At 61.3% G+C, this 54,343-nt stretch carries 62 protein-coding genes (1 of these 62 only partly in view); 28 read left to right on the forward strand and 34 right to left on the reverse strand.

Translation table 11 applies throughout. The annotated features are described in order from the left end of the window. A protein-coding gene (locus IE166_RS16135; protein ID WP_189505647.1) for a response regulator crosses the window boundary here: on the reverse strand, window positions 1–483 show its 5' portion. It extends 309 nt beyond the left edge of the window; the window shows 483 of its 792 coding nt (coding positions 1–483); the start codon lies at window positions 481–483; its stop codon lies beyond the left edge, outside the window. Window positions 484–688: 205 nt separating this feature from the next. Here IE166_RS16135 and IE166_RS16140 point away from each other — a divergent pair, with 205 nt between their 5' ends. Together IE166_RS16140 and IE166_RS16145 are read left to right on the forward strand one after the other, a co-directional pair. Continuing rightward, complete coding sequence (locus tag IE166_RS16140; protein ID WP_189505649.1) at window positions 689–886, forward strand: NepR family anti-sigma factor; 198 nt, start codon at window positions 689–691, stop codon at window positions 884–886. A 2-nt stretch (window positions 887–888) separates the two neighbouring features. Next, window positions 889–1,440, forward strand: coding sequence for a sigma-70 family RNA polymerase sigma factor (locus IE166_RS16145; protein ID WP_189505651.1), 552 nt, complete (start codon window positions 889–891; stop codon window positions 1,438–1,440). A gap of 20 nt (window positions 1,441–1,460) precedes the next feature. Here the strand turns inward: IE166_RS16145 and IE166_RS16150 are convergent, their stop codons facing one another. Continuing rightward, complete coding sequence (locus IE166_RS16150; protein WP_407701826.1) at window positions 1,461–1,790, reverse strand: response regulator; 330 nt, start codon at window positions 1,788–1,790, stop codon at window positions 1,461–1,463. Here IE166_RS16150 and IE166_RS20705 point away from each other — a divergent pair. Beyond that, window positions 1,686–1,910 (forward strand): hypothetical protein, encoded by a 225-nt coding sequence (locus IE166_RS20705; protein WP_244641494.1) that lies wholly within the window; start codon window positions 1,686–1,688, stop codon window positions 1,908–1,910. The two genes, IE166_RS16150 and IE166_RS20705, sit on opposite strands and share 105 nt — an antisense overlap. Before the next feature lie 27 nt (window positions 1,911–1,937). Here the strand turns inward: IE166_RS20705 and IE166_RS16155 are convergent, their stop codons facing one another. Continuing rightward, on the reverse strand, window positions 1,938–3,053 hold the full coding sequence (locus IE166_RS16155) for an AI-2E family transporter (RefSeq protein WP_189505655.1): 1,116 nt from the start codon (window positions 3,051–3,053) through the stop codon (window positions 1,938–1,940). A 118-nt stretch (window positions 3,054–3,171) separates the two neighbouring features. On the opposite strand from IE166_RS16155, the gene IE166_RS16160 reads away from it, so the two are divergent. Both IE166_RS16160 and IE166_RS16165 read left to right on the forward strand, forming a co-directional pair. Beyond that, window positions 3,172–3,477: a hypothetical protein gene (locus IE166_RS16160; RefSeq protein WP_189505657.1), complete on the forward strand. Its 306-nt coding sequence runs from the start codon at window positions 3,172–3,174 to the stop codon at window positions 3,475–3,477. Between the two features lie 5 nt (window positions 3,478–3,482). Further along, the gene (locus IE166_RS16165) at window positions 3,483–3,935 is read left to right on the forward strand and encodes a hypothetical protein (RefSeq protein ID WP_189505658.1); all 453 of its coding nucleotides are present in this window, start codon (window positions 3,483–3,485) and stop codon (window positions 3,933–3,935) included. Between the two features lie 101 nt (window positions 3,936–4,036). On the opposite strand, the gene IE166_RS16170 is transcribed toward IE166_RS16165, so the two are convergent. Continuing rightward, complete coding sequence (locus tag IE166_RS16170; RefSeq protein ID WP_189505668.1) at window positions 4,037–5,560, reverse strand: sensor histidine kinase; 1,524 nt, start codon at window positions 5,558–5,560, stop codon at window positions 4,037–4,039. Between the two features lie 177 nt (window positions 5,561–5,737). Here IE166_RS16170 and IE166_RS16175 point away from each other — a divergent pair, with 177 nt between their 5' ends. Next, window positions 5,738–5,977, forward strand: a complete 240-nt coding sequence (locus IE166_RS16175) for a hypothetical protein (RefSeq protein ID WP_189505670.1) — start codon at window positions 5,738–5,740, stop codon at window positions 5,975–5,977. A gap of 35 nt (window positions 5,978–6,012) precedes the next feature. Here the strand turns inward: IE166_RS16175 and IE166_RS16180 are convergent, their stop codons facing one another. Further along, on the reverse strand, window positions 6,013–6,915 hold the full coding sequence (locus tag IE166_RS16180; protein WP_189505672.1) for a diacylglycerol/lipid kinase family protein: 903 nt from the start codon (window positions 6,913–6,915) through the stop codon (window positions 6,013–6,015). A 257-nt stretch (window positions 6,916–7,172) separates the two neighbouring features. Here IE166_RS16180 and IE166_RS16185 point away from each other — a divergent pair, with 257 nt between their 5' ends. Both IE166_RS16185 and IE166_RS16190 read left to right on the forward strand, forming a co-directional pair. Further along, the gene (locus IE166_RS16185; RefSeq protein ID WP_189505674.1) at window positions 7,173–8,141 is read left to right on the forward strand and encodes a PRC-barrel domain-containing protein; all 969 of its coding nucleotides are present in this window, start codon (window positions 7,173–7,175) and stop codon (window positions 8,139–8,141) included. A 75-nt stretch (window positions 8,142–8,216) separates the two neighbouring features. Beyond that, window positions 8,217–8,510, forward strand: a complete 294-nt coding sequence (locus IE166_RS16190; RefSeq protein ID WP_189505676.1) for a GNAT family N-acetyltransferase — start codon at window positions 8,217–8,219, stop codon at window positions 8,508–8,510. Here the strand turns inward: IE166_RS16190 and hpt are convergent. Both hpt and IE166_RS16200 read right to left on the reverse strand, forming a co-directional pair. Further along, window positions 8,507–9,049, reverse strand: coding sequence for a hypoxanthine phosphoribosyltransferase (gene hpt, locus IE166_RS16195; RefSeq protein ID WP_189505678.1), 543 nt, complete (start codon window positions 9,047–9,049; stop codon window positions 8,507–8,509). The genes IE166_RS16190 and hpt overlap by 4 nt on opposite strands. Window positions 9,050–9,106: 57 nt before the next feature. Beyond that, window positions 9,107–9,709 carry a hypothetical protein gene (locus IE166_RS16200; RefSeq protein WP_189505680.1) on the reverse strand — a complete coding sequence of 201 codons (603 nt, stop codon included), beginning with the start codon at window positions 9,707–9,709 and terminating at the stop codon, window positions 9,107–9,109. Window positions 9,710–9,866: 157 nt separating this feature from the next. On the opposite strand from IE166_RS16200, the gene ftsE reads away from it, so the two are divergent. From ftsE to IE166_RS16220, 4 genes are all read left to right on the forward strand, one after another. Continuing rightward, complete coding sequence (gene ftsE / locus IE166_RS16205) at window positions 9,867–10,526, forward strand: cell division ATP-binding protein FtsE (protein WP_189505682.1); 660 nt, start codon at window positions 9,867–9,869, stop codon at window positions 10,524–10,526. Then, window positions 10,519–11,538 (forward strand): cell division protein FtsX, encoded by a 1,020-nt coding sequence (locus IE166_RS16210; protein WP_244641495.1) that lies wholly within the window; start codon window positions 10,519–10,521, stop codon window positions 11,536–11,538. Before ftsE ends, IE166_RS16210 begins: the two co-directional genes overlap by 8 nt. Window positions 11,539–11,744: 206 nt before the next feature. After that, window positions 11,745–12,308 carry a YdcF family protein gene (locus IE166_RS16215; protein ID WP_244641537.1) on the forward strand — a complete coding sequence of 188 codons (564 nt, stop codon included), beginning with the start codon at window positions 11,745–11,747 and terminating at the stop codon, window positions 12,306–12,308. Window positions 12,309–12,410: 102 nt separating this feature from the next. Next, entirely contained in the window at window positions 12,411–13,202 is a 792-nt protein-coding gene (locus IE166_RS16220) for a lysophospholipid acyltransferase family protein (protein ID WP_189505684.1), read from the forward strand. Here IE166_RS16220 and IE166_RS16225 read toward each other — a convergent pair. Then, window positions 13,192–13,728: a gamma-glutamylcyclotransferase gene (locus IE166_RS16225; RefSeq protein WP_189505686.1), complete on the reverse strand. Its 537-nt coding sequence runs from the start codon at window positions 13,726–13,728 to the stop codon at window positions 13,192–13,194. The two genes, IE166_RS16220 and IE166_RS16225, sit on opposite strands and share 11 nt — an antisense overlap. A gap of 112 nt (window positions 13,729–13,840) precedes the next feature. Between IE166_RS16225 and IE166_RS16230 the strand changes: the two genes are divergently transcribed. Continuing rightward, window positions 13,841–14,830, forward strand: coding sequence for a DUF2125 domain-containing protein (locus IE166_RS16230; protein WP_189505688.1), 990 nt, complete (start codon window positions 13,841–13,843; stop codon window positions 14,828–14,830). A 56-nt stretch (window positions 14,831–14,886) separates the two neighbouring features. Here IE166_RS16230 and IE166_RS16235 read toward each other — a convergent pair whose 3' ends face one another. Next, window positions 14,887–15,813 carry a prephenate/arogenate dehydrogenase family protein gene (locus IE166_RS16235; protein WP_189505690.1) on the reverse strand — a complete coding sequence of 309 codons (927 nt, stop codon included), beginning with the start codon at window positions 15,811–15,813 and terminating at the stop codon, window positions 14,887–14,889. A gap of 12 nt (window positions 15,814–15,825) precedes the next feature. Then, on the reverse strand, window positions 15,826–16,938 hold the full coding sequence (hisC, locus tag IE166_RS16240) for a histidinol-phosphate transaminase (protein ID WP_189505691.1): 1,113 nt from the start codon (window positions 16,936–16,938) through the stop codon (window positions 15,826–15,828). A 170-nt stretch (window positions 16,939–17,108) separates the two neighbouring features. On the opposite strand from hisC, the gene metX reads away from it, so the two are divergent. Genes metX through IE166_RS16265 form a run of 5 tightly spaced genes read left to right on the forward strand, consistent with a single transcriptional unit; the run spans window position 17,109 to window position 19,953 of the window. Then, window positions 17,109–18,305 (forward strand): homoserine O-acetyltransferase MetX, encoded by a 1,197-nt coding sequence (gene metX, locus IE166_RS16245; RefSeq protein WP_189505693.1) that lies wholly within the window; start codon window positions 17,109–17,111, stop codon window positions 18,303–18,305. Continuing rightward, entirely contained in the window at window positions 18,302–18,940 is a 639-nt protein-coding gene (metW, locus tag IE166_RS16250; protein ID WP_189505695.1) for a methionine biosynthesis protein MetW, read from the forward strand. Before metX ends, metW begins: the two co-directional genes overlap by 4 nt. A gap of 51 nt (window positions 18,941–18,991) precedes the next feature. Beyond that, window positions 18,992–19,252 (forward strand): hypothetical protein, encoded by a 261-nt coding sequence (locus IE166_RS16255; protein WP_189505697.1) that lies wholly within the window; start codon window positions 18,992–18,994, stop codon window positions 19,250–19,252. Beyond that, a complete protein-coding gene (locus tag IE166_RS16260; protein WP_189505699.1) occupies window positions 19,249–19,557 on the forward strand; it encodes a type II toxin-antitoxin system RelE/ParE family toxin in 309 nt (102 codons plus the stop codon). The genes IE166_RS16255 and IE166_RS16260 overlap by 4 nt, the downstream gene beginning before the upstream one ends. 45 nt (window positions 19,558–19,602) lie before the next feature. Then, window positions 19,603–19,953 (forward strand): hypothetical protein, encoded by a 351-nt coding sequence (locus IE166_RS16265; protein ID WP_189505702.1) that lies wholly within the window; start codon window positions 19,603–19,605, stop codon window positions 19,951–19,953. Here the strand turns inward: IE166_RS16265 and IE166_RS16270 are convergent. Further along, entirely contained in the window at window positions 19,934–20,686 is a 753-nt protein-coding gene (locus IE166_RS16270) for a class I SAM-dependent methyltransferase (RefSeq protein WP_189505704.1), read from the reverse strand. The two genes, IE166_RS16265 and IE166_RS16270, sit on opposite strands and share 20 nt — an antisense overlap. A 97-nt stretch (window positions 20,687–20,783) precedes the next feature. On the opposite strand from IE166_RS16270, the gene gloB reads away from it, so the two are divergent. Then, window positions 20,784–21,551 (forward strand): hydroxyacylglutathione hydrolase, encoded by a 768-nt coding sequence (gloB, locus tag IE166_RS16275; protein ID WP_189505706.1) that lies wholly within the window; start codon window positions 20,784–20,786, stop codon window positions 21,549–21,551. Between the two features lie 16 nt (window positions 21,552–21,567). On the opposite strand, the gene IE166_RS16280 is transcribed toward gloB, so the two are convergent. The 5 genes from IE166_RS16280 to IE166_RS16300 form a co-directional block, all read right to left on the reverse strand. Beyond that, window positions 21,568–22,104, reverse strand: a complete 537-nt coding sequence (locus IE166_RS16280) for a hypothetical protein (protein ID WP_189505707.1) — start codon at window positions 22,102–22,104, stop codon at window positions 21,568–21,570. Then, a complete protein-coding gene (yddG, locus tag IE166_RS16285; protein WP_189505709.1) occupies window positions 22,101–23,009 on the reverse strand; it encodes an aromatic amino acid exporter YddG in 909 nt (302 codons plus the stop codon). The genes IE166_RS16280 and yddG overlap by 4 nt, the downstream gene beginning before the upstream one ends. A 154-nt stretch (window positions 23,010–23,163) precedes the next feature. Beyond that, a complete protein-coding gene (locus IE166_RS16290; RefSeq protein ID WP_189505711.1) occupies window positions 23,164–23,901 on the reverse strand; it encodes a DUF3108 domain-containing protein in 738 nt (245 codons plus the stop codon). Between the two features lie 132 nt (window positions 23,902–24,033). Continuing rightward, a complete protein-coding gene (locus IE166_RS16295) occupies window positions 24,034–24,399 on the reverse strand; it encodes a cell division protein ZapA (RefSeq protein ID WP_189505713.1) in 366 nt (121 codons plus the stop codon). A gap of 11 nt (window positions 24,400–24,410) precedes the next feature. Beyond that, window positions 24,411–24,680, reverse strand: a complete 270-nt coding sequence (locus IE166_RS16300; RefSeq protein WP_189505715.1) for a DUF4164 domain-containing protein — start codon at window positions 24,678–24,680, stop codon at window positions 24,411–24,413. A gap of 378 nt (window positions 24,681–25,058) precedes the next feature. On the opposite strand from IE166_RS16300, the gene tkt reads away from it, so the two are divergent. The 4 genes from tkt (at window position 25,059) to IE166_RS16320 (ending at window position 30,642) form a co-directional block, all read left to right on the forward strand. After that, window positions 25,059–27,044, forward strand: a complete 1,986-nt coding sequence (tkt, locus tag IE166_RS16305; protein ID WP_189505716.1) for a transketolase — start codon at window positions 25,059–25,061, stop codon at window positions 27,042–27,044. Between the two features lie 54 nt (window positions 27,045–27,098). Further along, window positions 27,099–28,106 (forward strand): type I glyceraldehyde-3-phosphate dehydrogenase, encoded by a 1,008-nt coding sequence (gene gap, locus IE166_RS16310; RefSeq protein WP_189505725.1) that lies wholly within the window; start codon window positions 27,099–27,101, stop codon window positions 28,104–28,106. Between the two features lie 161 nt (window positions 28,107–28,267). Then, window positions 28,268–29,464 carry a phosphoglycerate kinase gene (locus IE166_RS16315; protein ID WP_189505727.1) on the forward strand — a complete coding sequence of 399 codons (1,197 nt, stop codon included), beginning with the start codon at window positions 28,268–28,270 and terminating at the stop codon, window positions 29,462–29,464. 152 nt (window positions 29,465–29,616) lie between these two features. Further along, entirely contained in the window at window positions 29,617–30,642 is a 1,026-nt protein-coding gene (locus IE166_RS16320; RefSeq protein WP_189505729.1) for a class I fructose-bisphosphate aldolase, read from the forward strand. Between the two features lie 106 nt (window positions 30,643–30,748). On the opposite strand, the gene IE166_RS16325 is transcribed toward IE166_RS16320, so the two are convergent. The 8 genes from IE166_RS16325 to dps form a co-directional block, all read right to left on the reverse strand. Next, window positions 30,749–31,141, reverse strand: a complete 393-nt coding sequence (locus tag IE166_RS16325; RefSeq protein ID WP_189505731.1) for an ester cyclase — start codon at window positions 31,139–31,141, stop codon at window positions 30,749–30,751. A gap of 9 nt (window positions 31,142–31,150) precedes the next feature. Beyond that, window positions 31,151–31,990 (reverse strand): alkaline phosphatase family protein, encoded by an 840-nt coding sequence (locus IE166_RS16330; protein ID WP_189505740.1) that lies wholly within the window; start codon window positions 31,988–31,990, stop codon window positions 31,151–31,153. A gap of 65 nt (window positions 31,991–32,055) precedes the next feature. After that, window positions 32,056–33,645: an ABC transporter substrate-binding protein gene (locus IE166_RS16335; RefSeq protein WP_189505749.1), complete on the reverse strand. Its 1,590-nt coding sequence runs from the start codon at window positions 33,643–33,645 to the stop codon at window positions 32,056–32,058. Window positions 33,646–33,737: 92 nt separating this feature from the next. Continuing rightward, entirely contained in the window at window positions 33,738–35,414 is a 1,677-nt protein-coding gene (locus IE166_RS16340; protein WP_189505751.1) for an ABC transporter ATP-binding protein, read from the reverse strand. Continuing rightward, window positions 35,414–36,235, reverse strand: a complete 822-nt coding sequence (locus IE166_RS16345) for an ABC transporter permease (protein ID WP_189505753.1) — start codon at window positions 36,233–36,235, stop codon at window positions 35,414–35,416. The genes IE166_RS16340 and IE166_RS16345 overlap by 1 nt, the downstream gene beginning before the upstream one ends. After that, on the reverse strand, window positions 36,232–37,194 hold the full coding sequence (locus tag IE166_RS16350; RefSeq protein WP_189505755.1) for an ABC transporter permease: 963 nt from the start codon (window positions 37,192–37,194) through the stop codon (window positions 36,232–36,234). Before IE166_RS16350 ends, IE166_RS16345 begins: the two co-directional genes overlap by 4 nt. Before the next feature lie 5 nt (window positions 37,195–37,199). Then, complete coding sequence (locus tag IE166_RS16355) at window positions 37,200–38,789, reverse strand: ABC transporter substrate-binding protein (protein ID WP_189505757.1); 1,590 nt, start codon at window positions 38,787–38,789, stop codon at window positions 37,200–37,202. Between the two features lie 394 nt (window positions 38,790–39,183). Further along, window positions 39,184–39,672, reverse strand: a complete 489-nt coding sequence (gene dps, locus IE166_RS16360) for a DNA starvation/stationary phase protection protein Dps (protein WP_189505758.1) — start codon at window positions 39,670–39,672, stop codon at window positions 39,184–39,186. A gap of 182 nt (window positions 39,673–39,854) precedes the next feature. On the opposite strand from dps, the gene guaD reads away from it, so the two are divergent. After that, window positions 39,855–41,162, forward strand: coding sequence for a guanine deaminase (gene guaD, locus IE166_RS16365; RefSeq protein WP_189505760.1), 1,308 nt, complete (start codon window positions 39,855–39,857; stop codon window positions 41,160–41,162). Window positions 41,163–41,199: 37 nt separating this feature from the next. Here the strand turns inward: guaD and IE166_RS16370 are convergent, their stop codons facing one another. From IE166_RS16370 to IE166_RS16395, 6 genes are all read right to left on the reverse strand, one after another. Continuing rightward, a complete protein-coding gene (locus IE166_RS16370; protein WP_189505762.1) occupies window positions 41,200–41,613 on the reverse strand; it encodes a DUF7282 domain-containing protein in 414 nt (137 codons plus the stop codon). Window positions 41,614–41,730: 117 nt separating this feature from the next. Continuing rightward, window positions 41,731–43,206 carry a UdgX family uracil-DNA binding protein gene (locus IE166_RS16375; protein WP_189505764.1) on the reverse strand — a complete coding sequence of 492 codons (1,476 nt, stop codon included), beginning with the start codon at window positions 43,204–43,206 and terminating at the stop codon, window positions 41,731–41,733. After that, the gene (locus tag IE166_RS16380) at window positions 43,206–44,441 is read right to left on the reverse strand and encodes a putative DNA modification/repair radical SAM protein (RefSeq protein WP_189505766.1); all 1,236 of its coding nucleotides are present in this window, start codon (window positions 44,439–44,441) and stop codon (window positions 43,206–43,208) included. The genes IE166_RS16375 and IE166_RS16380 overlap by 1 nt, the downstream gene beginning before the upstream one ends. Before the next feature lie 95 nt (window positions 44,442–44,536). After that, the gene (locus tag IE166_RS16385; RefSeq protein ID WP_189505768.1) at window positions 44,537–45,511 is read right to left on the reverse strand and encodes a WD40 repeat domain-containing protein; all 975 of its coding nucleotides are present in this window, start codon (window positions 45,509–45,511) and stop codon (window positions 44,537–44,539) included. A 6-nt stretch (window positions 45,512–45,517) separates the two neighbouring features. Beyond that, window positions 45,518–46,642 (reverse strand): CobW family GTP-binding protein, encoded by a 1,125-nt coding sequence (locus IE166_RS16390; protein ID WP_189505770.1) that lies wholly within the window; start codon window positions 46,640–46,642, stop codon window positions 45,518–45,520. Between the two features lie 92 nt (window positions 46,643–46,734). Beyond that, on the reverse strand, window positions 46,735–47,493 hold the full coding sequence (locus tag IE166_RS16395; protein WP_189505772.1) for a creatininase family protein: 759 nt from the start codon (window positions 47,491–47,493) through the stop codon (window positions 46,735–46,737). 137 nt (window positions 47,494–47,630) lie between these two features. On the opposite strand from IE166_RS16395, the gene IE166_RS16400 reads away from it, so the two are divergent. Beyond that, window positions 47,631–48,119 carry a MarR family winged helix-turn-helix transcriptional regulator gene (locus tag IE166_RS16400; protein ID WP_189505774.1) on the forward strand — a complete coding sequence of 163 codons (489 nt, stop codon included), beginning with the start codon at window positions 47,631–47,633 and terminating at the stop codon, window positions 48,117–48,119. Between the two features lie 118 nt (window positions 48,120–48,237). Continuing rightward, entirely contained in the window at window positions 48,238–49,260 is a 1,023-nt protein-coding gene (locus IE166_RS16405; RefSeq protein WP_189506060.1) for a LacI family DNA-binding transcriptional regulator, read from the forward strand. A 53-nt stretch (window positions 49,261–49,313) separates the two neighbouring features. On the opposite strand, the gene IE166_RS16410 is transcribed toward IE166_RS16405, so the two are convergent. Together IE166_RS16410 and IE166_RS16415 are read right to left on the reverse strand one after the other, a co-directional pair. Further along, a complete protein-coding gene (locus IE166_RS16410; protein WP_189505776.1) occupies window positions 49,314–49,640 on the reverse strand; it encodes a hypothetical protein in 327 nt (108 codons plus the stop codon). A gap of 222 nt (window positions 49,641–49,862) precedes the next feature. Next, window positions 49,863–50,270, reverse strand: a complete 408-nt coding sequence (locus IE166_RS16415) for a hypothetical protein (protein ID WP_189505778.1) — start codon at window positions 50,268–50,270, stop codon at window positions 49,863–49,865. 164 nt (window positions 50,271–50,434) lie between these two features. Between IE166_RS16415 and IE166_RS16420 the strand changes: the two genes are divergently transcribed. Beyond that, a complete protein-coding gene (locus tag IE166_RS16420; protein ID WP_189505780.1) occupies window positions 50,435–51,406 on the forward strand; it encodes a 2-hydroxyacid dehydrogenase in 972 nt (323 codons plus the stop codon). Between the two features lie 3 nt (window positions 51,407–51,409). Here IE166_RS16420 and IE166_RS16425 read toward each other — a convergent pair whose 3' ends face one another. Both IE166_RS16425 and IE166_RS16430 read right to left on the reverse strand, forming a co-directional pair. Next, window positions 51,410–52,177: a gamma-glutamyl-gamma-aminobutyrate hydrolase family protein gene (locus IE166_RS16425; RefSeq protein ID WP_189505782.1), complete on the reverse strand. Its 768-nt coding sequence runs from the start codon at window positions 52,175–52,177 to the stop codon at window positions 51,410–51,412. Window positions 52,178–52,235: 58 nt separating this feature from the next. After that, entirely contained in the window at window positions 52,236–52,871 is a 636-nt protein-coding gene (locus tag IE166_RS16430) for an exopolysaccharide biosynthesis protein (RefSeq protein ID WP_189505784.1), read from the reverse strand. A gap of 288 nt (window positions 52,872–53,159) precedes the next feature. On the opposite strand from IE166_RS16430, the gene IE166_RS16435 reads away from it, so the two are divergent. Then, window positions 53,160–54,269 carry a TRAP transporter substrate-binding protein gene (locus IE166_RS16435; RefSeq protein ID WP_189505786.1) on the forward strand — a complete coding sequence of 370 codons (1,110 nt, stop codon included), beginning with the start codon at window positions 53,160–53,162 and terminating at the stop codon, window positions 54,267–54,269. The last annotated feature ends 74 nt before the right edge of the window (window positions 54,270–54,343 follow it).

The raw sequence follows: 54,343 nt of genomic DNA on the forward strand, positions 1-54,343 counted from the left end.
GCTTTCCACCATTTCTTCGATGTCCATGGCGATCAGCGGCTCGTCCTCGATCACCATGATCTCGGTGGCAACCTGACGCGAGATTTCGTTGCTGGCTTCCGTGAGAAGGTCGCCGAACTCAGCGGTCGGAACGTCCAGGATTTCGGCAGCTTCGGCGTCGGTGAAACCTTCAACGGCCACGAGCAGGAAAGCCTGGCGGGGAAGCGGTGCCAAAGCGGAGAGGTTCGCGACCGCGCTTCTTTCCCAGGCAGAGGCCGGGGATTCTTCGGGAACGCGTACGGCGATCGAGGTGAAAAGCTTGGCGAAGATCTTGTAAAGCGCGATCTTGTCGCTGCTCGCCTTCGGAAAAATGCTGACATCCGCGATAATCGCTTCGAGCATTGCGGCAACGAGCGCGTCACCGCTGGTCTGAGAACCGGACACTGCCCGCGAAAAGCGCCGCAGATACGGCAGGTGCGGAGCAATCGACGAGGAAAGGCTCATTCTGTGATTATCCCTGGAATAAGAAGTCGTGCCCATTAAAGTGGGTCGAGGCTATAACATCGTCCATGGAAAAAAGTTCCGCGTCGAGGAACATTTTTGCCATAAGCCCGTTTAGAGCCGCTTGCGTGTGCCCGGATTAGACCGGGCTGTCTACAAGCGCAGGGGCTGCACACCTTACCTATCGATTTTAGAAGGCGGTTTTGGAATGAGCGACGAGGAAAATACCGGGCAGCACGAAGCTGCGCGGCAGGGTGGGCATCTTGATCCGCTTGGAACCAATACCGAAATAGGACGGAAGCTGAAGCAGTTCTACGACGGGATCATTTCCGATCAGGTCCCTGATCGTTTCATGGATCTGTTGAGCAAGCTGGAAGCAGCGGATTCCGGTCGGAAAAAGGACTGACGATGTCGGACAGCCTGCAGTTCAAGCAAGACTTGCTTGGCGCGATTCCCAGCCTGCGTGCGTTCGGCGTTTCGCTGACGCAAAATTCCGACAAGGCCGACGATCTTGTTCAGGAAACGCTGGTCAAGGCGTGGGACAAGCAGTCGAGCTTCCAGCCCGGTACAAATCTCAAGGCCTGGTTGTTCACCATCCTTCGCAACGAGTTCTATTCGCAGATGCGCAAGCGCGGCCGCGAAGTGCAGGACAGCGATGGCGCGATGACGGCCCGGCTAGCCATCCATCCTTCCCAGCACGGCTCGCTCGACCTGGAAGATTTCCGCACCGCCCTCGAGAAGTTGCCCGAGGACCAGCGCGAAGCCATCATCTTGATCGGCGCATCGGGCTTTTCCTATGAGGAAGCTGCCGAAATCTGCAATTGCGCGGTCGGCACCATCAAGAGCCGCGTCAGCCGTGCCCGCACCCGTTTGCAGGACATCCTGAAGGTGTCGGGCGAGGCGGATTACGGCCCGGACGCCATTGCTGCCCATGTGATGGGATCAGGCGCCGGCGTCTAACCTTTCGACGACAGGCGCGGTTAGCCGCGCCTGTTCCCCAGTGCGGCCTGCATGGCGGATACGAGGTGGTGGCTGGCATAAGGCTTCGTCACCACCGGTACATCGGGAAAAGCGCGAAACGTGTCTTCGTGCCGCGACAGGCCGGTCGCGAAGATAAACGGCAGGCCCCGGCTTTGCAGCCGTTCCGCCAGGGGCAGGGTGACGCCATCGCCGATCATGACATCCACGATGGCGATGTCGAAGCGGTGTTCATCCAAGACGGCATCATCGATTTCGGCGAGATCGCGAAAGGTTATAACCTCCGCGCACCCTTCGTCGTGGCAGATTTGCTCAACATCCAGCGCTATCAGAAATTCATCTTCGAGCAACATAACCCGAAGCCCTTCAAGGGCCCGATCTGCCAATCACGTATTCTCCAACCCGGTTCGTCTGCTGCATTGCCGCAAATGCAGGTGCTGTCATTTAAATAAGACATGTTGCGGACAAGGTAGAGGCCGTCAAGATGCGCGGTTTTCCGACCTTGAAGCAGCGTTATCCGCAGCAACGCCGGGGATCAGGTTCCACACCACGGCATAAAGGATCAGCAAAAAAGGTATGGCGATAAATCCGCCGATCGGTCCCCAAAGCCAGATCCAGAACGCCAGCGCGATCAGCACTGCGAACGGATTGAGCGTCATGGCTCGACCGATCACCATCGGCGTCACGAATTGCGCTTCGGTGAGGTGGATGGCGAGATAGATGATGACGGGCAGCAGGCTTCCCATCAGCGTGTCGAATTCCGCCAAACCAACGGCAAACAGGATCACCGCGGTCAGCGCCGGGCCAAGGTAGGGCACGAAGTTGAAGATCGTGGCGATCGCGCCCCACAGCATGGGTGAGGGGACACCGAGCGCCCACATCGCGATGACCACGGCCGCACCATGGGCGATGTTGATCAGGGCGATCGACAGGAGATAGCGCGAAACCAGTCGCTCAATATCGCGGAAGATATGGGCGACGCGCCAGCGCAAACGGCGACGGATGCACAGCTTCAGGATCGCCGCGCGGGTCTCGTGCCTCGTGGCGATAAAGAAATACAGGCTGGCGAAGAACAGCAGGATCTGCGCGATCAACCCCGGCGCCAGGGTCGCGAGGCTGGCAACCGCGGAATCATCGTCCACTGATACCGGAAGGCTTTCACCCCCGCCGGTCACTGAGCGCAGTTGTTCGCGCATGGTGCGTATCGTTTCGATGGGGGCCTGGAACTCCGTCAAGCGCAGCCGCAGATCAGTAAGGATGGTCGGGATGCGCTCGATCCAGAACGACAGGGGTGCTGCGACCGCAAAGACCAGCACGCTCAGCAGCGCTAGAAAGATCAGAACAACGATGGCGCCCGTCAGGCTTGCGGAAACCGCATAGCGCTCGACGCGGGTGGCCACGGGACCCAGCATCAGCCCGATGGTCACGCCGAGAAAGATGGGCGACAGGATGAACTTGCCCGCATAAAGCGCGGTGATCACCGCCAGGATACCGACAAGGATCGTCGCCACCTGCGCGGAACGGGCAATCACGATCTCGATGTTGGATCGCGGGGGAAGCCGGACGATCGCTGCGCGCTTGGTAGTCCGGTTCATCCTGATGCTTTACCTGTTCTTAGCGAGCCCCCAAACGTAGAGCCTCATTGATGGTTCCTGAGGGGAACATAGCTGCTTGCGTTGCGTTATAGCAGCGTTGATGGAACAGGAGTCATTCATGGCCAACTCGCCGAACACCGAATCGCAGAACAAAGAGAATGCCGACCGCACGCCGCAGGATCTCGAAGCCGAGATTTCCCGCCTGCGTAGCGACCTGGCAAACTTGACCAAGCAGATCGGCGCTGCTGGCACGCAGTCCTTCGACACCGCTAAGGCTGTTGCGCAGCAGAGCGTCGATCGTCTCCGCACCAACGCTCAGGATCTCGAAGAGCAGGTCGTTGCCCGCGTTCAGGAAAAGCCGCTCACCGCGCTCGCCGTTGCGGCAGCCGTCGGCTACTTCTTTGCGCTGATCAACCGTCGGTAAGTCTGGTGATCGGACCGCTCATCGCGGCCTTCGCCACCGGCGAGATCGGGCTGACCGTCGAGCGCACGAAGCGCGCAGTGCTTGCCTATGTGGTGGCACTGCTATTCGTGCTGCTTGGGGTCAGCTTTCTGCTGGTTGCCGGTTACATTCAGCTTGCACGCATGTTCGGGCCCCTGGTTGCCGCGCTGGGGCTTGGCATCGGTTTTGTCGTGATCGGCGGTATCGTGTTGGTCGTTCATCAGTCGCGTGCCCGTACAGAACAGCGCCGGGTGGCTGAGAAGCGTAAGACTGATTTGGTCAGCCTCGGCGCGACCGCCGCCATCGCTGCTTTGCCGAACATGATGCGCGGACGTCGCGGTCGCGCGACAGGCGCGGCTGCAGCCGTCACGCCACTGGTTCTCGGTGTCGCCTACGCGCTTTATCAAAGGCGCCGCAACGCCGACGATCCGGGCGCCTGATCCAGCGCTCAAAGACCGCGCAGTCTTTGCGCGGTCACTCTTTCGCGTAAGTCGATGTTCAAACCATATCAGCGTGAACTCCGCGCTGATATTCGCCACTGTTATTCCAGTGGCAGCGAAATCTCGGCTTGTACGCCTTCCGGCTCAAAGCGATGATCGACCTTCGCGCCAAGCACCTTGTCCAGACTACGCTTGATCAGGATAGAGCCGAACCCTGAACGCGATGGCCTGCTGACGGCAGGACCGTCATGCTCTTCCCACAACAGCGATACGCGCGGATGTTCGCGGTCGCCATCCAGGCGCCAGGTCAGGTCAACCCGTCCCGTGCTGACCGAAAGCGCGCCGTGCTTCAGCGCATTGCTGCCGAGTTCATGCAGGATCAGTCCCATACCCAAGGCCTGATCCGGTGAAAGCGAGATGGCCGGACCGGTCGCATTGATGCGCGGGTCAGCCTTGTCCGTGAACGGCATTGCCTGCAAGCGAACCACTTCGGCGAGATCAATGCCGCCCCATTCCATGTCCGACAAAAGCCCGTGCGCCAGACCGAGCGCCTGAAGCCTGCCGGTAAAGGCTGCCAAGAATTCGCGAGGCTCGCGTGCATGTCGAACAGTTTGGGTCGCGAGGGCCTGCACGGTCGCCAGCGTGTTCTTCACGCGGTGGTTGATTTCGCGCAGCAGCAGGCGCTGGCGTTCCTGTGAGGTCTTGGTTGTGGTGATGTCGAAGTTGACGCCGAAAACCAGCGTGGGCGTTCCCTTCGCATCGCGATCCAGCACCCGCCCGCGGGTTCCCAACCAACGCTCCGGCTGGCTTCTGCCGACCCGATATTCGCCGGCATACTCACCATTCGTTTCCAGAGCCTGGCGCAACTGAAGCATCGACTGCCGTCGGTCGCGCCGATCGATTGCCCGAAACAGGTCACTTGCGCGAAGGCTGCTGGTGATCGGAAGACCGAGCATTTGCGGAAGCAGATCGTCGCATTCGATCCTGTTGGTACGCAGGTCCCAGACCCAGCTTGCGATCGACGCCGCTTCCAGCGCCAGCGTGTGCCGCTTCTTTTCCCGAATTAACGCAGTTCGCGCTATGTCTCCCCGCCGCGCGCTGTCTTTAAGATGCAGCAAGGACGAGACCAGGGTGGCCATGCTTTCCAGTTGTGAAAGCTGGGCTGGTCGCGGCTGTTCGCGCGGCTCGGTGTCGAGAACGCAAAGCGAGCCGACCTTTTCCCCGGCAACGGTCAAGGGAACACCGGCATAGAACCGGATGTGAAGAGGGCCCGTTACCAGCTCGTTCTCTGTGAACCGGCTGTCATCAGCGGCGTTCGGAACAAGGAAAGGGGCGTTGCCGGCTTCCGCGATCGTGTGGGCGCAAAAGGAGATGTGGGATGGCGTACCGTCCAGTTCCGTTCCGACCTTGGATCGAAATTCCTGCCTTTCACGGCCAAGCAGCGTCACCAGCGCAACCGGCGTCTGCATGATCTGCGACGCCAAAGCCGTAATCGCATCGAAATCCGCATCGCTGCCGCTCAACGCGATATCGAGGGACCTTAAGGCTTCATTGCGTGAGTCACTTTCCAACACGTCACGAACGTGTTGCGGGAGGATGCCACGCTGGTCTTCGGCTACCGTCAAATTGCGATCGTTCTACCTGGACTCCCCGCCATAGCTAGGAACAAGGATGGCCTTGAAAAGGGTTTAAAACGCATTTTGGGCGATCCCGCCGGATGGCCTTACGGCAGCAGGCGGAACAAAGCGGGGATCACCGCATTGCGGGGATGTTCAATTTAGCAATTATGGTGGGAGACCGACATGGATAGGCAGCAGAATACCGGTAGGCCGGTGGTGGACAAGAAAGTGTCGACCGACAAGGCACGGCAGGGAAAAGCTGGCCGGCCAGTGCTCGTCGTGTTGATCGCCGCCTTAGTTCTGGCAGCAATCGCCTGGTTTGCAGCCGAAATGTTCGGCCAGTCGATCGATCCGCAGCCGGACAATGCACCAGCGCCGTCGACTCAGACCGAACCGGCAGGGAACAGCGGCGTCAACAACTGATCGGCCGCCTTTTCGCTACGTTTAAAGACGCCCGCTCATTCAGCGGGCGTCAGCACTTTCAGCGCACCGGGATGGATCTTGATCACCGTCTCGCGCGCCAGATCGCCTGACTCGCCGTCCATCACACAACGATAGGGTTTGCGCCGTCGGCCCCGTACGGTCAGCGTCAGCGCCTTCGTTTCATGAATTTCGACCTTGGCATTGTTCTTCCAGCGCCCGACGGCGAGATTGAACAGGAAGCTGACGATCTCGCGCGAGGTCTGCGCCGTGGTCAGATAAACGCCAAGCACTCCCTCATCGAGCCGGTCGGCGTAGGGTAGATGGCCTTCTCCAAACAGATTGTTGGTGACGCCAATCCCCGTTGTGCGGGCGATGATCTCGGACTGATCGGTCTTGATCGTGATGTTGACGCGCGGCGGCTGGAAAACGGTCAGGAAGGCTGCGCGCAGCGACGCGCGCATCTTACCGACACGCGACGCATATTCCATCTTGTCTCTGAGATCGACGAGCTTGGCGTGAAGACCGAGCGAGAATTGGTGCACGAACGGCTTGCCGTTGGCCGAGGCAATGTCGACAGCTTTGACCTGACCCGTGGCGAAGGCGGTCATCGCCGCATCGAGCCCGAGCGGGATCTTCAAACTGCGCGCGAACAGGTTCATGGTTCCAGCAGGCAGCACCGCCAGGGCCGTGTCGCTGTTCATCAGGCAGGTTGCGGCTGCCGAGATCGTTCCGTCGCCGCCGCCCGCGATCACGACATCCGCAGCGCCGTCCTTTGAAGCCTTCTCTAGGGCTGAAACAAGCTCCTTACCGGAGACGATTTCCACCTCCAACGTGTGCCCCGCTTTTTCCAGCGTGGCGCGGCTTCGCTCGGCAAAGGCATCGAGATCGGTGGTGCGCAGCGTGCCCCCGTCACGATTGAGAACTGCAAGAAAATGCATCGCCTCGACGTCCTTCTGGTCTGGTGCCGGCCGCCGGACGCGGAGACCTTCACAGAGATAGACAATTCAATCGTGGTTGAAGAGTGGGCACACAGAAATTCTATTCGCGGACAAACTTCCGTGTTCCCGAACGAGCCGAACTGGCCGGAACGATTTCCGTGACACGCCGTTTGCTCATCGGAACGGCCGCATCGGATATCCGGTTTAATGGATAATCGCGGTTTGGTCCCTCAAAACACGAACAAGGAGAGCTTACTATGATCCGCAAGCTTTTAGCTACGACCGCCATCGCATCCGTTATCGCCACCGGCGCTTTCGCGCAGAGCGGCACCACGACTGCACCGGCTACGACCGACGCACCGGCCACGACCGCCGCACCGGCAACGCCGGCCGACGCTAACGCCAACGTCAACACCGCCGTCGTGCCAGCTGACGGACAGCTCGCGAGCAACCTGATCGGCGAAACAGTTTACAACGGCACGGGCGACGACGCCGAGAACATCGGCAACGTCAACGACCTGATCCTGAGCGACAGCGGCCAGATCGAATCCGTGATCGTCGGCGTCGGCGGCTTCCTCGGCATCGGTGAAAAGAACGTTGCCCTGTCGTACAGCGACATTGATTGGGCTGAGAAGGACGGCGATCGTTGGATCGTTCTCGCGACCACCGCAGACGCGCTGAAGCAGCTGCCTGCCTTCGACCGCCGCGCCTATGACCCGGCCAATGCAAATGCCGCCAACGGCGGTGGCACGGCTACCACGGCAACGGGCACGTCGGGAACAGCCATGGCGCCGGCTTCGGGCACGGCTACGACCACCACGGCTCCGGCCGCTGGTACGGCTGCAACGACCGACACGGCTGCGAACGACACCGCAGCAGTTGATCGTGCGACGCTGAAGGAAGTTCCGGCAGCAGACCTGACGTCGGAGAACCTCGAAGGCACGACTGTATACGGCGCTGAAGACGCCAATGTTGGCGATATCGGTGACGTCGTGCTGACCCAGGATGGCAAGGTTGACGCGGTCATCATCGACGTCGGCGGCTTCCTCGGCATCGGCGAGAAGCAGGTTGCTGTCGGCTTCGACAACCTGAAGTTCATGCAGGACGAGGATGGTGATCGTTACCTCTACACCACCTTCACCAAGGAGCAGCTCGAGTCTCAGCCTGAGTATGACGAAAGCACCTGGGCAGCTCAGCGTGATCAGCAGCGTTTGATGTCGAAGTAATCTCGACTGAGATCCACAAAGAGCCCGCGCAGCAATGCGCGGGCTCTTTTTGTGTAGCGGGGGAAGGAAAGAAGCATGGAAGCCAGGACGACGAGGATCGAACGCGAGGATGGTGCCGGCACGAGCCGCTATGTTTATCGCATCGACGGCGCTGAAGCCGAGTTGACCTTTAGAGAGACCGGCGATGGCCAGATCATCATCGACCACACTGGCGTGCCGGATGCGTTTCGCGGACAGGGGATGGGCGCTAAACTCGTCGCGCAAGCAGTGGAAGACGCACGAGCAGCCGGCAAGACCATCATCCCCTCATGTTCGTTCGCAGCCGCCCAGTTCAAGCGGCATCCCGAATGGGCGGATGTGCGCGCTTAAGCGTCGCCCTTGACGATGCCGACATAAGGCAGCTCGCGGAAGGCGTGGGCGACGTCCATGCCATAGCCGACAACGAAATAATCGGGGCAGTTGAAGCCGACATAATCGGCATTGAGATCGATCTGTCGGCGCGACGTCTTGTCCAAAAGCACGGCGAGCGACACGCTGCGTGCGCCGCGCGACAAAAGAAGGTCACGCGTGAACTTCAGCGTCTTGCCGGATTCCAGGATGTCGTCGACCAGAAGCACGTCGCGGTCGGTCACGTCATTGTCGATGTCGCGCAGCACGCGCACTTCGCCGCTCGTTGTGCCGGCGCCGTAGGACGAGATGAACATGAACTCGACTTCCGGTGCCGAACCCATCTCGTGCATGGCGCGGATCAGGTCGGCCGCGAAAATGAAGGAGCCCTTCAGGATCGAGATGACCAGCAAGTCCTTGTATTCGTGCGCGGTGATTTCCTTGGCCAGTTCGAGGTTGCGGCGCGCGATCTCGTCGGCGCTGAACAGAACCTCGATGTCTTTTTGGCGAACAACCGGCATGAAACCTCACTCAATCAAGCGACCCGCCAATTCGGGCGGGGAAAACAACAAACCCGCCTAGGTGGCGGGCTGCAATGTGACTGCGACCGATCTTACTCCGCCCGGCGGCACCCGCAACCGGCTGGAAAACAGATAAAGGTCGCCAGCCGCAACCGGCTGCGCGTTGGTGGATAGCGTATAGCGCGTCACAGCGCCATCCAGTGCGGTCACTGCAATGGCGATTGGCGGCATGGCCGCAGCACTTGGGCCGGCATTGCGGGCTTCGCCGTCCACCATCAGCGTGGAAAGCTCCGCATGGGTTTCGACGCGGCTTTCCACATGGGCGATGGCGAGCTTGGGCTGCGCGCCCATCGCGAAACTGCTTGGCACCAGCGCATGGCCGCCCGAAATCCAGAAGGCGGAGACCACCAAGGTCAGGCCGGCCGTCCAGAAAACCGCGCCGCCCCGACGCGATCCCGCTGGCTGCGGCTGGTTCTGCAGAACACCGAGCCTTGGATTTTGCTGTGTTTCCAAAGGCGCAGCAGGAGCTCGTACTACTTCTTCAGCGTTCTCGATGATCTCGGCGTCGATCACCTCACGGACGGGCTTGGGCAGTCCGCGGCGTACGGCAGCTGTCATGATTTCGCCGGAAACCAAGCGTGGTGTCGGGTCGACTCTCATGATGCGCTGGCCTCCTGAATCGCACGCAGGCGTAAAGCGGAATGGTTAACGAAATACGTTTACCGCTCGTTGCTTAACGTCGCCTTAACCATGCCCGTCCGATGCTGGGCGGCAGCCGGTTGGCTGAAGCTGAAACCCAAAGGACCAAAAAGCACCCGTGTTCCGCTTCGAAAATGTCGGCCTGCGTTATGGAATGGGACCGGAAATCCTGCGCGATATTTCGCTGCATATTCCCGAACGCTCCTTCCAGTTCCTGACCGGGCCATCCGGCGCGGGCAAGACGACCTTGCTGCGGTTGCTGTTTCTGGCGCTGAAGCCGACGCGCGGGCTGATCACAGTGTTCGGCAAGGATCGCGCGCTGATCACCCGAAAGGAGCTGCCGCACTTGCGCCGCCGCATCGGCGTGGTGTTCCAAGATTTCCGTCTGCTCGACCATATGACGACCTATGAGAATGTCGCTCTCCCACTGCGCATTCGCGGGCGCGATGAATCGAGCTACCGCGACGACGTGATCGATCTCCTGAAATGGGTGGGCTTGGGCGAGCGCATGCATGTGCTGCCGCCAATCTTGTCCGGCGGTGAAAAGCAGCGCGCGGCCATTGCCCGCGCCCTGATCGAACAGCCCGAAATCCTGCTGGCCGACGAGCCCACCGGCAATGTCGATCCGCCGCTCGCCCGCCGTTTGCTGCGTCTGTTCATCGAACTCAACCGCCTCGGCACGGCCGTGGTGATCGCTACGCATGACCTGCAGCTGATGGAGCAGGTCGACGCGCGCCGCATGATCCTGTCGGAAGGGCGGCTCGACGTTCATGACTGAGAGCCATGATCACTTCGACGACGCAGGCCTGGGCGACAACCAGCACACGGCGGCGCGTCCCGGCCGCGTGACCGCATCGCCTGCGCCACCGCGCCGACGCACCGCGCCGATCGTACCGGAACAAAACATCGCCGGCCGCGCGCTGATCTTCGTGATCGCGATCATGACCTTTCTGTCCTGCCTCACGCTCGGCGCGGTTTCCCTCGTGCGCGACACCGCTTCCATGTGGGAAAGCCAGATTTCGCGCGAAGCGACGATCCAGATCCGGCCGCGCGAAGGGCTGGACATGGAACAGGCGCTGGTTGACGCCAGCCGCATTGCTTCAGGCTTTGCCGGCGTCCGCAGCGCCACGGTTGTGGACCGCGCCGCGACCTCGCGTCTGCTGGAGCCGTGGCTCGGAACCGGTCTCAACATCGACGACCTTCCAGTGCCGCGCCTCGTCGTGGTGACGATCGATGAATCCAATCCGCCGGATTTCGGCTCCATGCGCAGCCTGCTGGCGTCCGAGATCCCGACCTCGTCCTTGGATGATCACCGCACCTGGGTAGACCGGCTCGTGGCCATGGCGCGCACAACCGTGACGATCGGTCTGGCGGTTCTGGTGCTGATGTTGTCGGCCACCGTTCTGTCCGTTGTGTTCGCCACGCGTGGGGCAATGGCGGGCAATGGTCACATCATCGAAGTGCTGCATTTCGTCGGGGCCGAGGCGCGCTTCATCGCTGCCGAGTTCCGCCGCCACTTCCTGCTTACGGGCATGAAGGGCGCGCTGGTAGGCGGCGTTCTCGCGATGCTGGTTTTTCTCGGCTTCGGCTGGTGGTCGTCACGCAATTTGGCGACGCCGGAAGCCGATCAGGCGACCGCTTTGTTCGGCAATTTCGCCATCGGCATGTCGGGTTATCTCGGCGTCGGTTTGATCGTGCTCTTGATCGGCGCGCTGACCGCAGCCACCAGCCATTTCACTGTGGTCCGCTACCTCAGCGAAATGGATCTGTCCCAGCAAGCTTCGGAATAGGACGATGCTGTACAACCACCTTGTTGCAGCGGAGCGAATTTCCTCGGCGAACGTTCGAGGATAGAATGAGCGTGATGAAGAGCATGGAAGGAGACCGGGCGACCCAACGGGGCCTGGATGTGCTGCGGCAAGGTCAGCCGCAAACCCGCCGCCGCGTGCCGCGCATCCTGCGCTGGATCGTCTCGCTCTGCTTGTTTGCAGCCTTCATGCTGGGTGTCGGCTTCCTCGCTTTTGCGACCCATGTCGCCACGCTGGATACCCCGCAGGATCCACGAAAGGCGGACGCCATCATCGTCTTGACCGGCGGGCTTTACCGGCTCGATGCCGGCGTCAATCTCCTGAACGACGGCAAAGGTGAGCGCCTGCTGATCAGCGGCGTCAATCCCAAAGCCGGACGCGATGATCTCCGTTTGGCGACCGGCGGAGACCGCAAGCTGTTTTCCTGCTGCGTCGACATCGATCACGCAGCGCTCGATACGATCGGCAATGCGGAAGAAAGCGGCAAGTGGATGCAAACGCATCATTATAACAGCGTCATCCTCGTTACCAATAACTACCACATGCCCCGCAGCCTGCTGGAAATGCGCCGTATCCTGCGCGGCGTCGAGATCCAGCCTTATCCCGTGGTCAACACCAATCTGAGCGATGGCAGCTGGATGACCGATCCGGACGCGCTTCGGGTGATCGCCACCGAATATGCTAAATTCCTTGCAGCCCTTGCTCGCGGCTGGACCGGTATGGCGGACGGTTCGACCACGGCCAACGGCTGATCGCAGTCCGTTGGCCCTCGTTACGGCATTTCTGACCAGACAGGCCATTCCACTCGGGACCGAAATGCTCTACCCAGCAAGCCCCTCCTGCTGGCCCGCCGCATGACCGCAATCCGCTCCTTCCTGTATAACGTCGCCTTTTACGTGAACCTCATCGTCTTGATGATCGTGTTCACGCCAATCTATTTCGTGCTGCCGCGCTTGAAAGCCTGGTTCGTGCCGAAGTTCTGGGCGCGATCGAGCCTCTGGTTGCAACACGTCATCGCCGGCACGAAGAGCGAGATCACTGGCGTGGAGAACCTGCCGAACACGTCGTTCATCCTTGCGCCGAAGCATCAATCCTTCTGGGACGTGCTGGCCTTCTTCCCGTACCTCAAGGATCCCCTGTTCATCCTCAAGCGCGAGCTGATGTGGATCCCTTTGTTCGGCTGGTATGTCGCCAAAATGCAGATGGTGCCGGTCAATCGTGGCGAGCGCGCCAAGGCGCTGCGCGCCGTTGTTGCCGCGACATCAAAGGAGATGGAACGCAACCGGCAGCTCATCATCTATCCCGAAGGGACCCGCCGCGCCCCTGGCGACGAGCCGGCCTATAAGTGGGGCATTGCCGAGCTTTACAGCAAGCTGAACGTACCTGTCGTACCGGTTGCCCATGCCGCTGGTCTTTATTGGCCGCGCCGCAAGTTCCTGCGCTATCCCGGCACGATCCATGCGCGGTTCCTGCCGCCGATCCCGCCCGGCCTCGATCGCAAGGCGTTTCTGGAGCGGTTGATCGCGGAAACGGAAGCTGCCTGCGATCAGATGCTGATTGAGGCCGCCACCGGTCCCAACCCGCCGCCCTTGCCGCCAACGGCTTTGAAGCGGCTGGGCGAACTCGGCGTTTCCGTTACGCGCTGACGCTTGTAGCCTGCGGCAACAAGGCAGCCACTTCCTCCAGCCACGGATCGCGTATGCGCAAGGCGCGCAGATGCTCCACCGTGTTGAGGACGTAATCTTCGTTGGGGCCGGAATAGCCCTTGGCGCCGGAAACAATCGCCGCCGCCTCACGCGCTTCGAGCGTACCGGCATAATGCGGGTGCTCCCGGTCGACGACGTAGGTCAGCGCAGACACGCGGTAGCCATCGCTCAACGTCACGGTCAAAATGCGCTCGCGATAAACATGCGTCACCAATTCGCGTTCGCGTAGATAGGCGATGACTTCGTCTCGCAGGGCACCAGGCACGCGAAATGCGAGACCGATGCAGGAGCCGCCGCGATCGAGGCCGAGCACCAGACCCTTTCGTTCGCGCGTTCCCCGGTGGCCGGTTGAAAGGACGCAAAGCGAGCGCCGAAACCCGTGCAAACGGGCGCGTCTTGTTTCCACATGCGCAAAGCCCGGCCGCCAAATCAACGAACCGTAGCCAAACACCCAAAAATCGCCCATATCGCCGGAAGAGATGGCTTGTAAACTCCCGCAAGGATTCGAGCCGTTCGCCAGGTCCAAACCCAGCCACACCGATCTTCCCACTATTCGATAAGAAAAAGCAGACCTTTCCATGACGTCAAGTGACCAGCAGGGTTCACCGATTTTCCGGCGCATATTGGTGCTTGCGCTCGTGGTGCTGGTGGTCATCTGCGCTTACATCGCCGGCTGGTATTATCTCGCGGGACGGCTGGAAAGCTCGGCCAACCGCTCGCTGCGCGACATCCGCGCGGCCGGCGGAGAGGCCGATTGCGTCGACCAGACCGTGCAAGGCTTTCCGTTCCGCATCGGCCTGTTCTGCAACGGCGTGCTTTATTCCACCCCGGCCCGCGATGTGCAGCTGAAAGCCGGCGCGTTCCGCTCGGCCGCCCAGGTCTATGATCCCCGCACGATTGTCGGCGAACTCGACGGCCCGATGGAAGCCGTGCTGCCCGGCCTCGTGCCGCTGTCACTGTCCTGGAACCTGATGCATGCCAGCGTGCGCCTGGCCGAACCGCTGCCATCGGCCGTATCGGTCGAGGGGCGCGATGTGGTTGTCGGGGAAAGTGCCGGGGGAGAGGGCCTGTTCAAGGCCGAAAACGCGCAGGTCCATATGCGCGCCAACAACAGCGATGTGGATCTCGCAGCGCGCTTCACCAATCTGCGGCTCAACGGCGCTTCGGATGCGGAAGGCGCGCCGGGGCTGAACGCCGAAGGCAATATGACCGTGTTCGACGGCGTCACTCTTGCCACGTCTCCGCAGGCGATCGAACTCGGCTACAAGACTGAGATCCGCGCCTTGACCTTGTCCTTTGGCCCGGATGCCTCGATCGGCCTGTCCGGCCCGCTGTCGGTGGATTCGTCCGGTCTGATCGACGCGCAACTGACGCTGACTGCGCGCCAACCAATCGCCATTGCCCGAGTGCTGACAGCGCTGTTTCCCGAGCAGCGCAAGGAGATCGAGATGGCCTCGTCCGGCCTGACCATGCTCGGCAACGCGCCGTCTCTGCCCTTGACGATCGCCAAGGGCAGGGCGTCGATCGCGTTCATCACGCTCGGCGATATTCCGCCGCTGCGGCCTTGAAGCAATTCCAGCAAAAGTGCGAAGCGGTTTTGCGTCCGGAGATTGCGTTATGAAAGCTAGTTCTTGTTGGCAGCCTGTCGGCCGAAGTCCGGCAGGTCGACTTCCTGACCTGCTTCGATGATCGAGCGGCGCACGTCGCGCGTGTGGGTGAACATCTCGAACAGCTTGTCTCCGTCGCCCCAGCGGATCGCACGCTGAAGCGAAGACAGGTCCTCTGAAAAGCGTGCCAGCATTTCAAGGATCGCGTCCTTGTTATGGAGGCAGATGTCGCGCCACATCACCGGATCGGACGCCGCAAGCCGCGTGAAATCGCGGAAACCGGAAGCCGAATATTTGATGACCTCGGATTCCGTCACTGTTTCCAGGTCATCCGCCGTACCAACGATGTTGTAGGCGATGATGTGCGGGAGGTGTGAAACGATCGCAAGCACCTTGTCGTGGTGGTTCGGATCCATCGTATCGAGCCGCGAGCCGCAGGCTTCCCAGAAGCGGCCGAGACGTTCCACCGCATTCTGATCCGTCCCGGGCAGGGGGGTCAGAATGCACCAGCGACCCCGGAAGAGCTCCGCAAAACCGGCGGATGGACCCGATTTTTCGGTGCCTGCGATGGGGTGACCGGGAATAAAATGGACGTTTTTCGGCAAAAACGGGAGCATCTGTCCGATTACTGAGGCCTTCGTGGACCCCACATCGGTCACGATCGCCCCCGCTTTCAGGGCAGGCGCGATCTGCTCCGCGGCGGCACCCGATGAGCCCACCGGCACGGAAATGATCACGAGATCAGCGTCCAGCACGACCTCTTTCGCATCGATCGAGTAACTGTCGCCCAGCCCCAATTGCCGAGCTTCTTCAAGTGTTTGCTCGCTGCGGGTGGAAATGGCGATGTGGTTGGTCAAGCCCTCGCGGCGGATCACGCGCGCCAAAGAGGAGCCGATGAGACCGATGCCGATCAGGGCAATCTTCTCAAACAGAATGTCAGACATGGATTTGTTTCTTCAGGTCTTGAGAAAGTCACTCAAGGCCGCGACGACGCCACGATTGGCCTCCTCGGAGCCCACGGTCATTCGCAGCGCGTTGGGGAAGCCATATCCCGCAACGCGCCGCAAGATATAGCCTTGGGCGCTGAGATAATCGTCCGCCTTCGCCGCCGAATGCGCTTCCGCAGGCGGAAAATGGATGAGGATGAAGTTGCCGACGCTGGGCGTCACGCGAAGGCCCAGCTTGGTCAGCTCTTCCGTCAGCCAGGGCAGCCAGGTCTCGTTGTGCTGTACCGTCTTTTCGACATGCGCCTGGTCGCGGATCGCCGCAACACCGGCAGCGATCGCAGCAGCATTGACGTTGAAGGGACCACGCACGCGGTTCAGCGGATCGAGAATGTGCTCGGGGCCGTACAGCCAGCCGATCCGCATTCCGCCAAGACCGTGGATCTTGGAGAAGGTGCGCGTCATCACCACGTTCTGCGCCGACTTCACCAGATCCACGCCGGACTCGTAATCTTCGCGGCGGACATATTCGGCATAGGCCGCATCCAGAACGAGTAACACGGTCTTCGGCAGTCCGGCATGCAGGCGACGCACTTCAGCAAACGGGATATAGGTGCCGGTCGGATTGTTGGGGTTGGCAAGGAACACGATCTTCGTGCGCGGCGTCACCGCCGCCAGGATCGCGTCGACTTCCGCCGTCTCATCCTTTTCCTTGACCACCACCGGCACACCGCCGGCCGACTGGATGTAGATGCGGTAAACCAGGAAGCCGTGTTCGGTGAAGATGCCTTCGTCGCCCGGCTGCAGGTAGACCTGCGCCAGCAAGCCGATCGCTTCGTCCGAGCCGTTGGTGCACAGGATGTTGGCGGGGTTCAGCCCGTAAGCTTCGCCGATCGCCTCGCGCAAAACCGTGGCGGAGCCATCCGGATAGAACTCCATGTGGCCGGCAGTGTCGCGCACCGCGGCCATCGCCTTGTCGGATGCACCAAGCGGGTTCTCGTTGGACGACAGCTTGTGGATCTTGCTCACGCCAGCCGGCGCGGTCGACTTGCCGGGCACATAGGCCGCGATGTCCAGCACGCCGGGCTTGGGTGTGGGACGATCCTGGACGGCTTCGATGCTCATGACGGCGCTCGTTTTGCTTCGGCTAACATTCAACACTGACTTGATGATCCGCGAATAAACCCGACGCAGCGGCTTGTCGAGTTCAAAGCAGCCTGCCGCCTCGACGCCCCATTGACAGGACAGGGCGTCCTTCCCTAGCTAAGCCGATCTTTCCCTGGGGTTGCCCGACCATGATTACCTTGCCGAAGCTCGCGCGCCCGCGCCGGCTGCTTGCTGCCGACGAGGCAAACAAACCCACCAGCCAGGTTCTGCGCTTCGGCCCCGACAAACCGCTCAAGCTCGATGCCGGCGTCGATCTCGCGCCGTTCCAGATCGCCTACCAGACTTATGGCACGCTCAACGAGGCGCGATCCAACGCCGTCCTTGTTTGCCATGCGCTGACAGGCGACCAGCACGCCGCCAACACCCACCCCGTCACCGGCAAGGATGGCTGGTGGGATGTGCTGATCGGTCCCGGCAAGATCGTCGATACCAACCGCTTCTTCGTCATCTGCTCGAATGTCATCGGCGGCTGCCTCGGCTCCACCGGCCCGGCCTCGATCAACCCGTCCACCGGCAAGCCCTACGGTCTCGACCTGCCGGTCATCACCATTCCCGACATGGTGCGCGCGCAATCCATGCTGGTGGATCATTTCGGCATCGACCAGCTGTTTTGCGTGATCGGCGGCTCCATGGGCGGCATGCAGGTGCTGGAATGGGCCGCAAGCCACCCGAAGCGCGTCTTCAGCGCGCTGCCGATCGCCACAGGCCCGCGTCATTCCTCGCAGAACATCGCCTTCAACGAAGTTGGGCGTCAGGCCGTGATGGCCGATCCCGACTGGTGCGGCGGCAAGTATATCGAGGAAGACAAGCGGCCGGAGAAGGGTCTCGCGGTGGCGCGCATGGCCGCGCACATCACGTATCTCTCCGAGGCGGCTTTGCACCGCAAGTTCGGTCGCAACCTGCAGGATCGGTCTCAGCTGACCTTCGGCTTCGATGCCGATTTCCAGATCGAGAGCTATCTACGCCATCAGGGCATGACCTTTGTCGACCGCTTCGACGCCAACTCTTATCTCTACATGACCCGCGCCATGGATTATTTTGATCTGGCAGCGGACCATGATGGACGCCTGGCTGACGCCTTCGCCGGCACCTCGACGCGCTTCTGCCTTGTATCCTTCACGTCCGATTGGCTGTTCCCGACGTCGGAAAGCCGGTCGGTTGTGCACGCGCTCAATGCCGCCGGAGCGTCGGTGTCGTTTGTCGAAATCGAAACCGATCGCGGCCACGACGCCTTCCTGCTCGACGAGCCCGAACTGTTCGCCGCCATCAACGGCTTCATCAGCTCGGCCGCCCGCGCCTACGGCCTTCCGGAGGCCGTGCAATGAGCCAGGAACCACCAAAACTCACCATCGGCGAGCGTCAAACCCGCTTCGATCTCGATGTCGTCGCCTCCTATATCAAGCCCCAAGCGAAGGTGCTCGATGTCGGCTGCGGCGATGGCTTGCTTCTGGAAAAGCTTGCCGGCGAAAAGCAGGTCGATGGGCGCGGCGTCGAGTTGTCTCAGCGCGGCGTCAACGAATGCGTTGCGCGCGGCCTCTCGGTGATCCAGGGCGATGCCGACACCGACCTCGTTTTCTATCCCGATCGCGGCTTCGATTACGTCATTCTCAGCCAGACGCTTCAGGCCACCAAGAACCCGAAAGCCGTGCTGGAGGATCTCTTACGCATCGGTGACAAGGTGATCGTGTCGATCCCCAATTTCGGCTATTGGCCCAACCGCCTCGCACTCGCTTTCAAGGGCCAGATGCCCGTCAACCGCCATCTGCCCTATAGCTGGTACGACACGCCCAACATCCACTTCTGCACCATCCGCGACTTCGTGAAACTCTGCGACGAAGTCGGCGCGAAGGTGGAAAGTGCTGCGGCTCTCAACGGCAGCGGCCAGAAAATAGGCCTGTCGATGCCCTGGTGGTTCTGGAACTTCTTCGGCCAGCAAGCGGTCTTCATGCTGCGCCGCTGACGCGGGACGGTGGGTGTGCTATCCTAGATCATGACAGACCGGAGCCATGCCATGCGCGACGAGCAGTTTACGGTGAATCTGTCCGATGATCTCGCGGACTTCGTCAGTGAGCAGATTTCGGGTAGTGGCAGCGAGACTTTGAGCGACGAGGTCGTTCAGCAAGCGTTCGACGTGTTGCGACACCAGCATGAACAGACGGCGCGGATGAAAGCGGAGTTGGACGAGGCGGAAAAAGACCCTCGGCGCTACTCGCTGGAAGAGGTCAAAGCTCGGTTAGAACGGCGTCTTGCAGAACTGAATGCTCATTCGTGAAGCTCGCTGTCATTTTTACAGATCAAGCAATTCGCGATCTGGATGCAATCGAAGCTTTCATCGCGGTCGACAATCCAGTTCGCGCCGTAAGCTATGCGTTGGAAATCGTTGATGCGTGCATGAAATTAGGTGAGATGCCGGAACTGGGACGTCGCCGAGACGAACTGGGTCAGGGCAGACGTTCGTTTTCGTTCCGAAGGCGTCAGACGATCATCTATCGTAGTCTGACGGACCGGGTGACTGTTGTACGCATCTACTCTACGGGCAGAGACGTCCTGCGAGATGATCAGGGCGACAACAATTAAGGCTGGTAACTTTCATGGATAGCGGTTCAAATCGGAGGTCACTCGATGCCTAAGCGGTTGACCATAGCTCTTTCTGCGGAAACCGCCGATTTTGTGCGCACCCGGGTCGCTGGCGGCGCGTCGCTCGACGGCTTGATAGCTGAAGCGTTGGCGCATCTACGGACCCTGCAGCAAAAACTGGCTCAGGTCCGGGCGCAACTTGAGGAAGCCGATGTTGATCCGGGTCGCTATTCGCTCGACGAGGTGGAAGGCACCGCTGAACTGCTTCTTTCCCTGAAGGACGCCTTGGACAGCATCGAGAGCCATGACCCACTTCTGAAAGTCACGCTGGGAGAACTGTCGACAAGCCGCAAAATCGTCGAAAAAGTTCGTGCGCTCAGCGCTTGGGCTCACTAGCGCCCACCCGCACTGCACCCTGCGGGCTCAGCGCCGGCACCAGCACCCGCCGCGTCACGCGCTTCGCCACCGGTATCCCTTGATACAACCGCTTCTGCGCTTCCACCACGATCACGCCTGAAAAGATCGGCCAGAACCGGCGGCCGGCGCGTTCTAGGACCTGGGCGAGGCGCATCATCCAGCGGCTGGTGGAAGGCGGGAAGAACAGGGCGTCACCCCAGGCGCCGGGCGTGAAGTTGGCTTCACGCAACAGCGTCATCAGCTGCGTACGGGAATAGGGCCGGCCGGTGCCGAAAGGCGTGTGCTCCATGCGCGCCCACACACCGCGGCGATGCGGCACGACAAGCACCAAGCGGCCGCCGGGCGCCAGAACGCGCCAGATCTCGGTCAGCGTCTCGTTGGGATTTTCGGAATGCTCCAGAAGATGCACGAGAAGCAGACGGTCGACCGAGGAGTCGGTTAGCGGCAAGTCTTCTTCCGACACAAGCGCGGTAGCCGATGGTGCGCCGGCCGGCCAGTTCACAGCGCCCTGCCGCGCCGGCATGAAGGCGAACACGCGTTCAGCATCGCCGCCGAAACGCTCCAGCCAAGGCAGCGTATAGCCAAGCCCCACCAGCCGCTCGTTGGGCAGCGGCGCCCAGACGGCAGCCAGGGCTATGGCGATGGCGCGCTCGGCCAGGTGTCCGAGGGTGGAAGCGTAGAAAGCGCGCAAGTCGACGATGTCGGTGTTCATGAACCGAACCTAGATGCGGCATGCGCTGAGTTCAACCTGACGCTGGAAGCCCTTGCCCAGCGCTATATGTCTTGGCAGGAAACAGGGGAAACCTTCCATGCCGCTTTCGATCGAACAATTCATCTGCCGCAGCGATAATTATGGCGTGCTCGTGCATGATCCCGACAGCGAGCAGACGCTGATCATCGATGCGCCGGAAGAAAAGCCGATTGTTGCAGCCATCGAGCGCACCGGCTGGAAGCCGACCATGCTTCTGATCACCCATCATCACGCCGATCATGTCGCTGGCAATCTGGGCCTGAAGCAGCGTTACGGCATGCCGATCTACGGTCCGGCGGCCGAGCGCGACAATATTCCGGGCATCGATGAGGCCTATGATGACGGCCACACGCTGTCGTTCGGCGCCTACACGATCCATGTCGTATCGACGCCGGGGCACACGGCCGGCCATGTCAGCCTGTTCATTCCCGAAGCCAAGCTCGCCTTCACTGGCGACACGCTTTTCGCGATGGGCTGTGGCCGGCTGCTCGAATGCCAGCCGCCGGTGATGTTCGAGTCGCTGAAAAAGATCGCTGAATGGCCACGTGATACCGTGGTCCATTGCGGCCATGAATATACCGAAGCCAATGCCCGGTTTGCGCGGAGCGTCGATCCGGAAAACGAGGTTCTTCAACGCCGCGCCAAGGAGGTCGAGCGCCTTCGTGCCAGCAAGGAAATGACGCTGCCGACCACGATCGGCGACGAGCTCGACACCAACCCGTTCCTGCGCTGGGCCGATCCGGCCATCCGTGGGACACTCGGCATGGAAGACGCGACCGACAGCGGCGTGTTCGCCGAGCTGCGGCGACGCAAAGACGCGTTCTGAGCGGAGCAGAGCCGCTTTAGTCCTCTGGAAGGCAGTAAAGCTTTCCGTCGGCTGCGGCTCGTGCGCGTTCGTTCTGGTTCGGACCGGGCGCGATTTCGGCTGCCAGGCACGGCTTGCCCGGTAGCGAGATAACAAGAAGGTAGGATGTCGGTCGTCCGGGCCCGCTCGGATCCTCGACCCGGTAGCGGGCGATCATCGCAGTCGGGTGCAGGGTGCCGCCTTCAACACGGCCGCGCCATTCGATCGTGTCGCCCAAACTGCTGAAGCCGCCACCCATACGGCTCGGCAGCTGCAGGCTCTGCTTTTGGCCTTTGGGCGTGATGACGAAGATGTTCTCACGCGCATCGGCATCGACCACGTCCAGTTTGTAGCCACCGTGGCCTGCACAGGAAGACAGGGAATAGCCGCCTTCGTCTTCCTGCGATTCCACAAGCCGGCACTCCTTTAAATTCGTGTAACGGGACTCGCGGGCCGGCTCGGCGAACGCCGCAGAAAACAGGCCGGACAGCAGAAGACCAGCAGCGCTGACGACATGGATCAGGCTTTGTTTCAAGGTCTTGCCTCCTTGGCCTCAGCGGATGTCACGGCGGTTCTCGCCTTGCGATCGAATAGCATCGACTTGGATGCCAGCACCGCGCCGCCCGTAATCGCAAGGCAGGCTGCCAGGATGCGCCCGCTTGGCTCGGCAGCGCCGACAGCGATCAGAACTAGCGTCGACAAAAGCGGTGCCGCATAGCTCGCTGCGCCAAGTACTTGGATGTTGCCGTGCTTCACGCCGTAGTCCCAGGTGTAGAAAGCCGCACCCACCGGCATGAGGCCGAGGCCGAGAACGGCCAGCCATTGCGTTGTGCCTCGCGGCCACACCGTGTCTTCAAGCAGGAGATGGCACATGAGCGACAGGATCGCGGTGGCGAGGCAGTACCAGGTGACGATGCTGGTTGGCACGGCAGGAAAGCGGCGCGACAGAAGCGAATAGGCGGACCAGAGCACCGCGCAGACGGCGGCCATTAGGTAGCCGAAGCTGTATTGCGCTTCGAAGCCGACGCCACTGTCCTTGGTAACGATCAGTGCGGTGCCCGCAAGGCCGAGCAGGGCTCCGGCGATGTGGAACCAGCGCAACCTCTCGCCGGGCATCAGCGCCGAGCCCAGCACGATCAGTAGGGGCCACAGATAGGCGATCAGGCTGGCTTCCACGGCGGGCGCGGCACGCAAGGCGGTGAAATAGAAGAAGTGGTAGCCGAACAAGCCGCCTATGCCGACGATCCAGACCTGCAGGGGGATCCTCAGGCCCTTTGGTGCCGGCTGGACGATCCGCATGGCGAGGCCCACAAGCGTGCCGATCGCAAAGGTCATGGCTGAAAGCTGGAAGGGAGGCACCGTTCCCGACGCTGCCGTGAGCATGGCGAGCAGCGCCCACATCGCTACTGCCGTAAAGCCGATCAGGGTCGCCCGCGCCATTGTCCCGCCTCCTGCACCAAAGCCGGAGTAGCAGGCGGATAGGGTGCTGCCTACAGCATCGGCCCGAAAATCGATTTCGATTTTCGGAAAGCACGATGCGCGGGGATCAAAGTGCTAGAGCGTCCTTTGTGCGTCCAAGAGGACGCAAGGCGCTCTAGCTGATCTTCCCGACGCGGAAGTAAACGGTGCCGATGCGGCTTTCGACCTGGCCGCGCAGCGGCACGAAGAACTGGGTCTCGCCCATCCTGGCAAAGGTTACGCGCATGTCGTGGCCGGCCGAGAGGTAGTCCATCGTCTTGGAGCCCTTGCGATAACCCGAGATCGGCTTGAAGCGGATGGTGCAGGTAACGCCTTCCCCCTTGAAGTCGCCGACAACGGCTGGCGCCTTGCCGGCATAGGTGAGGGTCAGGTCGGCACGCAATTCGCCGTCATAGATATGGACGGTGCGGTTGCACACTTCGTCGAGTGAGTTGGCGCGCACCAGCGTGGCGGTCAGCGGATCGACCACACCGGTGAGATCTCCGGCTTCCACCGGCACCCAGCCATGGCGACGCGGCTTGGGCGGCGGCACGTTCTCGGTAGCAACGACCTGCCCGTTTTCGAACCGAACCGTGGTGCGCTGCTTCTTCTTGCCGGAGGTGTAATCCAGCATATGGGTGGTTGGCTGCGGCTCACTTTTCTTGAGGCTTCCGGATGTGTGCACGACGCCTTTCGTGTCGTCGAAAACGGCGCCGAGGCCGGAACTGGAGATCGTGCCGTCCACCGCATAGCTGTTGGCATCGAGCGTGCTGGTGAAGCTGGTGCGGGCGATCGTGATGCCGAAGATGGTGACGACATATTCGGCCGTAAAGGTCTCGGCGCGGGCAGGGACAGTAGCTGCGATGGCCAACATGGCAGCCGCGCTGAGCGCCTGACCGAACCGCTTCGTTGCTTTCGCCAAATGCACCAACTGCAAACCTCACCTGTCAGCGCCAATTACTAACGCTGCATCACGGCAAGAGAATGGTGGTGCGGGCATAGCCGTTCAAGCCGGCTTGGCTGCAACCTGTTGGGCCAGTGTTTCCATGCGACCGGCAACATCGACCAGAGTATCGGTCAGCGCGGTTTCGGTCTGGTTAGCCTTGGCGAGCGCTTCGTCGCGCGATGCACGAAGCGCATCGATCTCGTCGTCGATCCCCTGCATGCGTTTTTGCAGTTCGGTGAGCTCGTCCATGATCATGATGCCCGCCATGACCGTCAGGCGCTGGTCGCCGATCTCGCCGAAACTGCCTTTGAGATGGCCGACATAGCGGTCGAACCGCTCGGCCAGGTCGATCAGGTGTTCTTCCTGACCTTCGTCGCAGGCCATTCGATAGGCCTTGCCGTCGATCGTCACGGTGACTTGCGGCATCCCTGTCCTTCCTAGCGGTCGAGCACGGCGCGGATCGTTTCCATCGCCGTAACCAGGCGACGCGAGACTTCCTTGTTGGCGTCTTCGAGACGTTCCGCGCGCGCTTCAGACTTGTCGAGCTCGCCGGCGAGGCGAGCGCGATCGGCATTCATGCGCTGCACTTCCGCCTCGGCCTCGACATAGTCGCCCTCGCGCTCGATGCGGGACGACACCGCATCTTCAAGCGCGACCATGGCGTGACCGAGCCGCGTCAAGGCATCTTTCAAAGTGGCTTCCGACATCTACCCCATCTCAAAGACCCGGCGCGGGGCTGTGATCCAGCCTTCCCCCTCCGCCGAATCAAAAATAACGATCAGCCGGCCAATTGCGCAAGAATCTTGGCGGCTTGAGGGTGCAACGTCAATCAATGGGTTAAGCTATCCCCCGCAAAGAGGGTGAAGGAGGAGATGTACCACCGTCCCCCCTCGGTATGATGACCATTGTGCAGGGCCTCATCTTTTCGCCATCACGATCTGGTGGAACTGACCACCAAAGCGGGTGTTTGCGCGAGCTTTGATTGACACGCCTTGGCCGCCTGCTATGTGTCCCGGCGACCCCGTGGTCTGCATCTTCCAGGCCACCATGCCACGTCGAACCGCATCACGAGAGCGAGCATCGCCATGACTTCACGCGACAAACACGACCGGATGGCTAATGCGATCCGCTTCCTGTCGATGGATGCGGTGGAAAAAGCAAACTCGGGCCATCCCGGCTTGCCGATGGGCGCGGCCGATATCGCGACCGTTCTGTTCAGCCGCTATCTGCGCTTCGACCCGAAGAACCCGAACTGGCCGAACCGCGACCGCTTCATTCTTTCCGCCGGCCACGGCTCCATGCTCCTTTACTCGCTGCTGTATCTGACCGGCTACGAGGACATGACGCTCGACGAGATCAAAAATTTCCGCCAGCTCGGTTCCAAGACCGCCGGCCATCCGGAATACAAGCATGCCGATGGCATCGAAACGACGACCGGCCCGCTTGGCCAGGGGCTTGCCAATTCGGTCGGCTTCGCGCTCGCCGAACGCCATCTGAACACGGCCTATGGCGACGACCTCGTCGACCACTACACCTATGTTCTGGCCGGTGACGGCTGCCTCATGGAAGGCATCAGCCAGGAAGCCATTTCGCTTGCGGGTCACCTCAAGCTGTCGAAGCTGATCGTGTTCTGGGACGACAACCGCATCACGATCGACGGCGCCGTGTCGATGTCGGACTCGACCGATCAGTGCGCGCGCTTCGAAGCCTCGGGCTGGCACACGCAGCGTATCGATGGTCATGATCCGGAAGCGATTGCTCAGGCCATCGAGGCCGCCCAGGCGTCCGACAAGCCAAGCATGATCGCCTGCCGCACCACGATCGGCTTCGGCGCTCCGACCCGCGCGGGCACCAGCAAGGCTCACGGTTCGCCGCTGGGATCGGAAGAAATCGCGGGCACCCGCAAGGCGCTGAACTGGGATTCGGAGCCTTTCGTCGTGCCGTCTGATGTGCTCGACGCCTGGCGCCTGGCCGGCCTCAATGCCGCCAAATCCTGCAAGGCCTGGCAGGAACACTTCAACACGATCGACGCGGAAACCAAGGGCGAGTTCGAGCGCCGTTTCCGCGGTGATCTGCCGGCCGGTTTCAATGAAACCATCATCAAGTACAAGAAGAAGCTTTCGGCCGAAAAGCCCAAGGTCGCGACCCGCAAGTCCTCGGAAATGGCGCTGGAAGTCATCAACGGCGTGGTGCCCGACACGGTCGGCGGTTCGGCCGATCTGACCGGGTCCAACAACACCAAGACCAGCCAGACCAAGCCGCTGACGGCGGACGATTATTCCGGCCGCTACATCTATTACGGTATTCGCGAGCACGGCATGGCCGCAGCCATCAACGGACTGGCGCTGCATGGTGGCGTCATTCCTTACGGCGGCACCTTCCTGACCTTCTCCGATTACGCGCGGCCGGCCATGCGCCTGGCTTCGCTCATGCATATCCGTTCCATCTTCGTGATGACGCATGACTCTATCGGTCTCGGTGAAGACGGCCCGACCCACCAGCCGGTGGAACATCTGGCAGCGCTGCGTTGCATCCCGAACCACTACGTCATGCGTCCGGCCGATGCGGTGGAAGCCGTGGAATGCTGGCAAGCGGCACTGGAATCGAAGGACACGCCTTCGACGCTGGCTCTGACCCGTCAGAACCTGCCGGTTCTGCGCACCGAGCATACGGACGAGAACAAGTCGGCGCGCGGTGCCTATGAGCTGGCCGGAGACAGCGACGCCAAGGTCACGATCTTCGCGACGGGTTCGGAAGTCGAGATTGCCATGGGCGCTTTCGACAAGCTGAAGGCTGCGGGCATTGCCGCCCGCGTCGTGTCCGTCCCGTGCATGGAGCTTTTCGCCAAGCAGAGCGAGGAATACCAGCGCGCCATTATCGGCAAGGCCGAGGTGAAGGTCGCGATCGAAGCCGGCGTCCGCAATGGTTGGGATCACCTGATCGGCTCGGACGGCATCTTCATTGGCATGAGCACCTTCGGCGCCAGCGGCAAGATCGAGGATCTTTACCCGCATTTCGGCATCACCGCCGATGCGGCCGCCGAAGCCGCGCAGAAGCGTCTCGCCGCCTGATCGACGCATTCAAACACTAATGACCGCCTGATCCGAGCTATTTGGGAGAGTGGAATGACAGTCAAAGTTGCCATCAACGGTTTTGGTCGTATCGGCCGCAACATTCTTCGCGCCATCCATGAGAATGGCCGCGAGGACATCGAAGTCGTGGCAATCAACGATCTTGGCCCGGTGGAAACCAATGCGCATCTGCTGCGCTTCGATTCTATCCACGGCAAGTATCCCGGCAAGATCGAAGTCGATGGCGATGCGATCGTGGTGGATGGCAAGCGCATCAAGGTCACCGCGGTGAAAAACCCGGCCGAACTGCCGCACAAGGATCTAGGCGTCGATATCGCGCTGGAATGCACGGGCATCTTCACTTCGAAGGAAAAGGCCTCCGCCCACCTTCAGGCTGGCGCCAAGCGCGTGATCGTGTCGGCTCCGGCCGATGGCGCCGACCTCACGGTCGTTTATGGCGTGAACCACGACAAGCTGACCAAGGACCACGTGGTCATCTCGAATGCGTCCTGCACCACGAACTGCCTGGCACCGGTTGCTTACGTGCTGAGCCAAGCTGTCGGTATCGAGAAGGGCTTCATGACGACGATCCACTCCTATACGGGGGATCAGCCGACGCTCGACACGATGCACAAGGATCTTTACCGCGCCCGCGCCGCGGCGCTGTCGCAGATCCCGACCTCGACCGGTGCCGCCAAGGCCGTCGGCCTCGTTCTGCCGGAACTCAAGGGCAAGCTCGACGGCTCCTCGATCCGCGTACCGACCCCGAACGTCTCTGTGGTCGACCTGAAATTCGTAGCCTCGCGCAACACTACCGTTGCCGAGATCAACGAAGCCGTGACCGCTGCCGCCAACGGTCCGCTGAAGGGCATTCTTGCCGTCACCGATCAGCCGAATGTCTCGATCGACTTCAACCACGATCCGCATTCCTCGACCTTCGCGCTCGACCAGACCAAGGTTCTCGAAGGCAACTTCGTGCGAATCTTGGCGTGGTACGACAACGAATGGGGCTTCTCGAACCGCATGTGCGACACGGCCGTGGCCATGGGCAAGCTGCTCTAAGCCGGTTAAGTACGATCTTGATCGAAGGGCGTTCGGCATCGGCCGGGCGCCCTTTTCTTTTACGGCTGCTTTAATCGATTTTGCCGCGCCGCTGCGGCTTGCGCGAAGGCAGCGCCTGCGGTCTATTCCGCGCACAAATCAGGACAGGGAGTTTCGGGGATATGGCGGCTTTTCGGACGCTCGACGACGCGGACGTCAAGAACAAGCGCGTGCTGGTGCGCGTCGACCTCAACGTGCCGATGCAGGATGGCAAAGTGTCCGACGCGACCCGCATCGAGCGCGTAAAGCCGACCATCACCGAACTCGCCGACAAGGGCGCGCGCATTATCCTGCTCGCCCATTTCGGCCGGCCGAAAGGCGCGCCGGACGCGAAGTATTCCCTGAAGCCGATCACTGAGACCGCAGCCGGCATCTTCGGCCGCCCCGTCGCCTTCGTGGAAGACTGCATCGGCGAGGTGGCCGAAGCCTCCGCCAATGCGATCCAGGGCGGTGACATCCTGCTGTTCGAGAATACCCGCTTCCACAAGGGCGAGGAAAAGAACGATCCGGACTTCGCCAAGGCGCTTGCGGCGTCCGGCGACATCTTCGTCAACGACGCGTTTTCGGCCGCCCATCGCGCCCACGCCTCCACCGAAGGCCTCGCCCACATTCTGCCCGCTTATGCCGGCCGCACCCTGCAGGCCGAGCTCGATGCGCTTGAAAAGGGCTTGGGCTCGCCGGAGAAACCGGTCGTGGCCATCGTCGGCGGCGCCAAGGTTTCCACCAAGATCGACCTGTTGCAGAACCTCGTGACGCGCGTCGATGCGCTGGTGATCGGCGGCGGCATGGCCAACACGTTCCTGGCCGCTCAAGGGGTGGATGTCGGCAAGTCGCTTTGCGAGCACGACCTCGCCGATACCGCAAAAACCATCCTCGCCGCTGCCGAAAAGGCCGGCTGCGCTATCGTCCTGCCGACGGATGCCGTTGTCGCGCGCGAGTTCAAGGCCAATGCCGCCAACGAAGTCGTGGCGATAGATGCGGTGCCCGCCAATGCGATGATCCTCGATGTCGGCCCAGACACGGTGAAGGCCGTCAACCAGTGGATCGACAAGGCCAAGACGCTGGTCTGGAACGGCCCGCTCGGCGCCTTCGAGATCGCGCCCTTCGACAAGGCGACGGTCGCTGCCGCTCAGCATGCGGCCGAGCGCACCAAGGCCGCTGACCTCGTCTCGATCGCCGGTGGCGGCGACACGGTTTCGGCGCTCAACCATGCCGGCGTGGAAGACGCCTTCACCTATGTCTCGACGGCCGGCGGCGCTTTCCTGGAATGGATGGAAGGCAAGGATCTGCCTGGCGTGCAGGTGCTCAAGCAGGCCTGAGGTGGATTGAAGCCGAGGACTCCGCGCGCTTATGCGGGGTCCAAGCCATCTAAACCGATTGAAAAAAGTTTCAATCGGTTCAACGCTTTAGGTGCTGTTCCCCTTCTTGGTTGCTTCTGGTATGGGCGCACCAACCCCAGCAGGAGACAGCAATGAGCGAACGGCTTGAAGACATCGCAGTGGCCATGGTTGCCGACGGCAAGGGCATCCTTGCCGCGGACGAAAGCTCCGGCACCATCAAGAAGCGCTTCGATGCGATCAAGGTCGAGTCCACAGCCGACAGCCGCCGTGATTACCGCGAAATGCTGTTCCGCTCCGACGAGGCGATGAGCAAGTACATCTCCGGCGTCATTCTCTACGACGAAACGCTGCGCCAGAAGGCCGTCGACGGCACGCCGCTCGCCGACCTCATCAAGGCTGCTGGCTCCATTCCGGGCATCAAGGTCGATGCCGGCGCCAAGGATCTCACGAACTTTCCCGGCGAAAGCATCACCGAAGGCCTCGATGGCCTTCGCGAGCGTCTGGCCGAGTATTACGGCCTTGGCGCCCGTTTCGCCAAATGGCGCGGCGTGATCGCGATTGCCGAAGGCGTTCCGACCTGGGGTGCGGTGAAGCAGAACGCCCAGGCGCTCGCCCGCTATGCAGCCCTTTGCCAGGAAGCCGGCATCGTGCCGATCGTCGAGCCGGAAGTGCTGATGGACGGCGCGCCTGCCGATCACTCGATCGACCGCTGCGCTGAAGTCACCCAATGGGTTCTGAAGACCGTGTTCGACGAGCTCTACGACGCCCGCGTTTCGCTTGAAGGCATGATCCTGAAGCCGAACATGATCATCGACGGCAAAAATGCCCGCAAGGCGGGCGTCGAGGAGGTGGCGGAAAAGACCGTGCGCGTTCTTAAGGCCACCGTGCCCTCGGCCGTTCCGGGCATTGCCTTCCTCTCCGGCGGCCAGTCCGACGAAGAAGCCACCGCGCATCTCTCGGCCATGAACGCCAACTACGACCTGCCGTGGAAGCTCACCTTCTCTTACGGCCGCGCATTACAGGCCGCAGCGCTCCAAGCCTGGAGCGGCAAGACAGAAAACGTCGCCGCCGGCCAGCGCGCCTTCACTCACCGCGCCCGCATGAACTCGCTGGCCGCCATCGGCACCTGGAAAACGGATCTCGAAAAGGCGGCTTGAAGCCCCGTCGAGATCGGAGGGCAAAAAGGCCGCTCGAAAGGGCGGCCTTTTTGTTTGCGTGGCGTTTGGAAGCGAAGGCTTCTCGAAGCGAAAAGAACTGCCGAAACTAGCCGCCGAGCTGCGCTTCGATTGCCGCCTTGTCGATTACCGACCAGACCTCATGGATCTTGCCGGCTTCGAAACGGTAGAAGACGTTCTCGCAGAACGACACCCTTTGCCCGTTGACGGGTAATCCTAGAAACTCGGCTCGCGGCGTGCAGTTGAATCGCAGCCTTGCGGCGATCGTGGATCCTTCAGCAACAAGCATCTGGATGTTGAAGCTAAGATCTGGAATGTCGCGGTGATCCTTTTCCGACATCTGCTGGTAGCCGGACAAGCCGATCAGCCCGCCGTTGTAGTGCACATTGCCGGCGACAAACGCTTCAAGCTGTGGCCAATCCTGCCTGTTCAAACAGTCTATGTAAGCCTCATAGATCGTGCGCAACTGGTCCGGCGTCATGTCCTTGTCTCAGCTTAGAAACGGCTTCGCCTTCATCGTGTCCGGCACCGGCACGCCGAGGCGGGCCAGCACGGTGGGCGCCAGTTGCAGCTGGTCGAGCAGCGTGTCTTGCGCCGGGCCTTTGCCCTTGCCGAAGTAGTACAGTGCGAAATCCTGCATTTCGTCGTCGTGGCCGCCGTGATGGCCGCGGTCGGTTTGGCCGTGGTCGGCGGTGACGATGACCTCGTAGCCTGCCTTCAGCCAGCCGGGCAGGAAGGCTGCCAGCATCACGTCCATCATCACCAATGCCTCGTCCATTTCGTGGCAGTCATGGCCGTAGCGATGGCCCATCGAGTCCAGCGTGCAGGTGTGGAGAATGCCGTAGTCGATGCCATGGCGCTTGGTCAGCATGGTCAGCGTTGCGAACAGGTCGATGTCGCTCGGCGTCATCTGGTTGCGCAGGTTGTAGCCGCTCATCGTGTGGAAGCGGCCATGGGCGATCGGGCTGCCGGGCTCATCATATTCCAGGTCTTCAATCGTATCGAAGGGGAAGCGCTTGAAAAACTCGGACCAATACGAATGCGTCACCGCACCCGTCTTGCCGCCAGCCTTGGTCACTTCGGAAAAGATGTCGGGCTGCTGGACGCGGTGGCGGATCGAGTTCGACAACACACCATGCACCTGCGGCGGAACGCCGGTATGGATCGAGGCATAGCAGCAGGCCGAGATCGACGGCAGGACGGAGCGCATCTTCCACACGCGCGCATCGCCTGACTGCACCCACCCCTCGAGATTGCCCATGAAGCGGCGCCAATTGCGCCAGGGTAGGCCGTCCAGGATGATGAGGAGAAGCTTGTTGTTCAGCGCCATGATGGTCGCTCCTGAAACGCAGGAGGCAGCGGTTGCCCGCTGCCTCGATGTGATCCCTTAGATGATCAAGCGGTCGCCCAGCATTCCGCCAAGCTGTAGCCGTCCATCAACTCGCCAGCGACGTGCTTGTTGTAGCCGCCGACCTTGTTCGTGGCGACGGCGTCCATGAAGTCGTTGAAGAAGGGTACGATAAGCCCCCCTTCGTCGCGCATCAGCACGGCCATGTCGCGATAGATGCCCTTGCGCTTTTCTTCGTCGAGTTCGCCACGCGATGCCACCACCATCTGGTCCATCTGCGGGTTTTTGAAACGCGTGTCGTTCCAGTCGGCATTCGACGTGTAGCCGGTGGTGTACATCTGGTTCTGCGTCGCCCGACCACCCCAGTAGGACAGGCAGAAAGGCTGCTTGTTCCAGACTTCCGACCAGTAGCCGTCGCCTGGTTCGCGGCGCACCTCGATCGTGATGCCGCATTTGGCGGCACTTTGCTGGAACAGCTGCGCAGCGTCGATGGCGCCCGGAAAGGCGACGTCGGAGGTGCGTAAGAGAATCGAGCCGCTGTGACCCGATTTCTTGTAGAACTCGGCCGCTTTTTCAGGGTCGAAGACGCGCTGTTCGATCCCTTCGGGAAAGAGCGGATAGGCCTTGTTGACGGGAAAGTCGTTGCCCACTGTGCCGTAGCCGCGCAGGATCGTTTGCAGCATCTGCTCGCGATCCACCGCAAGCTTCAGCGCCATGCGCAGATCCTTGTTGTCGAAAGGCGGCGTGTCGCAGAACATGTTGATGGGATAATAGCCCTTGCCGGACACGTTCTCGATCGAGACGCCCGGCAGCCGCTTCACGAGATCCACGATCTTCGGCTCGACTCGGTTGATGAAGTGGACCTGGCCGCTTTGGAGGGCTGCCATACGTGCCGTCGGATCGTTCATCACGATGATTTCGACCTGGTCGGCGAAGCCCATATGCTCCTTGTCCCAGAAGTTTTCGAACCGCTCGCCGCCATAGCGAATGCCGGGCTCGTCCACCGTCACCTTGTAGGGACCGGCCGAGATGCCTGATGTCGGGTTATCCTTGCCGCCATTGGGCTGGATCAGCAGATGGTAGTCGGCAAGAAGATAGTTGAACTCGGCGTCGGGCTCCTTGAGCGTAATCACGACCTCGTTGCCACTCGCCTTGATCGTGTCGACATTGCCGAGAATGCCGAACGCGCCGGAATTTGAGTTCTTATCGGCATGACGCTCGATCGTGGCCGCTACGTCCTCGGCTGTCACGGTCTTGCCGTTGTGAAACTCCACGCCCTGGCGGATCTTCATCGTCCAGGTCTTGGCGTCCGACGATGGGCCGGCGTCTTCCGCGATGCGGTTTTCGAGGCCGCCATCGCGCGTCAGGCGAAACAGGAACTCGCCCCACTGCTTGCAGAAGTTGAAGGGAACCTGGCTGAGGTTGAGCGCCGGATCGAGGCTGTTGGTGGATTCGCCACCCTGCAGACCGGCGCGCAAAATGCCACCGCGAACGGGGCTTTGCGCCTGCGCGGCGGTCGACAGCATCGTATTGGCGAACGCAGCCGAGACGCCCAGTGCCGCAGCCCGTCCAAGAAAGTCACGGCGCGACAGCCGGCCGGTCATGACACGGCGGCTGAGGAAGTCGAGTTCTGACATGGATACTCCTGTAAGCAAAACGTCGTTCCGACGATGGACCGGAACGACGTAGAAAGTCCTGAAAACAACATTTGTCGTTTAGCTGGCTAAGGTCAATTGCCTGCGCCTGCCATCTTGCGGCCCTGGATCGCCTTTTCTAGCCAGCCGATCTCCATTTCCGGCACAGAGCGCAGCAGCAGGTCCGTGTAATCGTCGAAGGGCGGGGTGAGCACGGTGCTCTTGGAGCCATAGCGCACGACTTCTCCGCGATACATCACGGCAATGGAGTCGGCGATCGACTTTACGGTGGCAAGGTCATGCGTGATGAAGAGGTATGCGACGTCTTCTTCCGCCTGCAGCCCGAGCAGCAGTTCGAGAATGCCATGCGCCACGAGCGGGTCAAGCGCGCTGGTGACCTCGTCGCAGATGATCAGCTTGGGCTTGGCGGCGAGCGCTCGGGCGATGCAGACGCGCTGTTTCTGGCCGCCGGAGAGTTCGGCCGGATAGCGGTCGGCATAGCCTTTGCCCATCTCGATCTTTTCGAGCAGTTCGGCGACACGTTGGTCGCGTTCGCGGCCGTGCATCTTGAAGTAGAATTCGAGCGGACGGCCGATGATCGTGCCGACGGTCTGGCGCGGATTCATCGCGACATCGGCCATCTGGTAGATCATCTGCAATTCGCGCAGATCGTCGCGCGAGCGGTCGGCAAGCTTGTTACCAAGCGTGCGGCCGTCGAAGGTAATGGAACCTTCCAACGGCGGCAGCAGGCCGGTGATGGCGCGGGCGAGCGTCGATTTGCCGGAGCCGGATTCGCCGACGACAGCGAGCGTCTGGCCAGGAAACACGTCGACCGAGACGTTCTTCAGCACCTTGACCGTGCCGCCACCGTAAGAGGCCGTCACGTTCTTCACCGACAAAACGGGCGTCACGCCCGGCGCATGTTCCTGATGCTCGATCTGGTGCACGGAAACCAGCGCATTGGTGTAGGCCTGGCGCGGTTCCTTGATGATCTGGTGCGTGCCGCCCCATTCCACCAGCTTGCCGTGGCGCAGCACCATGATCTCGTCGGACACCTGCGCCACCACCGCCAGATCATGGGTGATGTAGAGCGCCGCCACATGCGTGTCGCGAATTGCTTCCTTGATCGCCGCCAGCACGTCGATCTGCGTCGTTACGTCGAGCGCGGTGGTCGGTTCGTCGAAGACGATCAGATCCGGCTCCGAGCACAGCGCCATCGCGGTCATCACGCGCTGCAGCTGGCCGCCGGACACCTGGTGCGGATAGCGCTCACCGATCGTTTCGGGGTTCGGCAGGCTGAGCTTGCGGAAGAGTTCGATCGCGCGCTTTTCGGCTGCGGCGCGCGAGAGAACGCGATGTTCCAGAGCGGCTTCCACCACCTGGTCCATCAGCTTGTGCGCGGGGTTGAAGGCAGCGGCCGCCGATTGCGCGACATAGCAGACTTCGCGCCCGCGCATCCGGCGCAGACCGCCGGCGCCGGTTTTGCGCAGGTCACGGCCGTTCAGCAGGATTTCGCCACCGGTGAGACGCACGCCGCCCCGGCCGAAGCCCATGGAAGACAGGCCGATCGTGGACTTGCCGGCACCCGATTCACCGATCAGGCCGAGCACCTTGCCGCGTTCGAGCTTGAGTGACACGTCATCCACCAGAACGACGTCGCGCGGCTTCTCGCCGGGCGGATAAACGGTTGCCTCGATGCGCAGGTTGCGGATGTCGAGTAGGGCGCCCTCAGCACGTGGTTTGGGCCGGGCTTTTGATTGTGCTTCAGCCATCAGCCACGGCCTCCCTTTAGCGAGGTGGTCCGGTTCAGCACCCAGTCCGCCACGAGGTTGACGGAGATCGCCAGCGCCGCGATGGCAGCGGCCGGGATGAGGGCTGCGCCGATGCCGAACACGATGCCATCCTTGTTTTCCTTGACCATGCCGCCCCAATCCGCATTTGGCGGCTGAACGCCGAGGCCGAGGAAGGACAGCGCCGACAGGAACAGCACGGCATAGATGAAGCGCAGACCAAGCTCGGAAATCAGCGGCGACAGGGCGTTGGGCAGGATCTCGCGGAAGATAACCCAGCCCGTGCCTTCGCCGCGCAGGCGCGCCGCTTCCACGAAATCCATGACGTTGATGTCGACCGCAACCGCACGTGACAAGCGGTACACGCGGGTGGAGTCGAGGATGCCCATCACCAGGATCAGGGTCAGCATGGTGGAAGGCAGAACCGACAGAACGACGAGGCCGAAGATCAGCGTCGGAATCGACATCAGTAGATCGACGAAGCGCGACATGATCGTGTCGAACCATCCGCCGACCACAGCTGCGGTGAAGCCGAGCACGGCGCCCAGCGTAAACGACAGCGCGGTGGCCAGCACGGCAATGAAGATCGTGGTGCGCGCGCCATAGATGATGCGCGTGAGCAGATCGCGGCCGATATTGTCGGTGCCGAGCCAGTGCGCTGATGACATCGGCGCCCAGACTTCGCCGACGATCTCGCCATTGCCGAAGGGTGCGATCCATGGCGCGAAGATCGCCATGATCAGGAACATCGCGGTGAGGACCAATCCGATCAACGCGCCGATGGGGATACGGGCGATGCTCATTTCGGATGCCTCAGACGCGGATTGGCAAGGAGCGCAGCGATGTCGGCCACCATGTTCAGCGTGATGTAGACGGCGGCGAAGATCAAACCGACCGCCTGCACGACGGGCACGTCGCGCTTCGATACGTGGTCGACGAGATACTGCCCCATGCCCGGATAAACGAAGATCACCTCCACCACGACCACGCCCACCACTAGGAAGGCGAGGTTGAGCATGACGACGTTGATGATCGGCGCGATGGCGTTGGGGAACGCATGGCGGCGGATGATCTTGAGCGGGCTCAGGCCCTTCAGCTCGGCCGTTTCGATGTAAGCGGACTGCATGACGTTAAGCACGGCCGCACGCGTCATGCGCATCATATGAGCCAGCACAACTAGGGTCAGAGCGGTTGCCGGCAGCACCACTGCCTGCAATCGCTGCAGGAAGCTCATGCTGTCATAAACCGTCGAGCTTGCGGGGAACCATTGCAGCTTCACGGCAAAAACCAGGATCAGCAGATAGCCGATGAAGAACTCCGGCAAGGAGGTCGAGGCCAGTGCAAAGCCGGAAATCGCCTTGTCGATGATGCCGTTGCGATAGCGCACCGCCAACAGGCCGAGCAGGATGGCAAGCGGCACCGACACGACGGCCGCGCAAGCCGCAAGGAAGAGCGTATTCGCGAGGCGCCCGCTCAGGGCCGTTGCGATATCGCGTTTGTTCGACAGCGCCGTGCCAAGATCGCCTTGCAGAATACCGAACAGCCAGCGGAAGTAGCGGATATAAGCGGGATCGTTGAGCCCCAGCTCACGGCGCAGGTTTTCCAATGCTTGAGGCGTTGCAGCCTGGCCGAGAATGGATTGGGCGACATCGCCCGGAAGGATCTGCGTGCCGGCGAAGATCAGCACCGACACGGCCAGAAGGAGAAGAACGCCCAGCGCAATACGCTGGGCGATCAGTTTTGCGACGGTTGCGCCCCCCATGAAACTTAGGCCTGGAGCCAGACGCGGATCGCGGCCTTCAGGTTGGAGGTTTCATGGTTGGGATCGACGACCCAGCCCTGAACTTCCTCGCGATGCGCATCAATGAAGTCGTTGAACATCGGCAGGATCAGGCCGCCATCGTCGCGCACCTTGGTGGCCGCGTCGCGGTAAAGTGCGGCGCGCTTGGTGTCGTCGAGTTCGGCGCGCGCCTGGAGAATGATCTTGTCGAAGCCTTCGTCAAAGAAGCGGGTGTCGTTCCAATCCGCGCCTTTGACATAGGCCGTCGAATACATGGAATCCTGCGTCGCGCGGCCACCCCAATAGGAAGCGCAGAACGGTTGCTTGTTCCAGACTTCGGTCCAGTATCCGTCGCCTGGCTCGCGCTTGACCTCGATCTGAATGCCGGCCTTCTGCGCCTGCTGCTGGAAGAGCTGCGAGGCATCCACGGCGCCGGGGAAGGCAACGTCGGAGGTCTGCAGCACGAGCGGGCCGCTATGGCCGGACTTCTGGTAATGGAACTTGGCCTTCTCCGGATCGTAAGCGCGCTGTTCGATGCCTTCGGGGAAGAGCGCATAGCTCTTGTTGATCGGGAAGTCGTTGCCCACGGAGGCATGGCCCTGCAGGATCTGCTGCACCATCTGCTCGCGGTCGATGGCAAGCTTCAGCGCCATGCGCAGGTCGGCATTGTCGAACGGCGCGGTGTTGCAATGCATGAGGAAGACATAGTGGCCCTTGGAGGGGACACTGACGATCTTCACGCCCGGCGCGCGCGCCAGAAGGGCGACGGTCTTCGGCTCGACGCGGTTGATGATGTGGACCTGGCCGGACTGAAGGGCTGCCATGCGGGCCGTGTTGTCGTTCATCACGATCACTTCGACGGAATCGACGTGGCCGACATCGTCGCGCCAGTAGCCGTCATACTTCGTCGACATGTGGCGCACGCCCGGCTCGTCGACCTCGACCTTGTAAGGGCCGGTGCCGATACCGTCGGCTGGATTGTCGAAGCCGCCATTGGGCTGGATGATGAGGTGGTAGTCGGTCAGAAGCAGCGGCAGGTCAGCATTGCCGCGCTGCAGCTGGAACACGACATTGTCGCCGTCGACCTTCACTTCCTTGATGTCGCCGAGTACGCCGAGTGCTGCCGACTTGGTGTTGGCGTCGGCATGGCGGCGAATGGTCTGCGCCACGTCTTCGGGCTTCATCTCCTTGCCGTTGTGGAAGGTCACGCCCTTGCGGATCTTGAAGCTCCACTCAGCCGCATCCGGTGAGGAGTCCCAGGATTCCGCAAGAACCGGCTGCGCCGATCCATCGGTCGGCGACTGGACCACCAGCAGTTCGCCCCAGGTCGAGGAAAAGTTCTGCGGCACTTGGGTCAGGATGGTTGCGGGATCGAGGCTGTTGGTGGATTCGCCACCCACCAGACCCATGCGCAAAGCGCCGCCCTTCTGCGGTGCCTGCGCCTTGGCGGCACTCGCCAGCAAGCCATTGGCGAAGGTGGCGCTAACGCCGAGCGCTGCCGCCCGGCCAAGAAAATCGCGTCGGCTCAACCGGCCCGATGCAACGCTGCGGCTCAAGAAATCGAGTTCGTTGGACATGCGTTTGTTCCTCACTCTGTCGGTGGTTGAGCCGATTAAACCGGCTTCATTGAAGGCGAGTATGACAAGGCGCCGGGCCCCTGTCACCCGATGGGATGCGACATGGCATGGCGTAATTGATACCGTCGCAAACAGGGGATCGTAACCCCGGATGCGCCAAATTTTTCCATCTTTCCTCGTAAAATTACCCAGGAAAGACAAAGTTTTCGCGCGGTGGACAGGAGAATGAGGAGGATAACGGACCGTGTCGCAAATACATAATTTGCGCGCCAGAAATAGGATTCGGCCGGATCGAGGTGCGTCGAAGCGCCGTTAAACGGCTCACTTCAGGGCTTTCGGTGACAGCCCTTCAAACAAAAAGCGAGCGGCCGTTTTAGCCGCTCGCTTTGTGATGTCAGGCAGCTTCCTGCACATGCGCTTCCAGGAACCAGAGGTTCTTGTCGAGCACGCGTGAGAAGGCGGTGAAGATGTCGGCAGTGTCGGCATCACCCGCTTCGTCAGCCTCGTCGATCGACTTGCGAACAGCATTCGCCGTATCGGCATAGCGGTCGATCAAAGCGGCCAGATGATCCTCGATCTTGTAGATATCGGTCGGATAGGCCGTCAGCTTGCTCTTTTCTGAAACCGTCTCCTTCGTACCAAGCGCCGTACCGCCAAGCTGCACGGCACGTTCTGCGATAATGTCGACATGCTCGTCGATCGCGGTGCGGAACTGATCCAGCAGTTCGTGAATCGCGATGAAACGCGGACCCTTGAGGTTCCAATGCGCCTGCTTGGTGATAAGCGCGAGATCGATGGCGTCGGCAAGGCGCGCGTTCAGCAGTTCGATCGAAACCTGCTTGGTATTGGAAGGCGTGTCGTTCTTGGTCTGATGCATTTTCATGATGGGTTCCTTTCCCTTCGCTTTCTATAGCACCAATGCCGATAGTTTAGAACTGTTCCAATGTAGAGTGCATGGCAGCTTTGCGTGGCAAGCAGATCAGCCGATCGAATCACTGCCATCGCTTGCATTGCCGAACAGACCAGACGAAACACGGCGCGCGATGATGAAGGATAGGTTTGTCGATGCGTGAAATGCTGATCCGAGGCCGCGTGCTGTGGTTCCTCCGTCGCCCGGAAAGCCGCGACGATCTTGCTGCCTGTTCTTACGATGAGGATGGTGCGGTGCTGATGCGCGATGGCTTGATCGTGCAAGCCGGCGCCTATGATCGCGTGTCGCAGGTGGCGGGCGAGAACGCTGCCGTCATCGATCACCGGCCGCATCTGATCCTGCCGGGATTCATCGACGCGCATGTCCACATGCCGCAAATGCAGGTCATTGCTTCCTACGGCACAGAACTGCTGGATTGGCTGAACACCTACACCTTCCCGGAAGAATCCAAGTTCCGCGACGCCCAGCACGGCCGCCGCATCGCGCGCTTGTTCCTGGACGAGAGCATCCGCCATGGCACCACGACGGTCGCGGCCTATTGCTCGGTGCACAAGTCGTCGGCCGAAGCCTTCTTCGAGGAGGCCAGTGCCCGCAACATGGTGGTTATCGCCGGCAAGGTGATGATGGACCGCAATGCGCCGGACGCTGTGCTCGACACCGCGCAAACGGCCTACGACGACTCCAAGGCGCTGATAGAGACCTGGCACAATCGCGGCCGCCAGCGCTACGCCATCACGCCGCGCTTCGCGCTGACCTCGACGCCTGAGCAGCTGGAAGCAGCCGGTGCGTTGGCGCGGGAGTATTCGGACTGCCATGTGCAGACGCATTTGTCAGAGAACCATGCCGAGATCGCCGAAACGATGGCGCTCTATCCCGGCCTTCAGGACTACACCGCGATCTACGAACATTATGGCCTGACCGGCCCGAAGAGCCTGTTCGGTCACTGTATCCATTTGTCGGAACGAGAGGCCGATGCGCTGTCTGACAGCGGCTCGGTCGCCGTGTTCTGCCCGACATCCAACCTGTTCCTGGGCTCCGGCCTGTTCGCCTATCACCGCTATAACCGTCGCGAGAAGCCGCTGCGCGTCGCGGTCGCCAGCGATGTCGGCGGCGGCACCAACTATTCGCTGCTGCGCACCATGGACGAAGCCTACAAGGTCATCGCCCTGCAAGGCGAAAAGCTCAACCCGCTCGCCTCCTTCTGGCAGATCACGCGCGGCAATGCCGAAGCGCTGTCGATCAGCGATCATGTCGGGACGCTGGATGCGGGTACCGACGCAGATCTTGTAGTCCTCGACGCAGCCGCGACGCCCACGATGGCGCTACGCAAGGAAACGATCGGCTCGCTCGCCGATGAACTGTTCCTTCTGCAAACACTGGGTGACGACCGCGCCGTGCGCGAGGTTTATGTGGCGGGTAAGGCAACAAAAAGCCCGTTCTAGCGATCGCCAAAACTGGCTTTTGAAGCAGTCTCGGTCTTTATTGGGCCTTGATGACCGTCATCACCAGTTTATCGTCAACGCGAACCGGACCATCTTCCTTTGCGCCCAGCGTGTATTCAAACACGCCACGCTTCGTTCCGCCGTCCTCCGAATGCACCATCAGCATGAGCATGTCGCCTGACGCAATATCTTCGGTCAGAATGGCGGCGACATCGTTGGTGGTGCCTTCTCGGATCGGCGCATAGCCGACGACCGGACCGGGCTTCATCTCCGCGTCGGTGCGGTGAACAACCAGCCAACCATTCTTTGCGGCCATCACTGTATCGGCGCTGACGATACCGTTGGAAACATCCTGGTCGGCAGCCTTGACGCTCTGGGACATACTGGACTGGGCAAATGCCGAGGCGGAAAGCGCAAGTATCATCGAGGCGGCGAGGGCAATGTTCTTCATGTTGTCTCCTTCTGACTGTTGGCTCAGTGGCAAGTATAGAAGGACCAATAAAAGGCCACGATATTTCACGCCGCCGTGAAAAGATGTGTATATTGGAAATAACTAATGAACCGCAGTTTATTCGGCCATCAATTCTTTGACAGCCCGCATATCGGCGACAAACCGGGCATGCTCGGCTTCCTTGTCGCGTGGATCGGGAATACGCAGGATAAACGACGGGTGGATCGTCAGAAACACCCGCAATCCATCGTCCCGCGTTACCACCTGGCCGCGCATCTTGGTGACCGCGATTGCCTTGCCGAGCAGCGACAGTGCGGCCGTCGCACCTAGTGCCACAGCTAGATCCGGCTTGATCAATTTCAGCTCGTAGTCGATCCACCAGCGGCAGGCGCTGACTTCGCCGGCATTAGGCTTGGCGTGGATGCGGCGCTTGCCGCGCGGCTCGAATTTGAAATGCTTTACGCCGTTGGTGACATAGGTGATGGAGCGGTCGACGCCGACTTCTTCCAGCACGCCGTCGAAGACCTTGCCGGCCGGACCGACGAATGGGCGGCCCGCAATATCCTCCTGGTCACCCGGCTGTTCGCCGACAAAAACGATGCGCGCGTCGTCCGGACCTTCGCCGAACACGGTCTGCGTCGCATTGGACCACAGCGGGCAGCGGCGGCAGCCTTTGGCGGCGTCGCGCAGTTCATCAATGGTTGAGGCGTCAGCGCCATCGCCAATTTGGGGCTCGGCCTTCGACCAATGCTTGGCGCGCACGGTTTCATGATGAGGGGCTGGGATGGTCGGCATCCTGGCTATCATCTCCTGAGCGGACTTCTCGGCGCCCGCGATCAGATCAGGAATGAGCGTGGCCTCCGGCAGGTTCCGCCAATATTTCTTCGGCATCTCCGCCTGCATCGCCTTCACCTTCAGCCGCGCAGGGTTGAAGATGTTGGCGTAGTAGGTCTTCCACAACGCTTCGAGATCGTCGTCGCTCGGCGCGTCCCGTTTCTCGGCACCCGGCCCGAAGCGCAGCGTCTCGCCATCCCAATCGGCCGAAAGCTCCGGCGTCAGGATCGTCCAATTCATGCCGGTGAAGCGGCGCTGGAAGAAGGGCGCGTTGCGCTCGACGATGTGATGCTGGGGCTCGAACCAAGCGACATAACGCTCGACCTCGCCTTCCACGATCTGCCGGAAGCGCACGAAAGCGCGCATCTTGTGGATGTCGCGCCGCACGCTCTTCCCCATCTCGCTCAAGCGGATGATGTCGCGATCGGACGCGATCTTCATCAAATCGTGGTCGGATCGCAGCCGGAACAGGATGCGATAGAGCAGGGCAAAGCGCTGCGGGTCGGAATGGCAGATTACCAGTTCGGCCAGATCCACAAAGGCGCGCGGCACGTTCATTGTCGCGCCCTCGGGCACATCGGGCAGTGGCTCACGCGAACCGAACAGGTCGCCATTGCTGCCGGTCGACCATGTCACGCGATCCGACGGCACCTCGTTCAGCGCAAGGCGCCGTGCGGCGTCACGCCAGCCAGCGAAATCCGTTTCGCCATCGAGCAGGACCTCGAAGGAGAAGGGAAGGGGTTTTGGCTGCGCGCCCATTAGAACAGGCTCAGCTGTTGCGGCTTCGGCACCAACTTCTGGCGCAGATGCTGCGTGTCGGTCAGGCCGCCCGGCGACCAGCCTTCCGCAACGAGGAACGGCCGCACCTTGGCAACGGACGCGCAGAGCTTGCCGACATCTTCCAGCCTGAGACGGCGATAACGCCGCACTTCCAGGATCTTCGTCACGGCCTTGGTGCCAAGCCCCGGCACGCGCAGCAGCATCTCCCGGCTGGCGCGGTTTACGTCCAGCGGAAACTGTCCGCGATTGGCGAGCGCCCAGGCAAGCTTGGGGTCCACCTGCAGATCGAGCATGCCATCCGCCTGATCCGCAACGATCTCCTGTTCCGAGAACCCATAAAAGCGCATCAGCCAATCCGCCTGATAAAGCCGATGCTCGCGCATCAGCGGCGGCTTCATCGACGGCAAGGCAGCGGACGAATCCGGGATCGGACTGAAAGCCGAGAAATAGATGCGCCGCAAATGATAGGAGCCGTAGAGCCGCGCGCTCGTTTTCAGGATCGTCGCATCGGTGGTCTGGTCGGCCCCCACAATCATCTGCGTCGACTGACCGCCCGGCGCGAAGCGCTCGCGGCGCTTGGTCTTCATGGTAGGCTCGGACTTCTCCTCGATCCGCGAACGCAGGTTCGCCATCGACAGCCGGATCGTTTCCGGCTTCTTTTCCGGCGCCAGCCGCTTCACGCCCTCGTCGGTTGGCAGCTCGACATTGATCGACAAACGGTCGGCATACTTACCCGCCGCATCCAGCAATTCCGGCGCGCATTCGGGAATGGTCTTGAGGTGGATATAGCCGCCAAACTTGTGCATCTCGCGCAACTGCCGCGCGATCTCTACCATCTCGCCCATCGTCTCATCCGGCGAGCGGATCACGCCGGAGGACAAAAACAGGCCTTCGATATAGTTGCGCTTGTAGAAATTCAGCGTCAGCTGCACGACCTCGTCGACCGTAAAGCGCGCCCGCTTCACGTTGGAAGACGAGCGGTTGATGCAATACGAACAGTCGTAAATGCAGAAGTTGGTCAGCAGGATCTTCAGCAGCGAGATACAGCGGCCATCCGGCGCATAGGCATGGCAGATGCCGGAGCCTTCGGTCGAGCCAATGCCGCCCGACTTCAGCGAGTTGCGCTTCGCCGCTCCTGAGGACGCGCAGGATGCATCATATTTCGCGGCGTCCGAAAGGATCGCCAGCTTTTCGCGAGTGCTGAGAACGGCCATGCGTTCATAATATGTTCTCTGCGCAACCGTTCCAGCGGAAACGTGGATGCCGCAGCGTCATCCTGACACGTTTTGGATGACCCCGCGGCCTGATTTTACCCCGCTATGTCGATCACGCCGCAGTCGCCGGTTTCCGTGCCGAAGGCCAAACGGCGCTCGTCCTTGTCCCAGTTCATAGTGGAAATCGGCCCTTTGCCTTCGCGCTTGAGCAGGATTTCCTTCTGGTCCGCGACCCGCACGGCCAACACCATGCCGTCGGCATAGCCGATTGCCAGGATCTCCTCGCTGGGATGGAAGGCGACAGCGGTCACCATCGTGTTGCCGCGCGTGCCGAGTTCCAGCGGCGGCTTGCCCATCGGGCCGTCCTTGCCCTGGAAGGGCCAGACGATTGCGGCCGGTGCGCCGGAGGAGGCGAGCCAGCGGCCTTTATTGCTCCAGGAAAAGCTCTTCACCTTGGTGGGATAGCCGGTCATGCGCATGTGGCGGCCATCCGACAGCTTCCAGCCATGCAGGGCGTTTTCCTGCATGGTGGTAACGAGGAAATCGCCGTTGGGCGAGAAGGTCACGCCGGTATGGGCGCCGGCCCATTCCATCTCCACCGGCTTGCCCTCAGTGCCTGGAAAATGCAGCGTCACGCCGTTGTAGCGGGCGACGCCGAAGCGCAGGCCCTTGGGCGCGAAAGCCAGACCTTCCACCGAGCGCGGATGCTCGAACGGCTTGATCGTGCCATTGGCGAGCCGCGCAAAGGCGGTGCGGCCGCTGCCGAAAGCAAGCACGCCTTGCGGCCCGGCTGCCACTGAGGTGATCCACTTGCGCGGCGCTTCATGCAGCACCTCGACTTCCGTGCTCCCACCGGAGCGGCAGACCTTGCCGTCCTCGCCGCCAGTCAGCAGCGTTTTGCCGGAGTGTTCGACGCTCGCGCAAAGCAGGCCGTCATGAACCTGCGTCCATTGATGGCCATGGTCGAGCCGGTGGATCGTGCCGTCGGCTAGAGCGAAATGCGGCACGCCGTCCAGGAAGACGGCGGCGATGCAGTGACCGTCGAGGTCAAGCGGTGCAACAGTGGGCATGCTTGTTTACTGGGCCTGGCAAGCTTCGAAGGAGCGCGTCAGCTTCTCGCGATCGAGATCCCTACCGATGAAAACGAGGCGCGATTCATGCTTCTCGTCGTCCTTCCAGGCGCGCTGGTGGTCGCCTTCCACGATCATGTGAACGCCCTGAACGACATAGCGGTCCGGATCGTCCTTGATCGCGATGATGCCCTTGAGACGCAGGATGTTCGGGCCATCGGTCTGCGTGACCTTGTCCAGCCACGGGAAGAAGCGTTTCGGATCCATTTCGCCGCCGCGCAGCGAGATCGACTGCACCGTCACGTCGTGGATCGGCGAAACGTCGCCATGGTGGTGGTGATCGTGGTCATGGTCGTGATGATGGTGGTGTTCGTGCCCATGATCATGGTGGTGATGATCATGGCCGCAGTCGGGGCCGCAAACATGGTCATGGTCGTGGTCATGATCATGCGCTTCTTCAAGGAAGTGCGGATCGTTGAGCAGTACGCGGTTGAGGTCGAAGGCGCCGCGGTCGAGCACATTGGCGAGGTCGACACCCGAACGGGTCGTGCGGTAGATCTTGGCGGCAGGATTGATGGCGCGGATCGTGGCTTCCACCTTGCGCACTTCGTCTTCGGAAACGAGATCGACCTTGTTCAGCACGACGACATCGGCGAAGGCGATCTGGTCTTCGGCCTCGCGGCTGTCCTTCAAGCGCAGCGGCAGGTGCTTGGCATCGACCAGGGCGATCACGGCATCGAGCCGGGTCTTGGCGCGTACATCGTCGTCCATGAAGAAGGTCTGCGCCACCGGCACGGGATCGGCGAGGCCGGTTGTTTCCACCACGATCGCATCAAAGCGGCCGGGCCGGCGCATCAGGCCCTCCACCACGCGGATCAAATCGCCGCGCACCGTGCAGCACACGCAGCCATTGTTCATCTCGTAGATCTCCTCGTCGGATTCCACGATCAGGTCGTTGTCGATACCGATTTCGCCGAACTCGTTGACGATCACGGCATAGCGTTTGCCATGCGCTTCGGACAGGATGCGGTTGAGAAGCGTGGTCTTGCCGGCGCCGAGATAGCCGGTCAGGACGGTGACGGGGATCTGTGCGGGAGCTTGTGGGGCTGCTGCGGTTGCGGCTTCGCTCATGGCGGACCTCTTCGGGATGTTATAGTGTTTCGTTTGTCCATATAGGACGATGTTATGGCGATTGCACGACCTGATCGTGCGGGAGCAGCCTCCTAATCGAAAGTCGCCAGGTCGAAGCGCGAGACATCCTCGAGCAGTTCCACGAAGCCACGTGCGGCGTGATCGAGGATGCGATTGCCGAGTTCCGACGTCGCGGCCGCCGCGTTGCCGACAACCCCTTCCGCAGACAGATCGCTCATCAGCCAGCCGAAAGCATGCGGCCCGTAAGCGCGCAGATGCTTGAAGCGGTTGATGAAGTCGCTCTGCTGCGAGGAGAAATCCTGCGCCTTCGTCATGTCGACCTGATCCGGCGCCAGTGCGAGCATGACGGCCGTTTCCACCAGACCGCCGTGAATGCCGAGCGCTTTTTCCTCCGCTGACACCAACCCTTCCGGCAAGGCGAAGCGCGTCCAGCTCGTCGCCACCGCTAGCATGGCGAAGCGCTGCCGCAGTTCGGTTGTGACCACGGTCATCAAAGGCGAGTTGCCGCCATGCGCATTGAGCAGCACGAAGCGGCGCACGCCGGCTTTGTTCAAACTCGCACCGATGCCGATCCAGCGCTCAATCGCTTCGCTGTAGGACAAGCTCCTTGTGCCCGCGACATGCAGGTGCTCTGGCGAATAGCCGACCGGCTCCACAGGCAGGAAGTGCACATCAAGCGACGTCGGCAACAGTGCCTTCGCGCGTTCTGCCACGCCTTGCGCAATGATCGTGTCCGTTTCGAACGGCAGATGGGGCCCATGCTGCTCGGTTGCGCCCAGCGGCAACACGGCAATGGTGGATGGTTGTTTGTCGGCTTCTGTTTTCGTCATCTGCTTGTAACATCACCGTGGCAAGCGAGCACTGCCCATAAAGGGTTCCAGCACATGCGTCGCCTTATGAGTTCAGGCTCTAGAAGGCGTAAGGTGCCCGGATAATCAAGTCGTGGTCAGGCGGTCCCGAGGGAAAGATGGCAAAATCGGAAAAAGGGACGGTGCTGACGCGCCTCCAATCCAGTGCAAGGCTTTCGCGCACGGCGCTCGCCTCGCGTCTGCTCGCCCATGGCTTCTATGCCGGCCAGGACCAGATCATGCTGGCACTGGCGCAGGATGATGGCCAGACGCCAAGTCAACTCGCCGCTCGGCTCGGCGTGCGCCCGCCAACCATCACCAAGACGATCAATCGTCTGGCAGGGCAGGGCTTTCTCGTCAAAGCGCAGTCCACCGAAGATGCGCGCCAGGCGCATGTGTCGCTCACCGAAACCGGTCGTGATGCGATCAAGGCCATCGAGAAGTCGATCCGCAAGACCGAAAAACTTGCGCTGAAGGGCTTCGACAAGAAGGACCAGAAGACGCTCTTCAAGCTCCTGATGAAGATCGAGGGTAACCTGACCGGCGCCGTTGCCGAAACCGATGCCGAAGACGTCATCGAACTCGAAGAAGCGGTCGCAGCGGAATAGCGCCCGAATAGGGCATGCCAAAAACAGTTCCGTCTTCGTCTTCTGCATGGCATAAGCCCCATCAACCGATTTAGGGGGCGTGTTCGTCCCCGATCCTGGTGCGGCTCGGAGGATCAAGCTGGCGCAGAAGATCAAACTGTCGACGATTGCGGATGCGCTTGGCGTATCGACGGCTACCGTTTCGCTGGCTTTGCGTGACAGTCCGCTCGTTGCCGGCTCGACGCGTGAACGCATCAAGGAGCATGCGCGCGCGATCGGCTATATCTATAATCGCCGCGCCGCCAGCCTTCGCACGTCGCGGTCGGGCATTGTCGGTGTCGTGGTTCACGACATCATGAACCCGTTCTTCGCAGAAATCCTGCGCTCCATCGAAACCGAGCTCGACCGCAGCCGTCAGACCTTCATTCTCTCCAACCACTACGACCAGCTCGAAAAGCAGCGCACCTTCATGGACACGCTGCTGCAGCTTGGTGCCGATGGCGTCATCATGTCACCGGCAATCGGCACACCGGCCGCCGATATCGGCATGGCCGAAGACAACGGCTTGCCCGTCGTGCTCATTGCGCGTGACGTGGTCGGCGCCGAAGTTCCGGTTTTCCGCGGCAACGACGCGTTCGGCGTAGGACTTGCGACAGATCACCTGATTTCGCTGGGCCATCGCCGCATTGCAATGGTCGGCGGTACCGACCAGACTTCGACCGGTCGCGATCGCTATCAAGGCTATGTCGCCGCCATGGAACGGGCCGGGATTGCGGTCGATCCGGGCTGGCGGGTTGCCGGTCCGCGCACGAAGCTCGCGGGGTTCGAAGCCGCGCCGCGCTTCCTCGACATTGCGGACAAGCCGACGGCAGCCGTGTGCTGGAACGATCTGGTGGCGATCGGCCTGATGAACGGTCTGGCTCGCGCGGGCCTGGTGCCGGGCGTCGATGTATCCGTCACCGGCTATGACGATCTGGAAGAAGCGTCCATCGCCACGCCGGCGTTGACCACAGTGTGGAACGGCCAGCGGGAAGTGGGCCGGAGAGCAGCGCGTGCCTTGCTCGACCGCCTGAACGGCGCAACCGTGCATCTGCCGCAGGATCTGATTACGCCGGAACTGCATGTCCGCCAGTCCACCGGACAGGCAATCGAGCGCAACTGAAAACGAAAAAAGCGGCCATGAAGGCCGCTTCTTCGTTTCGATAACAGCTCGGCTTAGTTCGAGCTGTCGAACATGCCAAGGCCACTCTCGTTGCGGGTATCCGCCGGAACTGCCTTGTTGTCCTTCACCACCGAGCGAATGCGCGGCTGCGCGGACGAACCGTCCCGCATGACCTTGCCGATCGACTGGGTGGTCGAACGGTCGACATTGCTGCCGTTCACGCTGTTGCCCGGCGAGCTGTCTGGACCGCGGTAGTAAGCGCCGCCTTGGTCGAAAAGACCAGCACCGGCTTCAGTCTTGGAACCGACGGCCTGAGCGGACGCAACACCAGCGGTTGCACTCAGAACGGCGGCGGCAATAGCAAGCATCTTCATAGACATAATCAAATCCTGTCAGTTCTTAATGGTTGTCGCGAACGGCTATGATGGATCTTGTTCGCGACTGCAGCAGAAACGATGGTGCATCGCAAAAGTTGCGCGGCTTACAAGTTTGTGAAGATGCGTGATGATAACGCCTTCAGCGCGATCGCTGCTTTGATATACTCACAAACAAAAACAGCGGGCCGAAGCCCGCTGTTTTCAAGCAATCCAGTAAGCCGAAGCTTACTTCATGCCGTTGACCTTCTTACACACGTTCAGCGTGGACTCTGGCGTGTCCTTGTTCTGAGCGGTGAATTCGTCCGTGCAGCCGTCGCGAACAGCCTGCTGTTCTTCCGGGCTCAGGCCCTTCCAGTAGGTGCCGATCTCCTCATCGGTACGCATGGTGCCCATCGAGGAGTCGGTGTAGAAGTTACCGACAACCGTCTGGCTCGGCAGGGCAGGAGCAACAGCGGTACCATTACCCTTGTTGCCAACGGACTCACCCGGCAGTTCCGGTACGCCCTGCTGCGTGTTCTGGCCAGTCGCTTCCGAACCGCCCGACTGGGTCGGAGTCTCGATAGCGGTCTGAGCATAGGCTGCGCCGGCAGTCATCGACATGGCGAGAGCGAGTGCGAAAAGCTTGGTCTTCATAGCAAATTCCTTTCGTGATCTCAGGTTGGACCATCGTAGCGGACGATCACACACATAACTCCGCTTGTTCGCCAAGGTTCCCCGCAGCCTTCAGAAGAAGACTCTGTTTTCGATCACTGCTTTGGCATAGTGAGCAAATTCTTGATTGAGCGGGAGCACGCTTCATGACCACCAGCCGTCCCTTGATCCTCGTTACCGGCAAGTTGATCCCTCACGTGCTGAAGCGCCTTGCCAAGGAATTCGAGATCAGGGAGATCGCCCGGCCGGATGCCGATCTGCTGACGCCGGATGATCGCGAGCACGTGCGCGGCGTTGCAGCGAGCTTCCTCGGCGCTTCCGCTCCGTTCATCGACGCGCTGCCCAAGCTCGAGATCATCGCCAGCTTCGGTGTTGGCTATGATGCCGTGGATGCCGCTCATGCCGTGCAGCGAGACGTCGTCGTCACCAACACGCCCGATGTTCTGACGGACGAAGTCGCCGACACCGCGATCGCGCTTTTGTTGAATACCGTGCGCGGCTTTGGCCAGGCCGAACGCTTCCTGCGTGCCGGCCAGTGGCCGCAGGGTCCTTTCCCACTGTCGAAGGGAACGCTGCGCGGCCGCCGTATCGGCATCTTCGGCATGGGCCGTATCGGTTTGGCCATCGCGCGCCGGCTGGAAGGGTTCGGCGTTGCTATCGCCTATCACAACCGCCGCCCCGTCGAGGGCGTATCCTACACCTACCACGCCACGCTCAAGGACTTGGCGGAGGCCTGCGACACGCTGATCGACGTCGCGCCCGCCACACCTGAAACGACCCGTGCGGTCAATGCCGACATCCTCCAGGCGCTGGGGGCCGATGGCGTGTTCATCAATGTCGGCCGTGGTGCGACAGTCGATGAGCCCGCCTTGATTGAAGCCCTGCAAGCCAGAACCATCCTCGCTGCCGGTCTCGATGTATTCGCGAACGAGCCCCACGTGCCGCAAGCGCTGATCGATGCAGACAACGCCACGCTGTTGCCGCATGTCGCCTCGGCCTCGCAGCATACGCGCGAAGCCATGGCCGACCTGCTGGTCGACAATCTGGAAAGCTGGTTCAGTAGGGGAGAGGCTCTGACGCCCGTTCCCGAAACCGCCGCGATTAGTCGGAAAGCCTGAGTTCTACTCAGCCGCCTGTTGCAGTCCGCGCGCTGCATAGGCGCGCACGGCATCGCCGAAGGCGCGGAACAACTGGCCGGAGGCCTCGTCGCTGGCCGCCCAATATTCGGGATGCCACTGCACGCCGACCGCAAAGGCCTTGGCATCCTTCACCGAGACGGCCTCGACGGTGCCATCGGGCGCGACCGCTTCAACCTGCAAGCGATCGCCCAGCCGATCCACCGCCTGGCGATGCACGCTGTTGATCGTGATGTCGCCCGCGCCGAACACACCGGCCAGGCACGAGCCTGGCTTGATCGTCACCGGCTGGTGGATGGCGAAGCGCTCATCCTGGGTAGCCTCTTCCGGCGCGCGATGGTCCATCGCACCTTCGCGCTCCTGGATCTCGGCGGCCAATGATCCGCCCATGGCGACGTTCATTTCCTGAATGCCGCGGCAGATCGCGAGCAGCGGAATGCCGCGTTCGATCGCCCGGCGGATCAGGGGCAGGGAGGTCGCGTCGCGATCGGGATCATAAGGCCCGTTCGCTTCCGTGGCTTCCTGGCCGTAGAGCGAGGGATGCACATTGCTCTTTGAGCCGGTGATCATCACGCCATCGACACGGTCGAGCAGGCCGTCGATGTCGATCCGTTCGCCGAAGGATGGCACCAGCACCGGCATCACGCCTGCCACAGCCACCGCCGCTTCCAGATATTGGTGCGGCGTCGCATGCCACGTGTAGTTGTCAAAGGCACGCTTGTCGGTCGGCACGGCAATGATGGGCAGGGACATCACGAACTCTCCAGGTCGCCGGATATGTAAGCCCGGCCCAGTATCACGCCAAGGGACCTCAGCCGCCGAAGAACGAGGCCAGACCCTGACCGGCGGCAAAGGCGGCATAGGCCAATGCTGCGAAATAGATGACGGTCGCAACCAGCGTGAGATAGCCGAGGATCACGAACACGCCGTCGCGCTGCGAAATGCCGAGGCACAGGAACAGGATCGCAAAAGCCGGCAGCGTGTTGGAAAACGGGATCAGGCCCAGCGGAAAGATCAGCAGGATGCCGCCAGCCATAATGCCGAAGCCGTTCAGCCGATTGATGAAGGCACCATCGGTCAGTGCCCGCACGCGCGGCCGGATCACGCGCTCGATTTTCGCCACCATGTCGGCGCCGCGCTTCAGGATGCCGTTCAGCTTGTCGGCGTCGAGCGGGCGGTCCATCAAACGCTCAGGCAGCCAGGGCGCGCGATTGGTGATGATGCCGACGCTGATAAGGATGATCGCCGCACCGAACACGGTCGATACGCCAGGAATGGAGACGGGCAGCAGGAAGGGAATCGTCAGCAGCGCGCAAAGCAGCAGCAGGCCCTGTTCACCGATCAGCCGCACCAGTTCGCGCAAGGTGACATGCTCGCCGCGGATCTGGCTGATCGTGCGCATGAGCGCGTCGCGCAGCGATTCCGAACTGTCCTGAAATGTCGCCATGCTATGCTGATCCGCTTAGTGTCATTGATGTTTGCGGCACGAAGCCACAGCGCGCCTAATATGGGGTTACGCCCTCCGTTTCCAGACCAATGCAGCTGCCTTTCGTTCAATAAAGACCGTGCGGGCAGCGCGTCCATTGCTGCGCCTAAGTGTTTATGTCGCGCTGCTAGACACTCCCGGTGCAGCGTGTATTCATGCGCTTCCAAGCCGGTCGCCAACAGGCGCCGGGGGGAGCTTTTAACAAGAATTCGGCATCACGGATTCGAGACGATGGCGGAGGAGAGCATCATGGATCGTCGTACATTTATCACCAAGGCAGGCTTTGCAGGTGCTGGCGCTGCTGCCGCTGCCACGACGCTGGCCGCGCCGGCCATCGCGCAGTCCAATCCGAAGATCACCTGGCGTATTGCCTCGTCTTTCCCGAAGTCGCTTGAAACCATCTATGGCGGCGCTCCGGATCTCGCCAAGATGATGAGCGAGGCGACCGAAGGCAACTTCACCCTGCAGCCCTTCGCTGCCGGTGAAATCGTGCCGGGCCTGCAGGCGATGGATGCGGCGTCGTCCGGCACCGTGGAAGCCGCTCATACCGTTGGCTATTATTATGTCGGCAAGGACCCGACCTGGGCGCTCGGCTCGGCCGTCCCCTTCGCGCTCAACGCGCGCGGCATGAACGCCTGGATGTATCATGGCGGCGGCATGGCTCTTTATAACGAGTTCCTCGGCAAGAGCGGGTTGATCGGCTTTCCAGGCGGCAATACCGGTACGCAGATGGGCGGCTGGTTCCGCAAGGAAATCAAGACGCCGGCCGATCTTCAGGGCCTCAAGATGCGTATCGCCGGCATTGCTGGCCAAGTGCTGAGCAAGCTCGGCGTCGTTCCGCAGCAGCTCGCCGGCGGCGACATCTATCCGTCGCTCGAGCGCGGCACGATCGACGCAGCCGAATGGGTCGGCCCGCATGACGACGAAAAGCTCGGCTTCCAGAAGGTCGCGCCGTTCTATTACTATCCCGGTTTCTGGGAAGGCGGCCCGACCGTCCACTTCATGTTCAACAAGGCGGCCTATGATGGCCTGCCGGAGCACTACAAGTCGCTGCTGCGCACGGCCTGCCAGGCAACCGACGCGAACATGCTGCAGAAATACGATTACCTGAACCCGATCGCGATCCGCAAACTGGTCGCCAACGGCGCGCAGCTGCGCCCGTTCAGCCCCGAAATCATGCAGGCCTGCTTCGACGCCACGAACGAGTTGTTCGCCAGCATCGAAACCACCAATGCCGATTTCAAGAAGATCTGGGAATCCATCAAGGCCTTCCGCAAGGAAAACTACCTCTACACCCAGGTCGCCGATTACCCCTTCGACAGCTTCATGGTCTCGCTCCAACGCGCCAACAAGCTGTAAGCCCAGCCATCATCCAGCATCAAACCCCGGCCACCGAGCCGGGGTTTTTTGTTGGTGGAAGCGGTGAGGGTGCG

The sequence above is a fragment of the Tianweitania populi genome, assembly GCF_014652875.1.
Classification (GTDB): Bacteria; Pseudomonadota; Alphaproteobacteria; order Rhizobiales; family Rhizobiaceae; genus Tianweitania; species Tianweitania populi.

Excerpts from the sequence above, each read along its gene's own strand:
- IE166_RS16420 (WP_189505780.1), top strand. The coding sequence starts at position 50,435 with ATGACCACCAGCCGTCCCTTGATCCTCGTTACCGGCAAGTTGATCCCT.
- metX (WP_189505693.1), top strand. The coding sequence starts at position 17,109 with ATGATTACCTTGCCGAAGCTCGCGCGCCCGCGCCGGCTGCTTGCTGCC.
- IE166_RS16145 (WP_189505651.1), top strand. The coding sequence starts at position 889 with ATGTCGGACAGCCTGCAGTTCAAGCAAGACTTGCTTGGCGCGATTCCC.
- IE166_RS16190 (WP_189505676.1), top strand. The coding sequence starts at position 8,217 with ATGGAAGCCAGGACGACGAGGATCGAACGCGAGGATGGTGCCGGCACG.
- IE166_RS16215 (WP_244641537.1), top strand. The coding sequence starts at position 11,745 with ATGCTGGGTGTCGGCTTCCTCGCTTTTGCGACCCATGTCGCCACGCTG.
- IE166_RS16380 (WP_189505766.1), bottom strand. The coding sequence starts at position 44,441 with ATGGCCGTTCTCAGCACTCGCGAAAAGCTGGCGATCCTTTCGGACGCC.
- IE166_RS16345 (WP_189505753.1), bottom strand. The coding sequence starts at position 36,235 with ATGAGCATCGCCCGTATCCCCATCGGCGCGTTGATCGGATTGGTCCTC.
- IE166_RS16225 (WP_189505686.1), bottom strand. The coding sequence starts at position 13,728 with ATGGGCGATTTTTGGGTGTTTGGCTACGGTTCGTTGATTTGGCGGCCG.
- IE166_RS16425 (WP_189505782.1), bottom strand. The coding sequence starts at position 52,177 with ATGTCCCTGCCCATCATTGCCGTGCCGACCGACAAGCGTGCCTTTGAC.
- IE166_RS16290 (WP_189505711.1), bottom strand. The coding sequence starts at position 23,901 with ATGTTGGCCATCGCAGCTACTGTCCCTGCCCGCGCCGAGACCTTTACG.
- IE166_RS16415 (WP_189505778.1), bottom strand. The coding sequence starts at position 50,270 with ATGAAGACCAAGCTTTTCGCACTCGCTCTCGCCATGTCGATGACTGCC.
- IE166_RS16185 (WP_189505674.1), top strand. The coding sequence starts at position 7,173 with ATGATCCGCAAGCTTTTAGCTACGACCGCCATCGCATCCGTTATCGCC.
- gloB (WP_189505706.1), top strand. The coding sequence starts at position 20,784 with ATGCCGCTTTCGATCGAACAATTCATCTGCCGCAGCGATAATTATGGC.
- IE166_RS16335 (WP_189505749.1), bottom strand. The coding sequence starts at position 33,645 with ATGTCAGAACTCGACTTCCTCAGCCGCCGTGTCATGACCGGCCGGCTG.
- IE166_RS16255 (WP_189505697.1), top strand. The coding sequence starts at position 18,992 with ATGCGCGACGAGCAGTTTACGGTGAATCTGTCCGATGATCTCGCGGAC.
- dps (WP_189505758.1), bottom strand. The coding sequence starts at position 39,672 with ATGAAAATGCATCAGACCAAGAACGACACGCCTTCCAATACCAAGCAG.
- IE166_RS16375 (WP_189505764.1), bottom strand. The coding sequence starts at position 43,206 with ATGGGCGCGCAGCCAAAACCCCTTCCCTTCTCCTTCGAGGTCCTGCTC.
- IE166_RS16370 (WP_189505762.1), bottom strand. The coding sequence starts at position 41,613 with ATGAAGAACATTGCCCTCGCCGCCTCGATGATACTTGCGCTTTCCGCC.
- hpt (WP_189505678.1), bottom strand. The coding sequence starts at position 9,049 with ATGCCGGTTGTTCGCCAAAAAGACATCGAGGTTCTGTTCAGCGCCGAC.
- IE166_RS16295 (WP_189505713.1), bottom strand. The coding sequence starts at position 24,399 with ATGCCGCAAGTCACCGTGACGATCGACGGCAAGGCCTATCGAATGGCC.
- IE166_RS16270 (WP_189505704.1), bottom strand. The coding sequence starts at position 20,686 with ATGAACACCGACATCGTCGACTTGCGCGCTTTCTACGCTTCCACCCTC.
- guaD (WP_189505760.1), top strand. The coding sequence starts at position 39,855 with ATGCGTGAAATGCTGATCCGAGGCCGCGTGCTGTGGTTCCTCCGTCGC.
- IE166_RS16200 (WP_189505680.1), bottom strand. The coding sequence starts at position 9,709 with ATGAGAGTCGACCCGACACCACGCTTGGTTTCCGGCGAAATCATGACA.
- IE166_RS16300 (WP_189505715.1), bottom strand. The coding sequence starts at position 24,680 with ATGTCGGAAGCCACTTTGAAAGATGCCTTGACGCGGCTCGGTCACGCC.
- IE166_RS16400 (WP_189505774.1), top strand. The coding sequence starts at position 47,631 with ATGGCAAAATCGGAAAAAGGGACGGTGCTGACGCGCCTCCAATCCAGT.
- IE166_RS16390 (WP_189505770.1), bottom strand. The coding sequence starts at position 46,642 with ATGAGCGAAGCCGCAACCGCAGCAGCCCCACAAGCTCCCGCACAGATC.
- IE166_RS16155 (WP_189505655.1), bottom strand. The coding sequence starts at position 3,053 with ATGAACCGGACTACCAAGCGCGCAGCGATCGTCCGGCTTCCCCCGCGA.
- gap (WP_189505725.1), top strand. The coding sequence starts at position 27,099 with ATGACAGTCAAAGTTGCCATCAACGGTTTTGGTCGTATCGGCCGCAAC.
- IE166_RS16430 (WP_189505784.1), bottom strand. The coding sequence starts at position 52,871 with ATGGCGACATTTCAGGACAGTTCGGAATCGCTGCGCGACGCGCTCATG.
- IE166_RS16385 (WP_189505768.1), bottom strand. The coding sequence starts at position 45,511 with ATGCCCACTGTTGCACCGCTTGACCTCGACGGTCACTGCATCGCCGCC.
- IE166_RS16265 (WP_189505702.1), top strand. The coding sequence starts at position 19,603 with ATGCCTAAGCGGTTGACCATAGCTCTTTCTGCGGAAACCGCCGATTTT.
- IE166_RS16435 (WP_189505786.1), top strand. The coding sequence starts at position 53,160 with ATGGATCGTCGTACATTTATCACCAAGGCAGGCTTTGCAGGTGCTGGC.
- IE166_RS16330 (WP_189505740.1), bottom strand. The coding sequence starts at position 31,990 with ATGGCGCTGAACAACAAGCTTCTCCTCATCATCCTGGACGGCCTACCC.
- IE166_RS16175 (WP_189505670.1), top strand. The coding sequence starts at position 5,738 with ATGGATAGGCAGCAGAATACCGGTAGGCCGGTGGTGGACAAGAAAGTG.
- IE166_RS16340 (WP_189505751.1), bottom strand. The coding sequence starts at position 35,414 with ATGGCTGAAGCACAATCAAAAGCCCGGCCCAAACCACGTGCTGAGGGC.
- IE166_RS16355 (WP_189505757.1), bottom strand. The coding sequence starts at position 38,789 with ATGTCCAACGAACTCGATTTCTTGAGCCGCAGCGTTGCATCGGGCCGG.
- IE166_RS16210 (WP_244641495.1), top strand. The coding sequence starts at position 10,519 with ATGACTGAGAGCCATGATCACTTCGACGACGCAGGCCTGGGCGACAAC.
- IE166_RS16180 (WP_189505672.1), bottom strand. The coding sequence starts at position 6,915 with ATGCATTTTCTTGCAGTTCTCAATCGTGACGGGGGCACGCTGCGCACC.
- IE166_RS16235 (WP_189505690.1), bottom strand. The coding sequence starts at position 15,813 with ATGTCTGACATTCTGTTTGAGAAGATTGCCCTGATCGGCATCGGTCTC.
- IE166_RS16320 (WP_189505729.1), top strand. The coding sequence starts at position 29,617 with ATGAGCGAACGGCTTGAAGACATCGCAGTGGCCATGGTTGCCGACGGC.
- IE166_RS16395 (WP_189505772.1), bottom strand. The coding sequence starts at position 47,493 with ATGACGAAAACAGAAGCCGACAAACAACCATCCACCATTGCCGTGTTG.
- yddG (WP_189505709.1), bottom strand. The coding sequence starts at position 23,009 with ATGGCGCGGGCGACCCTGATCGGCTTTACGGCAGTAGCGATGTGGGCG.
- IE166_RS16315 (WP_189505727.1), top strand. The coding sequence starts at position 28,268 with ATGGCGGCTTTTCGGACGCTCGACGACGCGGACGTCAAGAACAAGCGC.
- IE166_RS16350 (WP_189505755.1), bottom strand. The coding sequence starts at position 37,194 with ATGGGGGGCGCAACCGTCGCAAAACTGATCGCCCAGCGTATTGCGCTG.
- metW (WP_189505695.1), top strand. The coding sequence starts at position 18,302 with ATGAGCCAGGAACCACCAAAACTCACCATCGGCGAGCGTCAAACCCGC.
- IE166_RS16410 (WP_189505776.1), bottom strand. The coding sequence starts at position 49,640 with ATGTCTATGAAGATGCTTGCTATTGCCGCCGCCGTTCTGAGTGCAACC.
- IE166_RS16230 (WP_189505688.1), top strand. The coding sequence starts at position 13,841 with ATGACGTCAAGTGACCAGCAGGGTTCACCGATTTTCCGGCGCATATTG.
- IE166_RS16220 (WP_189505684.1), top strand. The coding sequence starts at position 12,411 with ATGACCGCAATCCGCTCCTTCCTGTATAACGTCGCCTTTTACGTGAAC.
- hisC (WP_189505691.1), bottom strand. The coding sequence starts at position 16,938 with ATGAGCATCGAAGCCGTCCAGGATCGTCCCACACCCAAGCCCGGCGTG.
- tkt (WP_189505716.1), top strand. The coding sequence starts at position 25,059 with ATGACTTCACGCGACAAACACGACCGGATGGCTAATGCGATCCGCTTC.
- IE166_RS16325 (WP_189505731.1), bottom strand. The coding sequence starts at position 31,141 with ATGACGCCGGACCAGTTGCGCACGATCTATGAGGCTTACATAGACTGT.
- IE166_RS16160 (WP_189505657.1), top strand. The coding sequence starts at position 3,172 with ATGGCCAACTCGCCGAACACCGAATCGCAGAACAAAGAGAATGCCGAC.
- IE166_RS16140 (WP_189505649.1), top strand. The coding sequence starts at position 689 with ATGAGCGACGAGGAAAATACCGGGCAGCACGAAGCTGCGCGGCAGGGT.